Annotated in this window: 55 protein-coding genes (2 of these 55 cut by a window edge); 25 read left to right on the forward strand and 30 right to left on the reverse strand. The window is 59.6% G+C overall.

The annotated features are described in order from the left end of the window. Positions 1-105 carry the final stretch of an ABC transporter permease gene (locus tag ACR0D6_RS02160; protein WP_480727127.1) on the forward strand. It extends 876 nt beyond the left edge of the window, so the window shows 105 of its 981 coding nt (coding positions 877-981); the start codon falls outside the window, past its left edge; the stop codon is at positions 103-105. Between the two features lie 77 nt (positions 106-182). Here ACR0D6_RS02160 and ACR0D6_RS02165 read toward each other — a convergent pair whose 3' ends face one another. The 5 genes from ACR0D6_RS02165 to ACR0D6_RS02185 form a co-directional block, all read right to left on the reverse strand. After that, positions 183-1,472, reverse strand: coding sequence for a DUF3422 family protein (locus ACR0D6_RS02165; protein ID WP_480764298.1), 1,290 nt, complete (start codon positions 1,470-1,472; stop codon positions 183-185). Between the two features lie 107 nt (positions 1,473-1,579). Beyond that, positions 1,580-1,936, reverse strand: coding sequence for a VOC family protein (locus ACR0D6_RS02170; RefSeq protein WP_480764299.1), 357 nt, complete (start codon positions 1,934-1,936; stop codon positions 1,580-1,582). Between the two features lie 100 nt (positions 1,937-2,036). Next, positions 2,037-3,491, reverse strand: a complete 1,455-nt coding sequence (locus ACR0D6_RS02175) for an NAD(P)(+) transhydrogenase (Re/Si-specific) subunit beta (RefSeq protein ID WP_170650715.1) — start codon at positions 3,489-3,491, stop codon at positions 2,037-2,039. Positions 3,492-3,504: 13 nt separating this feature from the next. Next, positions 3,505-5,076: a Re/Si-specific NAD(P)(+) transhydrogenase subunit alpha gene (locus ACR0D6_RS02180; RefSeq protein ID WP_170650716.1), complete on the reverse strand. Its 1,572-nt coding sequence runs from the start codon at positions 5,074-5,076 to the stop codon at positions 3,505-3,507. 131 nt (positions 5,077-5,207) lie between these two features. Next, on the reverse strand, positions 5,208-5,657 hold the full coding sequence (locus ACR0D6_RS02185; RefSeq protein ID WP_480764300.1) for a methyltransferase family protein: 450 nt from the start codon (positions 5,655-5,657) through the stop codon (positions 5,208-5,210). A gap of 260 nt (positions 5,658-5,917) precedes the next feature. Here ACR0D6_RS02185 and ACR0D6_RS02190 point away from each other — a divergent pair, with 260 nt between their 5' ends. Both ACR0D6_RS02190 and kynU read left to right on the forward strand, forming a co-directional pair. Continuing rightward, positions 5,918-6,670 carry an SDR family NAD(P)-dependent oxidoreductase gene (locus ACR0D6_RS02190; protein ID WP_170650718.1) on the forward strand — a complete coding sequence of 251 codons (753 nt, stop codon included), beginning with the start codon at positions 5,918-5,920 and terminating at the stop codon, positions 6,668-6,670. A gap of 110 nt (positions 6,671-6,780) precedes the next feature. Continuing rightward, positions 6,781-7,974, forward strand: coding sequence for a kynureninase (kynU, locus tag ACR0D6_RS02195; RefSeq protein ID WP_480764301.1), 1,194 nt, complete (start codon positions 6,781-6,783; stop codon positions 7,972-7,974). Here kynU and ACR0D6_RS02200 read toward each other — a convergent pair. Then, on the reverse strand, positions 7,967-8,545 hold the full coding sequence (locus ACR0D6_RS02200; RefSeq protein WP_480764302.1) for a TetR/AcrR family transcriptional regulator: 579 nt from the start codon (positions 8,543-8,545) through the stop codon (positions 7,967-7,969). The two genes, kynU and ACR0D6_RS02200, sit on opposite strands and share 8 nt — an antisense overlap. Before the next feature lie 98 nt (positions 8,546-8,643). On the opposite strand from ACR0D6_RS02200, the gene ACR0D6_RS02205 reads away from it, so the two are divergent. The 3 genes from ACR0D6_RS02205 to ACR0D6_RS02215 all read left to right on the forward strand — a co-directional run bounded on the left by ACR0D6_RS02205 (position 8,644) and on the right by ACR0D6_RS02215 (position 12,320). Continuing rightward, on the forward strand, positions 8,644-9,108 hold the full coding sequence (locus ACR0D6_RS02205) for a (2Fe-2S)-binding protein (RefSeq protein WP_480764303.1): 465 nt from the start codon (positions 8,644-8,646) through the stop codon (positions 9,106-9,108). A 3-nt stretch (positions 9,109-9,111) separates the two neighbouring features. After that, complete coding sequence (locus ACR0D6_RS02210) at positions 9,112-11,352, forward strand: xanthine dehydrogenase family protein molybdopterin-binding subunit (protein WP_480764304.1); 2,241 nt, start codon at positions 9,112-9,114, stop codon at positions 11,350-11,352. 221 nt (positions 11,353-11,573) lie between these two features. Next, on the forward strand, positions 11,574-12,320 hold the full coding sequence (locus tag ACR0D6_RS02215) for a prephenate dehydrogenase/arogenate dehydrogenase family protein (RefSeq protein ID WP_480764305.1): 747 nt from the start codon (positions 11,574-11,576) through the stop codon (positions 12,318-12,320). A 14-nt stretch (positions 12,321-12,334) separates the two neighbouring features. On the opposite strand, the gene ACR0D6_RS02220 is transcribed toward ACR0D6_RS02215, so the two are convergent. From ACR0D6_RS02220 to ACR0D6_RS02230, 3 genes are all read right to left on the reverse strand, one after another. Then, positions 12,335-13,114: a gamma-glutamyl-gamma-aminobutyrate hydrolase family protein gene (locus tag ACR0D6_RS02220; RefSeq protein WP_170650724.1), complete on the reverse strand. Its 780-nt coding sequence runs from the start codon at positions 13,112-13,114 to the stop codon at positions 12,335-12,337. 261 nt (positions 13,115-13,375) lie between these two features. Beyond that, on the reverse strand, positions 13,376-13,801 hold the full coding sequence (locus tag ACR0D6_RS02225; protein ID WP_170650725.1) for a heme-binding protein: 426 nt from the start codon (positions 13,799-13,801) through the stop codon (positions 13,376-13,378). A 72-nt stretch (positions 13,802-13,873) separates the two neighbouring features. After that, complete coding sequence (locus ACR0D6_RS02230) at positions 13,874-16,009, reverse strand: malate synthase G (RefSeq protein WP_480764306.1); 2,136 nt, start codon at positions 16,007-16,009, stop codon at positions 13,874-13,876. A gap of 220 nt (positions 16,010-16,229) precedes the next feature. On the opposite strand from ACR0D6_RS02230, the gene pepN reads away from it, so the two are divergent. The 6 genes from pepN to ACR0D6_RS02260 all read left to right on the forward strand — a co-directional run bounded on the left by pepN (position 16,230) and on the right by ACR0D6_RS02260 (position 24,226). Beyond that, positions 16,230-18,782 (forward strand): aminopeptidase N, encoded by a 2,553-nt coding sequence (pepN, locus tag ACR0D6_RS02235; protein ID WP_480764307.1) that lies wholly within the window; start codon positions 16,230-16,232, stop codon positions 18,780-18,782. 83 nt (positions 18,783-18,865) lie between these two features. Beyond that, positions 18,866-19,249 carry a hypothetical protein gene (locus ACR0D6_RS02240; protein WP_480764308.1) on the forward strand — a complete coding sequence of 128 codons (384 nt, stop codon included), beginning with the start codon at positions 18,866-18,868 and terminating at the stop codon, positions 19,247-19,249. Between the two features lie 302 nt (positions 19,250-19,551). After that, entirely contained in the window at positions 19,552-20,640 is a 1,089-nt protein-coding gene (locus tag ACR0D6_RS02245) for a hypothetical protein (protein WP_480764309.1), read from the forward strand. A 155-nt stretch (positions 20,641-20,795) separates the two neighbouring features. Further along, the gene (gene gatB / locus ACR0D6_RS02250; protein ID WP_170650730.1) at positions 20,796-22,307 is read left to right on the forward strand and encodes an Asp-tRNA(Asn)/Glu-tRNA(Gln) amidotransferase subunit GatB; all 1,512 of its coding nucleotides are present in this window, start codon (positions 20,796-20,798) and stop codon (positions 22,305-22,307) included. A 150-nt stretch (positions 22,308-22,457) separates the two neighbouring features. Next, entirely contained in the window at positions 22,458-23,717 is a 1,260-nt protein-coding gene (gene pepT / locus ACR0D6_RS02255; protein ID WP_480764310.1) for a peptidase T, read from the forward strand. A gap of 80 nt (positions 23,718-23,797) precedes the next feature. Next, the gene (locus ACR0D6_RS02260) at positions 23,798-24,226 is read left to right on the forward strand and encodes a DUF4177 domain-containing protein (protein ID WP_480764311.1); all 429 of its coding nucleotides are present in this window, start codon (positions 23,798-23,800) and stop codon (positions 24,224-24,226) included. 92 nt (positions 24,227-24,318) lie between these two features. Here the strand turns inward: ACR0D6_RS02260 and ACR0D6_RS02265 are convergent, their stop codons facing one another. Both ACR0D6_RS02265 and ACR0D6_RS02270 read right to left on the reverse strand, forming a co-directional pair. Continuing rightward, a complete protein-coding gene (locus ACR0D6_RS02265) occupies positions 24,319-24,576 on the reverse strand; it encodes a hypothetical protein (RefSeq protein WP_480764312.1) in 258 nt (85 codons plus the stop codon). A gap of 142 nt (positions 24,577-24,718) precedes the next feature. Next, complete coding sequence (locus tag ACR0D6_RS02270; protein ID WP_170650734.1) at positions 24,719-24,973, reverse strand: BolA family protein; 255 nt, start codon at positions 24,971-24,973, stop codon at positions 24,719-24,721. Positions 24,974-25,080: 107 nt separating this feature from the next. On the opposite strand from ACR0D6_RS02270, the gene ACR0D6_RS02275 reads away from it, so the two are divergent. The 3 genes from ACR0D6_RS02275 (at position 25,081) to ACR0D6_RS02285 (ending at position 27,522) form a co-directional block, all read left to right on the forward strand. Beyond that, entirely contained in the window at positions 25,081-25,704 is a 624-nt protein-coding gene (locus ACR0D6_RS02275; RefSeq protein ID WP_170650735.1) for a DnaJ domain-containing protein, read from the forward strand. Between the two features lie 169 nt (positions 25,705-25,873). Further along, a complete protein-coding gene (locus tag ACR0D6_RS02280) occupies positions 25,874-26,929 on the forward strand; it encodes a tetratricopeptide repeat protein (protein ID WP_480764313.1) in 1,056 nt (351 codons plus the stop codon). After that, positions 26,926-27,522, forward strand: a complete 597-nt coding sequence (locus tag ACR0D6_RS02285) for a hypothetical protein (RefSeq protein WP_480764314.1) — start codon at positions 26,926-26,928, stop codon at positions 27,520-27,522. Before ACR0D6_RS02280 ends, ACR0D6_RS02285 begins: the two co-directional genes overlap by 4 nt. 88 nt (positions 27,523-27,610) lie before the next feature. Here ACR0D6_RS02285 and ACR0D6_RS02290 read toward each other — a convergent pair whose 3' ends face one another. Continuing rightward, positions 27,611-29,137, reverse strand: coding sequence for an arylsulfatase (locus tag ACR0D6_RS02290; protein ID WP_480764315.1), 1,527 nt, complete (start codon positions 29,135-29,137; stop codon positions 27,611-27,613). Positions 29,138-29,461: 324 nt separating this feature from the next. On the opposite strand from ACR0D6_RS02290, the gene ACR0D6_RS02295 reads away from it, so the two are divergent. The 4 genes from ACR0D6_RS02295 to cobT all read left to right on the forward strand — a co-directional run bounded on the left by ACR0D6_RS02295 (position 29,462) and on the right by cobT (position 33,874). Then, entirely contained in the window at positions 29,462-30,088 is a 627-nt protein-coding gene (locus tag ACR0D6_RS02295) for a dioxygenase family protein (RefSeq protein WP_480764316.1), read from the forward strand. Positions 30,089-30,298: 210 nt separating this feature from the next. After that, on the forward strand, positions 30,299-31,285 hold the full coding sequence (gene cobS, locus ACR0D6_RS02300) for a cobaltochelatase subunit CobS (protein ID WP_170650740.1): 987 nt from the start codon (positions 30,299-30,301) through the stop codon (positions 31,283-31,285). Positions 31,286-31,298: 13 nt separating this feature from the next. Next, positions 31,299-31,997 carry an aspartate/glutamate racemase family protein gene (locus ACR0D6_RS02305; protein WP_480764317.1) on the forward strand — a complete coding sequence of 233 codons (699 nt, stop codon included), beginning with the start codon at positions 31,299-31,301 and terminating at the stop codon, positions 31,995-31,997. Beyond that, positions 31,997-33,874, forward strand: a complete 1,878-nt coding sequence (gene cobT, locus ACR0D6_RS02310) for a cobaltochelatase subunit CobT (RefSeq protein ID WP_170650742.1) — start codon at positions 31,997-31,999, stop codon at positions 33,872-33,874. Before ACR0D6_RS02305 ends, cobT begins: the two co-directional genes overlap by 1 nt. On the opposite strand, the gene ACR0D6_RS02315 is transcribed toward cobT, so the two are convergent. Continuing rightward, the gene (locus ACR0D6_RS02315; protein WP_170650743.1) at positions 33,871-34,029 is read right to left on the reverse strand and encodes a hypothetical protein; all 159 of its coding nucleotides are present in this window, start codon (positions 34,027-34,029) and stop codon (positions 33,871-33,873) included. The two genes, cobT and ACR0D6_RS02315, sit on opposite strands and share 4 nt — an antisense overlap. 139 nt (positions 34,030-34,168) lie before the next feature. Here ACR0D6_RS02315 and ACR0D6_RS02320 point away from each other — a divergent pair, with 139 nt between their 5' ends. The 4 genes from ACR0D6_RS02320 to ACR0D6_RS02335 all read left to right on the forward strand — a co-directional run bounded on the left by ACR0D6_RS02320 (position 34,169) and on the right by ACR0D6_RS02335 (position 38,828). Further along, complete coding sequence (locus tag ACR0D6_RS02320) at positions 34,169-35,335, forward strand: alpha/beta hydrolase (protein ID WP_480764318.1); 1,167 nt, start codon at positions 34,169-34,171, stop codon at positions 35,333-35,335. A gap of 72 nt (positions 35,336-35,407) precedes the next feature. Beyond that, entirely contained in the window at positions 35,408-37,198 is a 1,791-nt protein-coding gene (locus tag ACR0D6_RS02325; protein ID WP_480764319.1) for an aminopeptidase P family protein, read from the forward strand. A 62-nt stretch (positions 37,199-37,260) separates the two neighbouring features. Continuing rightward, entirely contained in the window at positions 37,261-37,605 is a 345-nt protein-coding gene (locus tag ACR0D6_RS02330) for a DUF427 domain-containing protein (protein ID WP_170650746.1), read from the forward strand. 347 nt (positions 37,606-37,952) lie between these two features. Then, complete coding sequence (locus ACR0D6_RS02335; protein WP_170650747.1) at positions 37,953-38,828, forward strand: LysR substrate-binding domain-containing protein; 876 nt, start codon at positions 37,953-37,955, stop codon at positions 38,826-38,828. A gap of 39 nt (positions 38,829-38,867) precedes the next feature. Here the strand turns inward: ACR0D6_RS02335 and ACR0D6_RS02340 are convergent, their stop codons facing one another. The 17 genes from ACR0D6_RS02340 to ftsW all read right to left on the reverse strand — a co-directional run bounded on the left by ACR0D6_RS02340 (position 38,868) and on the right by ftsW (position 56,136). Then, positions 38,868-39,170: an SH3 domain-containing protein gene (locus ACR0D6_RS02340; protein ID WP_480448883.1), complete on the reverse strand. Its 303-nt coding sequence runs from the start codon at positions 39,168-39,170 to the stop codon at positions 38,868-38,870. A 142-nt stretch (positions 39,171-39,312) separates the two neighbouring features. Next, a complete protein-coding gene (locus ACR0D6_RS02345) occupies positions 39,313-40,998 on the reverse strand; it encodes a chloride channel protein (protein ID WP_170650749.1) in 1,686 nt (561 codons plus the stop codon). A gap of 102 nt (positions 40,999-41,100) precedes the next feature. Continuing rightward, positions 41,101-42,750: a DNA repair protein RecN gene (recN, locus tag ACR0D6_RS02350; RefSeq protein ID WP_480764320.1), complete on the reverse strand. Its 1,650-nt coding sequence runs from the start codon at positions 42,748-42,750 to the stop codon at positions 41,101-41,103. A 35-nt stretch (positions 42,751-42,785) separates the two neighbouring features. Continuing rightward, positions 42,786-43,643, reverse strand: a complete 858-nt coding sequence (locus ACR0D6_RS02355) for an outer membrane protein assembly factor BamD (protein WP_480764321.1) — start codon at positions 43,641-43,643, stop codon at positions 42,786-42,788. 127 nt (positions 43,644-43,770) lie between these two features. Next, positions 43,771-44,691: a UDP-3-O-acyl-N-acetylglucosamine deacetylase gene (gene lpxC, locus ACR0D6_RS02360; protein WP_480764322.1), complete on the reverse strand. Its 921-nt coding sequence runs from the start codon at positions 44,689-44,691 to the stop codon at positions 43,771-43,773. 212 nt (positions 44,692-44,903) lie between these two features. Beyond that, a complete protein-coding gene (gene ftsZ, locus ACR0D6_RS02365) occupies positions 44,904-46,523 on the reverse strand; it encodes a cell division protein FtsZ (RefSeq protein ID WP_480764323.1) in 1,620 nt (539 codons plus the stop codon). Positions 46,524-46,869: 346 nt separating this feature from the next. Further along, positions 46,870-47,154, reverse strand: coding sequence for a hypothetical protein (locus ACR0D6_RS02370; protein WP_480764324.1), 285 nt, complete (start codon positions 47,152-47,154; stop codon positions 46,870-46,872). 127 nt (positions 47,155-47,281) lie between these two features. Next, a complete protein-coding gene (gene ftsA / locus ACR0D6_RS02375; RefSeq protein ID WP_170650755.1) occupies positions 47,282-48,616 on the reverse strand; it encodes a cell division protein FtsA in 1,335 nt (444 codons plus the stop codon). Between the two features lie 7 nt (positions 48,617-48,623). Next, positions 48,624-49,628 carry a cell division protein FtsQ/DivIB gene (locus ACR0D6_RS02380; RefSeq protein WP_480764325.1) on the reverse strand — a complete coding sequence of 335 codons (1,005 nt, stop codon included), beginning with the start codon at positions 49,626-49,628 and terminating at the stop codon, positions 48,624-48,626. After that, on the reverse strand, positions 49,616-50,536 hold the full coding sequence (locus ACR0D6_RS02385; protein ID WP_480727200.1) for a D-alanine--D-alanine ligase: 921 nt from the start codon (positions 50,534-50,536) through the stop codon (positions 49,616-49,618). Before ACR0D6_RS02385 ends, ACR0D6_RS02380 begins: the two co-directional genes overlap by 13 nt. A 105-nt stretch (positions 50,537-50,641) precedes the next feature. Continuing rightward, positions 50,642-51,568 carry a UDP-N-acetylmuramate dehydrogenase gene (gene murB / locus ACR0D6_RS02390; protein WP_480764326.1) on the reverse strand — a complete coding sequence of 309 codons (927 nt, stop codon included), beginning with the start codon at positions 51,566-51,568 and terminating at the stop codon, positions 50,642-50,644. Beyond that, a complete protein-coding gene (locus tag ACR0D6_RS02395; protein ID WP_480727206.1) occupies positions 51,565-51,858 on the reverse strand; it encodes a hypothetical protein in 294 nt (97 codons plus the stop codon). Before ACR0D6_RS02395 ends, murB begins: the two co-directional genes overlap by 4 nt. Positions 51,859-51,881: 23 nt before the next feature. After that, complete coding sequence (locus ACR0D6_RS02400) at positions 51,882-52,148, reverse strand: DUF2484 family protein (protein WP_170650760.1); 267 nt, start codon at positions 52,146-52,148, stop codon at positions 51,882-51,884. Further along, the gene (locus ACR0D6_RS02405; RefSeq protein WP_480764327.1) at positions 52,145-52,393 is read right to left on the reverse strand and encodes a DUF2484 family protein; all 249 of its coding nucleotides are present in this window, start codon (positions 52,391-52,393) and stop codon (positions 52,145-52,147) included. Before ACR0D6_RS02405 ends, ACR0D6_RS02400 begins: the two co-directional genes overlap by 4 nt. Positions 52,394-52,469: 76 nt before the next feature. Next, on the reverse strand, positions 52,470-53,879 hold the full coding sequence (gene murC, locus ACR0D6_RS02410) for a UDP-N-acetylmuramate--L-alanine ligase (protein WP_480764328.1): 1,410 nt from the start codon (positions 53,877-53,879) through the stop codon (positions 52,470-52,472). After that, a complete protein-coding gene (locus ACR0D6_RS02415; protein WP_480727212.1) occupies positions 53,876-54,973 on the reverse strand; it encodes a UDP-N-acetylglucosamine--N-acetylmuramyl-(pentapeptide) pyrophosphoryl-undecaprenol N-acetylglucosamine transferase in 1,098 nt (365 codons plus the stop codon). Before ACR0D6_RS02415 ends, murC begins: the two co-directional genes overlap by 4 nt. Beyond that, positions 54,973-56,136 (reverse strand): putative lipid II flippase FtsW, encoded by a 1,164-nt coding sequence (ftsW, locus tag ACR0D6_RS02420; RefSeq protein WP_170650764.1) that lies wholly within the window; start codon positions 56,134-56,136, stop codon positions 54,973-54,975. The genes ACR0D6_RS02415 and ftsW overlap by 1 nt, the downstream gene beginning before the upstream one ends. 256 nt (positions 56,137-56,392) lie before the next feature. On the opposite strand from ftsW, the gene ACR0D6_RS02425 reads away from it, so the two are divergent. Continuing rightward, positions 56,393-56,803: a nuclear transport factor 2 family protein gene (locus tag ACR0D6_RS02425; RefSeq protein WP_480764329.1), complete on the forward strand. Its 411-nt coding sequence runs from the start codon at positions 56,393-56,395 to the stop codon at positions 56,801-56,803. Between the two features lie 72 nt (positions 56,804-56,875). Next, positions 56,876-57,150, forward strand: partial view of a BaiN/RdsA family NAD(P)/FAD-dependent oxidoreductase gene (locus ACR0D6_RS02430; RefSeq protein WP_480764330.1) — the beginning only. It continues 907 nt past the right edge of the window; the window shows 275 of its 1,182 coding nt (coding positions 1-275); the start codon lies at positions 56,876-56,878; its stop codon lies off the right edge, out of view.

A 57,150-nucleotide genomic window follows, 5' to 3' on the forward strand; every position in this document is an offset into this window, starting at 1 on the left:
CGCGTGTTCTGGCCCGGGCTGGCTATTTCGCTGACGGTGCTGAGCGTCAACTATCTGGGCGATGGCCTAAGGGATGCGCTCGACCCCCGCATCCGGGGACGCTGACGCCGATAAAGTCAAAAGAGGCCGCCTGTCCGGGCGGCCTTTTTGTTTGCCCCCTTCCCTTTCGAAGCAACCGACGGTCAACCGTGTGATTTCTCCAGCCGGTTTCTGATCCGGCGAACCGACCACCAGACCAGCCCGATAACCGGCACCGTTATCAGAGCAGTCAAAGTTCCCTTGCTTATGCCCACGGCCGTCAGGGGGTACAGAAGATAACCCGCCAGCGACACGGCGTAATAACTGATCGCGACCACTGACAGCCCCTCGACCGTGTGCTGCAATCTCAGCGCCATATCAGCTCGACGGTCCATGCTTTCCAGCAAGGCCTGATTCTGAGCGCTGCGAACAACGTCCACGCGCGTCCGTAAAAGGTTTCCTGCCCGAATTGCCCGGTCGGACAAGACTTGCAGGCGCCCTTCGGTGGATTTCACGGTCCGCATCGCGGGCTCATAGCGGCGCATCATAAAATCGGCAAATGTCTGGCGCCCCTGATACCGCCCTTCTCGCAGGGCTTCGATTCGTTGGTTTACGATCGCTTCATAGGCCCCGGTCGCACCAAAGCGGAACGAGCATCGGGCCGACAGCGTTTCCAGTTCCGTCGAAACCGTCAGCAGCTGTGGCAGCAGGTCATCGGGTTGAGTTTCGTCATCGGTCATTTCAACCATCAGATCGGTCAACCGCTTGTCCAGCTCACCAATGCGCGGCATGAGATTCTTGACGCGGGCAAACCCCAGCATGGATATGGCTTTGTAGGTCTCGATCTCACACAGGCGCTGAATGATCCGACCTGTCCTGCGTCGTCCGGTGCCTTTGGTTACAAAGACGGCAAATCGCATGTGCCCGGCGGGGTCTATCCTGAAATCACTGGCGGCGATTGCGGCATCGTCCAGCACATGCGCCACGGCCAGACTTTCGGATTCAAACCAATCGGCCAGCGCGTCGTCGATGCCGTCATCCATCGGACGATCCACGACACGTAACATCGCGGATGAGATTCTCTGGCCCGGACTCGCATTCAGCCAGTCCGGGGGGAACACCTCGAAATCCGCGGGGTTGAAGGCCCGTTCGCTGACGTTCGGTGAAATGGCGGTGTAGGTGACGAACTCGGTATGCTGTTCCCATTTCAGCCAGTGGCGGCCAATCTGGCCCGCATAATGCGTGGCACCCGGCTGTGGATGTTGCGCGCCGTGCCTATCCAGTAGATTGGTCAAATGTACCAGATCTTCACCACGGTCACGTGCAGCAGCCTCGTTCGGTTTCTTGATCGCCAGAAAAACGACAGTGCATGGCGCAAACGTCGCCGGAAAGGGCCGTGCGTGCAACTCATTGGCCAGCGCAAAGCGCAGGGGGTGATCCTGAATGGGGGTCATTGGGGCCTCCGTGACTTGCGGCCACTATACGTAAGGTCACCGACACATCAATTCTTTTTTAATTTCATACACTTAACTGAATACCTCTGCATACAAAGGCCGCTCTTCTATTGTTGTGGCTCCCATAGCTCAATCGGATTGCCCTCGGGATCATGCAACCGGGCGAACCGACCGATCTCGCTGTTCCATTCCTCGCGGGTTTCGACGGTAATTCCGGCAGCCTGCAATTGTGCAATCATGGCATCCAGATCATCCACCCGAAAATTGATCATCCACTGTTGCGCCGGATTCCCGAAATACTCTGTATCCTGTGCGAAGGGGGCAAAGACTGTATACCCTTCTGCCTGACGCCATGGGGTCGGGTTGATCCGATCCACGCCCAAATGCGTTTCGTACCAAAGCGCCAGTGCCTCAGGATCTCTGGCCCGAAAGAATACTCCACCTATGCCATTTACCTTTTCCATAAGAAGCCTCCTGCGCATGCAAGGTTAGTCCGGCTTTGACGAGCCGCAAAAAGAAAAGGCGCCCGCTGGGGCGCCTTCCTAAGTCTCGTGAAGCGGTTGATCAGTCGATCATGGGCAGCAGCTTGTCTAGCGACTGCTTGGCATCGCCATAGAACATGCGTGTGTTCTCTTTGAAGAACAGCGGGTTTTCGATGCCCGAATACCCGGTGCCCTGGCCGCGCTTGCTGACAAAGACCTGCTTGGATTTCCAGACTTCCAGAACCGGCATCCCGGCAATGGGCGAGTTTGGATCGTCCTGCGCGGCCGGGTTCACGATGTCGTTCGAGCCGATGATGATAGCCACATCCGTCTCGGGGAAATCGTCGTTGATCTCGTCCATTTCCAGAACGATGTCATAAGGCACCTTCGCCTCGGCCAGCAGCACGTTCATGTGGCCCGGCAGACGACCGGCAACAGGGTGGATTGCAAAGCGTACTTCTTTGCCCTTGGCGCGCAGCTTACGAACCAGTTCGCTGACCGATTGCTGTGCCTGCGCCACCGCCATGCCGTATCCCGGCACGATGATCACGCTGTCCGCATCGTTCAGCGCCGCAGCCACGCCATCGGCATCGATCGCGACCTGCTCGCCCTCGACCGCCATCTGCTCACCCTGCGGGCCGCCAAAGCCGCCCAGGATAACGCTGACAAAGTGACGGTTCATCGCCTTGCACATGATGTAGCTGAGGATCGCACCGGACGAGCCGACCAGCGCACCAACGACGATCAACAGGTCATTGCCAAGCGAGAAGCCGATCGCCGCCGCGGCCCAGCCCGAATACGAGTTGAGCATCGACACAACCACCGGCATGTCGGCCCCGCCGATACCCATGATCAGATGATAGCCGATGAACAGCGCCGCCAGAGTCATCAGGACCAAGGGCAGCAGGCTGCCGGATGCGGTGTACCAGAACAGGCAGATCAGCGACAAACCCGCTGCAGCCGCGTTCAACGCGTGACCGCCGGGCAGCTTGGTCGCCGCCGAGGTCACCTTGCCTGCAAGCTTGCCATAGGCAATGACCGAACCGGTAAAGGTGATCGCACCGATGAAGATGCCCAGGAACAATTCGACATGCAGGATCGACAGTTCTGCGGACGTTTTCTTGGCAATCAGCTTGGCAAACGCTCCGAGGTTGGACAGGTCGGCATCCTTGGCGGAGTCGACGATTGCCATGACTTCGGCAACATTCCTGATCTCGAAATGGGCGTTGAAGCCCACGAACACAGCCGCCAGACCAACCAGCGAGTGCATCGCGGCCACCAGCTGCGGCATCTCGGTCATCTGGACGCGTTGCGCCACGTATTGGCCGATGAAACCGCCGCCCGCGATCAGCAGCAGCGACAGCAGCCACAGGCCGGAACCGGGGCCGACCAGCGTGGCAAAAACCGCCAGCGCCATACCAACGATGCCATACCAGACCGCGCGCTTGGCACTTTCCTGGTTCGAAAGGCCGCCGAGCGAAAGGATGAAAAGGACAGCCGCAACGACATAGGCGGCAGTGGTGAAGCCAAATTCCATGTGCCCGGCCTCCTTAAGATTTCTGGAACATGGCAAGCATGCGCCGGGTTACGAGGAAGCCGCCGAAGATGTTGATCCCGGCCATGAAGACGGAAAGCGCCGCCAGCAGGATGACCAGGAACGATCCCGATCCGATCTGCATGAGCGCCCCAACGATGATGATCGACGAAATCGCGTTGGTGATCGCCATCAAAGGCGTGTGCAGCGAATGCGAAACATTCCAGATCACCTGGAAGCCCACAAAGATGGCCAGCACAAAAACAATGAAGTGCTGCATGAAACTGGCCGGAGCAATCAGGCCCACCAGCAGCATCAGCGCACCGCCGACACCCAGCAGTGTGAACTGCTGTTTGGTTTGCGCCTTGAATTCGGCAATCTCCTGCGCCCGTTTCTCTTCGGGCGTCAGTTCCTTGACCTCGGGCTTTTTCTGCGCCGCAATCGCCTGCACTTTTGGCGGTGGCGGCGGGAAAGTGATCTCACCCTCATACGTCACGGTCGAGCCGCGGATCACGTCGTCTTCCATATCATGATTGATCTGACCGTCCTTTTCGGGTGTCAGATCTGTCATCATGTGACGGATGTTGGTCGCATAGAGCGACGAGCTCTGCGCCGCCATCCGGCTGGGGAAGTCGGTATAGCCGATGATCGTCACGCCATTGTCGGTCACGATCTTCTCATCCGCTACGGTCAGTTTGCAGTTGCCGCCCTTTTCCGCAGCAAGGTCAACAATGACCGAACCGGGCTTCATCGCCTCGACCATATCCTTGGTCCAAAGCTCGGGCGCTTCACGGTTGGGGATCAGCGCCGTGGTGATGACGATGTCCATTTCCGGAGCAAGTTCGCGGAACTTAGCCAGCTGCGCCTCGCGGAATTCATCGGACTGGACCGAGGCATAGCCACCGGTCGCCGCACCGTCTTGGCTGTCATCTTCGAAGTCCAGATAGACGAACTCAGCCCCCATGGATTCGACTTGCTCGGCCACTTCCGGACGCACGTCAAATGCATAGGTGATCGCACCCAGAGAGGTCGAAGTTCCGATGGCCGCCAGACCGGCCACACCAGCACCAACAATCAGCACTTTTGCAGGGGGAACCTTACCTGCCGCCGTCACCTGACCGGTGAAAAAGCGGCCAAAGTTGTTGCCCGCCTCGATCACAGCACGGTAGCCCGCGATATTGGCCATCGAGGACAGCGCATCCATCTTCTGGGCGCGGGAAATACGCGGCACCATTTCCATGGCGATCACATTGGCGCCCTTGGATTTCGCCAGCTCCATCCCTTCTTCGTTGCCTGCGGGATTGAAGAATGAGATCAGCGTCTTGCCCTTGGTCAGGCGCTTCAGCTCGGTCGCATTGGGTTGGCGCACCTTGGCGATAATATCAGCCGCCTTCCACAACGAAGCCGCGGTTTTCACGACCTCGACACCTGCGGCCTTGTATGCCTCGTCCGAAAAGCCCGCAGCCGCGCCGGCTCCGGTTTCGATGGCGCACTCATAGCCCAGTTTCTGCAACTGCGCTGCCGAGTCCGGAGTCATCGCGACCCGGTTCTCACCATCCAGTATTTCCTTTGGTGTGCCTATTTTCACCGGCATTTCCCCCTAATTATCACTCGAGTCGAGCGGGTGGTCGGTATTGTTTGACAAGCAAACATGTATCCTGCGCAACATTATTTCGCAAGCGCAGCAATTTAATACTTTGGGTCATGTTTTGCGTTCCATCATACCCAGCGACGTGTTTTGCGTTCATATCGCGCGAAATCGGCCCGAAATCTGCGTCGCAGACGGTCTTCTTCGGGCAGAATAAAGCGTCGCTCCAGCACCCAGACAAACACTGGAATCAGGATCAGTGACAGAATTGCATCAAAGCGCAGGATCAGTCCCGCCAGGATCAGAACGTCACCAAGGTAGATCGGATTGCGACTGCGTTTGTAGATTCCGGTCTGCACCATGGCTGTCGGCGTCTCATGCGGAATGACGGTTGTACGGTGGCGGCGAAATTCGACGACGGCCAGCACGGCCAACAACACGCCGCCTCCGATCATCACACCGCTCAGCAAATCCGTCAGGCCACTTTCCAGCGACAGGTCAAAGGACAGATATCGGCCCTGCAGCCAGGCAAGTACTGCAAAGCCCACAAGCCAAACTGGCGGAACGTCGATCCGGCGCATTCGTCCCCTCTTTCCGACAACATGCCGTGCGTCATGTCGTTTCCGAGCGATGTCCTACCGCTTTCCGGCAAATTTGGCAAAACCTCAGGTTGTCGCAGCAAAGAAAAGACCAATTGCGCCAGCTGAGTGGCCGCTGCGGGACAACCTTCTGATTAATTCACCATTTCGGAACGGAAGTCCGTGAATTGACGGAACGGACCCTCTTGCCAGACGATGGGTTGAGGATAGAGTTCACCGAAATCCAAAAGGGAGGTGGCCTCATGTCGTTGAACGGAAAGCATGCGCTGGTTACAGGCGGGGGAACCGGTATTGGGTTGGCCATAGCGCAGGCACTGGCCGATGAAGGTGCTCAGGTTACCATTACCGGCCGCAGGCAAGAAGTTCTGGATGAGGTGGCTGGAGATCGAATGACCGGTCTGGCCATGGATGTCCGGGACGAGCAAAGCGTCGTGCAGGGCGTTGCCTCTGCCGTCGAGGCCAGAGGGCCAATTCAGATTTGCGTGGCAAATGCCGGGATCGCCGTCGGGAAGACCCTGCAAAAGACCGACATGGATTTTTGGCGCGATATCATGGCGACCAATCTGGACGGTGCCTTTCTGACCATGCGCGAAAGCCTGCGCTCGATGCTGACAACCGACTGGGGGCGCGTAATCTCGGTGGCGTCCATTGCCGGGCTGCACGGTGTTCCGGGCGCCGGTGCCTACTCCGCCTCGAAACACGGGGTGATCGGCCTGACCCGCAGCTATTCCGAGGAATTCATGGGATCGCCCTATACGTTCAACGCGCTGTGCCCCGGATATGTGGACACGCCGATCGTGGATCGCAATAAGGCCTCGATCTCGCAACGGGCGGGCATCAGCGAAGACGAAGCGCTCAAGGTCATGGTCGAAGCCAATCGCCACAAGCGCCTGATAGCAGCAGATGAGGTCGCTGCCGCCGCGCTTTGGCTTGTGCGGCCCGGTTCGCAAAGCGTCAATGGCCAGTGTATCCAGATTTCCGGCGGTCAGATCTGAATGGCCACGTGACCGGCACAAGCCGATCCCTCAGGATTGTGGACTTTTGCGCTCGGGTCGGTTACGTCGGACCAGATAGTTCAAACTTAAAATACCTAAGCGAGGCCCCCATGACCGATTTTGCTGCGACAAAGGCCATGTTCGATCTGCCTGAAGGCATCCTTTATCTTGATGGCAACTCGCTGGGGCCCGTTCCCACGGCCGCCAAGGCCCGCGTACAGGACATGATGGCCAAAGAATGGGGCGACCTTCTGATTACCGGCTGGAACAAGGCCGGATGGATGGGCATGCCGACCGGGCTGGGTGATCGGATCGGCCGGTTGATCGGCGCTGAACCCGGTATGGTCGTTGTTGGCGATACGCTTTCAATCAAGGTGTATCAGGCGGTGGCTTCGGCACTGGAACTGAACCCGGGGCGCAAGGTCGTCCTGTCGGACAACGGGAATTTCCCGACCGATCTGTACATGGTCGACGGTCTGCTGCGGTCACTCGGGCCGGAATACGAGTTGCGCGTCGTAGACCCGGATAAGGTAGCAGAACATGTGACCGAGGACGTTGCCGTGCTGATGCTGACCGAGGTGGATTATCGCACCGGTCGCATGCACGACATGAAGGCGCTTACAGAACTGGCGCATGCGAATGGCGTTTTGACGGTCTGGGATCTGGCGCATTCCGCCGGAGCCGTGCCGGTGGATCTGGCCGGATGCAATGCCGACTTTGCAGTGGGTTGCACCTATAAATATCTGAATGGCGGTCCCGGTGCGCCCGCATTCATCTATGTCACACCCCGTCTTGCGACCGAGGTCCGCCCTGCCCTTTCCGGCTGGCTGGGGCACGAATCGCCTTTTGCATTCGATCTGGATTATCGCCCGGGATCGGGGATCGAACGGATGCGCGTGGGCACACCGCCGGTCATTCAGATGACGGCATTGGCCTCTGCCATGGATATCTGGGATCTGGCGGACATGAAGGACGTGCGCGCAAAATCCATCGAACTGACCGAACTGTTCATCCGTGAAGTTGAAACCAACTGCCCCCAGTTGGAGCTTGCCAGCCCGCGCGACCCGAAACAGCGCGGCAGTCAGGTGTCGTTCCGCTTTGGTGAAGGGTACGCCGCCATGCAGGCGCTGATCGCCCGCGGCGTTATCGGAGATTTCAGAGCCCCTGACATCATGCGCTTTGGGTTCACGCCACTCTACATCGACGAGAACGATGTAAAGCAGGCGGCGAACATTCTCTCGGATGTGATGTGCAACGATTTGTGGGATAAGCCGGAATACAAGATCCGGCAAAAAGTCACCTGACTTCCAGCCCCGCCCCGAACAATGCCGCCAGTTGCGAAACCCTGACGTCAAAAGTCGCTGGATCGGTCAGGGTCATCTTGACCCCTTTCAAAGCAGACGTAATCGTTCTTGCGATTTCACTGGCTTCGCCGGTCAGCTTGACGCGACCTTTTTCAGCCTCTCGGTTGAGCCAGTCGGCATAGATCGCAGAGAGTTTGGCCTCGCCCTGTTCGACGATATCGGGTGCGCTGGATGACCCGGCATCAAGTAATTCCGCGCCATGCGGCGAGGATAGAAGCACCGCCATGCCCTCGCTTTGCGCCGCCATCGCGCGCGCAAGAATCTCGGGAATAGATCCGTCGCCAGACAGGGCGTCCCTCACCTGCTGGAATTTCTCCTGATAATGCGCCTCGGTCAGGCTGCGCACGATGGCCACCTTGTTTTTGTAGTGCAGATACACGGCAGGTCGGGACATCCCCGCACCCTGCGCTATGTCCTCCATTGAGGTCTTGCGGAACCCATAGGTCGCAAAGGCCTGCATTGCAGAGGTCAAAATGGCTTGCTGCCTTGAATCGAGGTTCATGTCTTTCATTTCCCGACCATTGACAGTTCTTGTAATATTTGTCAATTGACACGCTGACACTTTAAGATAATTATGTCAGAAACCAGCCCAGCCAGGAGAAACGCGCCATGGCAACCTCACTCAAAATCAACGGTAAAGCACATCAGGTGGATTTGCCTGACGACGTGCCCCTCTTGTGGGTGCTTCGGGACGAGATCGGTTTGACAGGCACCAAATTTGGTTGCGGGGTCGCATCCTGTGGCGCCTGCACTGTGCACATCGACGGCGAGGCCGTTCGCTCCTGTCAGGTGACCTTGTCGGACGTTTGGGGCGATGTAATCACCATCGAAGGTATCGGCGCTCCCGAGGCCATGGCCACCATTCAGCAAGCCTGGGTCGAACATCAGGTTGCTCAATGCGGCTATTGCCAGTCCGGACAGATCATGCAGGCGGCATCTTTGCTGGCAGAAAATCCGACACCAACAGACGCGGAAATCGACGAGGCGATGCAGGGCAACCTGTGCCGCTGCGGAACCTATCCCCGCATTCGCGCCGCGATCCACACGGCCTCGGCCAAACTGAAGGAGGCGTAAGCAATGGCACGTATTGGTAAAATCGTCCGCCGCACCTTTCTGATTGGCTCTGCCGCAATCATCGGCGGGGTCGCGTTTGGTGTCTACTATGTGAATCGCCCCGCGCCAAACCCGCTCAAGCCGCGTGAAGGCGAAGCGGCACTCAACCCCTTTGTCCTGATCGACCAGAACGGCGTGACCCTATTCGCCCCACGCGCTGAAATGGGGCAAGGCGTCAAAACCACATGGGCCGCACTGCTGGCCGAAGAACTGGACGTGGAACTGGATCAGGTCACGGTACTTCATGGTCCCGCCGCCGCTGCCTATTACAACACCGCAATGATCGGTGAAGGTTTGCCCAATAAGGGCTATGACATCTCGGACTTCCAACACAATCTTGGAGAGGCACTGGGTGTCATCGGCAAGGTGCTCAGCCTGCAGGTTACCGGCGGCTCGACCTCAATGAAGGACGGCTTTGAACGGATGCGTGAGGCCGGGGCCTCGGCCCGCGAGACACTGAAACAGGCCGCGGCCGACAGGCTTGGCGTGGACCGCGCGCAACTGAAAACCGAGGCTGGCCATGTCATTGGGCCAAATGGCGACAAAATCGCATACACCGATCTGGCGGCAGATGCAGCCAAACTCGACCCTGTTGAGGTTGGTCTGCGTGATCCGTCCGAATGGCGGTATCTGGGCCAGAACCAGCCACGTCTGGATATGGTGGAAAAGGCAACCGGCACGGCGGAATTCGCCATCGACGTGCGTCTGCCAGACATGAAATTCGCCAGTGTCCGCGTAAACCCCAAACTGGGCGGCGGCATGAAAGGCTTTGACGACAGCGCGGCCAAATCGATGCCGGGTGTCGAAAAAGTCGTCGATCTTGGCGACGGCGTTGCCGTCATCGCCAACAACACCTGGCTGGCCATTCAGGCTGTAGAAGCCATCGATGTCGAATGGGAAGAGGCACCATACCCGCCTGAAACCGAGGCGATATTCTCAAAAATCGCCGAGGCATTCGACACCGATCCGAACTCAACCATGCGCGACGATGGCGATGTCACCACGACCCCCGAAGGCGCGACCGAAATCGAAGCGGAATACACGGTTCCCTATCTGGCCCACGCCACAATGGAGCCGATGACCGCGACCGCGTTGTTCTCAGGCAAAAAGCTGGAATTCTGGGGCGGCAATCAGGCGCCTACCTTCATGCAAATGAAGATCGCGGCCGAGGCAAACCTTGATACCGAAGCAGTTGACGTCCACACCACCTATTTGGGCGGCGGATTTGGGCGTCGTGGTGAATTCGATTTTGGCGTCATCGCCACCAAGGTCGCCATGGCCATGCCCAATGTCCCAGTGCAAACCACATGGAGTCGTGAAGAGGACATGCGCCACGATTTCTACCGGCCCGGCGCGATGGCTCGTATGAAAGGTGCAATCAAGGACGGCAAGGTCGTTCTAATCGACGGCAAGGTCGCCTCACAATCCTGTACCCATCAGGCGGTTACGCGGATGACAGGCATGGCCGGAGGTGGCCCCGACAAAGTATTGGTCGAGGGCATTTTCAATCAGCCCTACGCAGTCCCCAACTACCGCATCAGCGGCCATATCGCAGACCTGAACATACCTGTCGGGTTCTGGCGGTCAGTAGGCAACAGTCACAACGGCTTCTTCCACGAAACGTTCATGGACGAACTGGCCCATGCCGCCGGTCGTGATCCGCTGGAGTTCCGTCTTGAACTGATGAAAGACGAGAACGCACCATCAGCAGGCTGTCTGGAGGCCGTGCGCGAGATGTCCGGCTGGACCGGCAAGACTCCCGATGGCGTCGGCCGTGGCGTTGCGTTCACCTACAGTTTCGGCACTCCGGTCGCGCAGGTGATCGAAGTCGTGGACGAAGATGGAACCATTCGCATCAACAAGGCGTGGATCGCTTGCGACATGGGGCTGGCGCTGGATCCTGAAACCGTCAAGGCACAGATGTTCGGCGGCATGATGTACGGCCTGTCTGCCGCCTGTTATGGCGAGATCACCTTTGCCGATGGCGAAGTGGAACAGTACAACTTCCCTGATTATGACGCGATCCGCATGCACACCGCACCGGAGGTTGAGGTCCGCGTTCTTGAAACCAACCGCCACATGGGCGGCGCCGGAGAGCCGGGCACACCGCCTTCGATGCCCGCACTGGGGAACGCGCTGTTCGACCTGACGGGAAAGCGCGCCCGCACCCTGCCGTTGAACCAAAGCTTCGATCTTTTGGTGTAACTGCCACACATGGGCCCGCAAACGTTGCGGGCCCTTTCATTGCTTGACCTGACGGATCGCGGCAGCTAGGGCTCATCCCATGAGCAAACGACTGACTATCGCCTGCAATTTCTATTATACCCCGCCCAAATAACGGCGGGTGCTCAATCATGTTCAACCGCCGCGTCAGGCGGATTGAACCAACAAAATCACCTGCATCGCGGCTACACCGGAGTACCCCGATGCAAAACCGCCCCGAAATCAAATCTGTTGGCCTGATGGGCTTTGGTGCCTTCGGACGCCTGATCGCCCAGCATATTGCGCCCTTTGCGCCTGTATTCGTTCATGACCCAACACTGAACGCGATACCTGACGGGCTGTCCGCCGGAGACCCGGCCCGGATCGCTGCCTGTGACCTTGTCATCCTCGCCGTCCCCGTCGGTTTGCTTGAGAACGCCATCTCCTCAATCGCACAACATTTGAGGCCCGGAACCCTTGTCGTGGATGTTGGTTCGGTCAAGATAAACCCGGTCCGCACCATGCTGCGGCTGTTACCGGACCATGTTGAGATCGTGGGAACACACCCTTTGTTCGGCCCCCAAAGTGCAGCCGACGGCGTGTCCGGCCACAAGATCGCAATCTGCCGTGTTCGAGGCGACGCCTGTCTGACATTGGCAGCATTCCTGAAAACCAGATTGGGATTGCGCCCGTTTCTGGTTACGCCCGAAACGCATGATCAGGAAGCAGCCGTGGTGCAGGGACTTACCCATTTCATCTCAAAGGCGCTCACCCGGCTTGGGCCGCTTCCCCGCAGCCTGACAACCACCAGTTTCGATTTGTTGGTGGAAGCCGCCAACATGGTCCGAAACGATCCGCCTGGTGTGTTTGACGCGATCGAACACGAAAACCCCTTCACCCCCGCAGCCCGCGACCGCTTTATGCATCACGCCAATGCGCTGGCTCTGGAGCTATCTCGGGGCGCAAATTAAACGGGATTGTTCATTCAGGCCGATTTGCGGAACAGCCGCGAACGGCCACATTCCGACCACTCGCGCACGGCATCCCCAAACGCCTCAAAAAGCGGGCGGGAAACAGGATCGTTTGCTGCATCCCATTCCGGGTGCCATTGAACAGAAAGGGTAAAGCCGGGCGCATCTTTTACAAATATGGCCTCGGGCGTTCCGTCAGGCGCGTGACCGTCTATGACGATCCTTTGCCCGACCGTCTTGATCCCCTGCCCGTGCAGCGTGTTGGTCATGACCTCGCTCGCCCCAAACACCCGGTGAAACACTCCGCCCTCGTTCAGTTTGACAACGTGGCGCAAGGCAAATTTTTCCTCCAGCGTTCCATCGGGTGGCATTCGGTGATTCATCCGCCCCGGCAGGTCACGGATTTCAGGATACAAGGTTCCGCCCATCGCGACGTTAACCTCCTGAAACCCCCGGCAGATGCCAAAGAAGGGCTGCCCGCGTTCGACACAAGCCCGCACCAGCGGCAACACGATCGCATCGCGGGCACGGTCGAACTCGCCATGCGCATCGGTTTCTGCTTCGCCATACTCTTCGGGATGAACATTAGGACGGCCGCCGGTCAGCAAAAAACCGTCGCACACCTCCAGCAGCTCCTCAACCGAGACAAATCGGGGGTCCGATGGGATAAGCAAGGGAAGGCAGCCCGCAACGTTCGCAACCGCATCCGAATTCATTGTTCCACCGGCATGCGTCGGGTACTGGTCGTTCAGTATATACGAGTTACCGATTATTCCGACGATAGGCCGCGACATGTTTATTCCCTTGTTTCTTCATTGAACTGAGAACAAACGTAACCACGCATGCCTCGCCCTGCAACCACACACGCTCTGCGTAACAGCGCAGGGACTTGTTCGAAATCGCACACATCGTCCTCATCGGAGCGAAAAATTTGGAATTTACTCCCGATTTTTTGCAATATCTCGGGAAAAACTCCCTCATCGATTGAAAACCCACCCCCGCCGACGGTCGTTCAAGACAATTTCGCGCCGGCAGGGCAATCAAAACCTCGAAATTCAGATCTCACCGTTCAGACCGGCAGCATCAATTCCGGCCATGGCGGCCACGGCGTCGTTGTCGGACGTATCACCAGTCACACCAACGGCCCCCATCACAGCGCCCTTCCGGTCACGCAACAAAACACCGCCCGGCACAGGTACAACCTGCCCACCATAGACACCGTTAACCGCTGCCATGAAATAGGCCTGCCCTTCGGCCCGCTGCATCTGCGCGGTCCCGGCCATACCCAGCATGACCGAGCCATAGGCCTTGCCATGCGCAATCGCAAACCGCCCCGGTGCAGCACCATCTTCGCGCTCAAACGCGATCACATGACCGCCGGCATCCAGCACCACGACTGAAAGCGGCTTCAGCTCCATCTCGCGCCCTTTTTCCAGCGCCTTCCGAATGATCGTCCGCGCCTTGCGCAATGATACCGACATGCTTTCTTCCTCTTGCCAAAAATATCCTCGGGGAGCACGAGGGGGCAGACAGCCCCCTCGTCCCAAATCCCCTTACCTGCGGCTTGCTTTCAACTCCAGCCGACGTGCGTGTAGCACAGGCTCGGTATAGCCCGATGGCTGTACCCGCCCCTTAAACACCAGATCGCAAGCAGCCTGAAAGGCAATACCATCAAAACCCGGCCCCATCGGTCGATATGCCGGATCGCCTGCGTTCTGCTGATCGACAATCGCTGCCATCTTTTGCAACGCAGCCATCACCTGCGCTTCGTCAACCACACCATGATGCAGCCAATTCGCAAGCGCCTGAGACGAAATCCGACATGTCGCACGGTCTTCCATCAAGCCGACGTCATTGATGTCCGGAACTTTTGAACATCCGACACCCTGATCGACCCAGCGCACAACGTATCCAAGAATGCCTTGGGCGTTATTTTCTGTATCGCGGCCAATTTCCTCGTCGCTCAGATTGCGCCCACCAAGCACAGGAATGGTCAGCAGATCGCCAAGCGTCCCGCGTGCTCCGCCGGCAGAGATTTCGCGCTGCCGCGCCAACACATCGACCTTGTGATAGTGGGTCGCGTGCAACGTGGCCGCAGTCGGCGACGGAACCCAGGCGCAATTCGCGCCGGACATCGGGTGGCCGATCTTGGCCTCCAGCATATCCCCCATCCTGTCGGGCATGGCCCACATGCCCTTGCCGATTTGCGCCCTGCCCTGCAGGCCACAGGCCAGCCCGATATCAACGTTTCGGTCCTCATACGAGGCAATCCAGGGCGTGTTCTTGATGTCCCCCTTAGGCAGCATCGGCCCAGCTTCCATCGAGGTATGGATTTCATCGCCGGTACGGTCCAGAAACCCGGTATTGATGAAGGCCACACGGGATTTCGCGGCGCGGATGCATTCCTTGAGGTTCACAGACGTCCGGCGTTCCTCATCCATGATGCCCAGCTTCACCGTATTTCGCGGCAAGCCAAGGATGTCTTCAACCATGTCGAAAATCTCGACCGCGAACGTTACCTCTTCCGGCCCGTGCATCTTGGGCTTGACCACATAGACCGAGCCCTGAACCGAATTGCCCCCGTCCCGTTTCAGGTCGTGCATTGCAATCAGCGTGGTGCAGAGCGCGTCCATCAGCCCTTCACCGATCTCATTGCCTGCGCCATCCAAAACGGCCGGGTTGGTCATCAGGTGACCGACATTCCGGACCAGCATCAGCGAACGGCCTTTCAGCGTGGCCTGCCCTCCATCCGCCGTGATGTATTCAACATCCCCCGCCAGCATGCGGGTAAATGTCTTTCCACCTTTCGAGACCTCTTCCGTCAGGTCGCCCCTCATCAGGCCCAGCCAGTTGCCATAGGCCACAACCTTGTCGGCGGCATCAACGCAAGCGACCGAGTCTTCGCAGTCCATGATCGTGGACAGCGCAGATTCCAATCGCACATCGGCGATACCAGCCGGATCCGACGCGCCGATGTCGCTGGTCGGATCAATCATGATCTGTACATGCAGGCCGTTGTTCTTAAGCAGCACAAAATCTGGCTTGTCCGCAGCGCCCCCAAAGCCCGCGAAAGCGGCCGGATCGGCCAGCGCCGGCACTAGGCCACCCTCTTCGACACTCAGGCCAGAGACTTCGGACCAAGACCCTTCGGCCAGCGGCACGGCGTCGTCCAGAAACGCCTTTGCCCATGCGATCACCCGCGCACCACGTTCTGCGTCATACCCGCTGCCGCCCGGCAGATCGCCCATCGCATCTGTGCCATAGAGCGCGTCATACAGGCTGCCCCAGCGGGCATTGGCGGCGTTCAGGGCGAACCTGGCGTTGGTGATCGGTACAACGAGTTGCGGACCGGGAATCAGAGCGATCTCGGGATCGACGTTGGTGGTTTCAATCTGAAAGGCCTCGCCTTCATCGACCAGATACCCGATCTCACGCAGGAAGGCCTGATAAGCGGCGGCGTCGTGGTCCTGACCCCTGTTAGCCAGATGCCAGCCATCGATGCGCCCCTGAATGTCAGCCCGTTTGGCCAGCAACGCCCTGTTCTTTGACCCAAGCTCATCTACCATGCGGGACAGGCCGGACCAGAACGCCTCAGACGAAACGCCTGTTCCCGGCAGCGCCCGGTTTTCGATAAAATCCGCCAGTTCGACAGCGATCTGCAGACCGTTCCGGGTTTCCCTGCTGCTCATCTTCGACATCTCCTGCATTGTACGCCACTGTATGCAGCACCCAATTAGGGCGGATGTTTCCGATAGGCAACAGGCCCCGCGCTGTTTCGGCGCTGATCCGTTAGGTCACTTCGAAATCATCGCGCGCCCGATGGTCGGGCGATTAGCCATCCGGCACCGCTTGCAGCCCAACGCCGCAACCCATAACGTCGCGCCGACACCAGATGAGATGAGGCAAAAGATGCGCGACGCCGCCCCGATTATGATCCACCTAAAGGATTACACCCCGTTCGGTTTCATTGTGGACAGCGTGCATCTGACCTTTGACCTTGCTCCGAATGCAACCCGAGTAACGTCGCGCATCGCGTTTCGCCCAAACCCGGACGCGACGGATCGTACGTTTTTCCTGCATGGCGAAGACCTGAACCTGATCCGCGCAAGCATTGACGGTGCCGAGGTCACGCCGGATGTCACTGACAAGGGATTGACGGCTGACGCCCCGGACCAGCCCTTCATCTGGGAGGCCGAGGTCGAGATCGATCCGGGCAACAACACCGCACTTGAAGGGCTGTACATGTCGAACGGCATGTACTGCACGCAATGCGAGGCTGAAGGGTTCCGTAAGATCACATATTACCCGGACCGGCCCGACGTGATGTCCACTTTCACCGTGCGCATCAATGGTGATTTGCCGGTGCTGCTATCGAACGGCAACCCCACAGCCAAAGGAGATGGCTGGGCGGAATGGACCGACCCATGGCCCAAACCGGCCTATCTGTTTGCTCTGGTGGCGGGCGAGCTGATCGCGCATCCCGGCCAATTCACCACTCGCTCGGGCCGCGACGTGGAACTGAACCTTTGGGTGCGTCCCGGTGACGAGGGCAAATGCGCCTTTGGCATGGAAGCTCTGAAACGGTCAATGAAATGGGACGAAGATGTCTATGGCCGCGAGTATGATCTGGACGTGTTCAATATCGTTGCAGTCGACGATTTCAATATGGGCGCGATGGAAAACAAGGGGCTGAACATCTTCAACTCCTCCGCCGTTCTGGCCAGCCCGGAAACCTCGACCGACGCCAACTTCGAACGGATCGAGGCGATCATCGCGCATGAGTATTTCCACAACTGGACCGGCAACCGCATCACTTGCCGCGACTGGTTCCAGCTATGCCTGAAAGAGGGGTTGACCGTATTCCGCGATGCGCAATTTACGTCCGACATTCGCTCCGCCCCGGTCAAACGCATTCACGACGTGATCGACCTGCGTGCCCGTCAGTTTCCCGAGGACAACGGCCCCCTGTCCCATCCGGTTCGGCCCGAAAGCTTTCAGGAGGTAAACAACTTTTACACCGCCACCGTTTATGAAAAGGGCGCCGAGCTTATCGGGATGCTCAAGCGGTTGGTGGGTGACGATGCCTATGCCAGTGCTTTGGACCTGTACTTTGACCGCCACGATGGTCAGGCGTGCACTATCGAAGACTGGATCAAGGTATTCGAGGACACAACCGGTCGCGACCTGAGCCAGTTCAAACGCTGGTACAGTCAGGCCGGAACACCCCGGGTCAAGGTGCAGGAAGACTGGGCAGAGGGCACCTATACCCTGACCCTGAGCCAAAGCACCCCCGCCACGCCGGGCCAGTCCGACAAGCAACCGCAGGTGATCCCTGTGGCGGTCGGGCTGCTGGGGCAAAACGGTGATGAGGTGCGCGAAACCGAAGTGCTGGAGTTCACCGAAGAAACGCAAAGCTTTACCTTTGAGGGGCTTGCCGCCAAGCCGGTCGCGTCAATCCTGCGCGGGTTCTCTGCACCGGTCATCCTCGAGCGTGACACGTCTAACGCCGATCGTGCCTTCCTGCTGGCCCATGACACCGATCCGTTCAACCGGTGGGAGGCCGGGCGCGCACTGGCGCAGGAAACGCTGCTGAACATGATCACCCGCGATGCTGCACCCGACGCCGATTATCTGGACGGTTTGCTAGCAGTCCTGCGGGATGGCGATCTTGATCCGGCGTACCGTGCGCTGATGCTGGGGCTGCCAACCCAGTCTGAACTTGCCGCAGCCTTGCATGAACGTGGCATTACGCCCGACCCGATGGCGATCTGGACAGCGGTCGAGACCCTGCGGCAGGCCACCGCGCAACACATGCAGGATCTTCTGCCCCGTCTGCACAGCGAGGCTGTGGTCGACGGCCCCTACCAACCCGATGCCGCGCAATCCGGAAAACGCGCGTTAGGCAGCGCTGCACTCGCTTTGACGTCGCGGTTGGACGGGGGCGCAAAGGCTGCCGGGGAATACGCCAATGCCGACAACATGACCCTGCAACTAACGGCGCTGTCCTGTTTGCTGAGGGCCGGCAAGGGCGAAACCGAACTTACGGCGTTTTATCAACAGTGGCAGCACGACCGGTTGGTCATCGACAAATGGTTCGGTCTGCAAACATCACTGGCAGCGCCCGAAAAAGCGCCGGAACTGGCCCGGACTCTCAGCGAGCATCCGGATTTCAACTGGAAGAACCCGAACCGCTTTCGGTCGCTGATGGGTGCGCTGGCAATGAACCATGCAGGTTTCCACAACGAAAGCGGCGCGTCCTATACATTGCTTGCCGACTGGCTGATCCGGCTTGATCCAATCAACGCCCAAACAACGGCGCGCATGTGTTCCGCTTTCCAGACCTGGAAACGTTATGACACGAACCGCCAGAACCTGATGCGGCAAAATCTGGAACGCATCGCCTCGACGCCCGATCTGTCACGCGACACGTCGGAAATGGTGTCGCGCATACTCGGCGCGTGACGCACATGGAAACCGATACGGACAGGGCTGGCAAAAAACCACCGGCCTACAGCTTTTCGCGGCCAAGCCGCAATTCGCGGACGGTGACAATTCTGATTGTCGTCTATGCTGCACTGCTTAGCCTGATCATCCTATTTGATGCGGCATGGTGGCTGATTGGCCTCATGGCGCTGACCACGCTTCCGGCGATCTGGGATGTGTTTTCGGATTCCACTGCCGGGCTGGAATTGAATGGGACCGACCTGCGCTGGTTTTCCGGTAAGCGTGACGGCCATTTGCCGCTTGGCGATATCGACTATTTCCGTTTTGACACACGCTGGGATTTCTCGGTGCGTGTGTCCGCCGTTCTGACCAACGGAAAAAAAGTGCGACTGCCCGATGAATCCGTGCCAGCACATCGCTTGTTTGAAAACACACTGACCGAACGAGGTTTCAGGGTGGAACGCCACCACTTCAGAATTTTTTGAAACCCATCCGCTCATGCCACATTTCACCTACCTGTGAACGTATAAGACCCCGGCGAGGCCTTGAATTGGCCGCAATAATTCGTCAAACCGATACACAGTTGTTACGAGTTCAAATCGGTCCGATTTACGTTATGTTCAGTGTTTTCAGGGCATTCGCCCAATCATTTTCGGGTTTTAATCACCGGCGCGCATCCCGAGCGCCGCTTCCAAACAGAGATTTTCCGCGCGCGATAAACGCCGAGGACAGACTGATCATTCCGGTTGCCAAACTTGGTGCTGGTGATCTGATCGGGCGTTCAGCCATGGAGCATGGACGCCATCTGGCCCGGCAGGAGTTGTGGAAAGAACTGGCCGATGAAATGCGTTCGGCCGACAGAGCACGCAAAACGTCACCGGATGGATTGCCGGTTGCCGACCTCATGGCCTTTGGTGCCCGGTCGGATGTGGTGTTTGCCGTCGAACATGCCCTGTCCGAAGGCAATAGCCCGCCGGCGGACACGGTAGATGGAGGCATAGCGGAACTTGAAAACGTTTTGTCCGAATACCGGGATGACCCAATGATCGGGCTGATCGTGGCGCTGGCCCATATCGATCTGGCCTGGGCCTGGCGCGGCACCGGATGGGAAACGATCATGCCCGAAATCAACCGAACCCGGTGCGCCGCCCACTTTGACCGTGCCGCCGAGATTCTTCCGGTCTGCAGGACGGCCGCACCTGACAGCCCCGCCGTGGCGTCGGCATGTTGCGCGTTGCTGGCGGGACAGCGGACACAAGGTATCCGCGTTGCAGATGAATACGAGCGACTGATTTCGCTCGACCCGCACAACTACCGTAACATGCGTGCCATGGGGAACCATCTGTTGCCACGCTGGTTTGGCAGCTACGAAGAACTGGAGCTTCAGGCCCTGCGCAATGCGTCAATCACCCAAAACATCTGGGGCGCGGGCGGGTACACCTGGGTTCAGTTTGATGCCATCGCACTTGATGAAGAGGCCTGCGCCCGCGTGGACGTCGAGTTCTTTCTGGAAGGTCTGCGCGACATCGTACAGCGCCGCCCGGATCAGGAGATGGTCAACCTGTTGGCCGCCTACTGCTCGATCACGCTGCAGAACGGTCTGGGCTTCCACGAAGAGGCCGATCTTGCGCGGGTTCAAATCTGCGAGGCCACAAACTGGCTGATCCGCGATCACCTGACCGAACTGCATCCCCTGATCTGGGCGCATGCGGCGGACGGTTTCGACAATGGTGTCCGCATCAACTCCCCCGACCGTTTTGCCGCCCGTGGACGCCACGACGCGTTACGGGTCATCACCAACCTGTTCCGTGACGAACTTGGGCGCGGCCAACGCATTACCTTTACGCCTTCGGGGCCACGTTTCAGCCCGAACTGATTGGGAAAAGGTCTGACCGGATCTGCGATCCGGTTGTGCGGAACGGCCTGATGTCATCGGTTTATTTCAACCCTGCAAAGGCTCATTGCCCCTTGCCCCCTCGCTCGTGCAGGAATAATACGCAGGCCTAGACTTCTGCGGATAAGAGGCGCGCCATGCTCGACCTGACCTATGAAATGCCCAAACCCAAGACAATTGCCGGTGCCAAGCACGACTGGGAACTGGTAATCGGGATGGAGGTGCATGCGCAGGTCTCGTCCAATGCCAAGCTGTTCTCGGGCGCGTCGACCCAATTCGGGGCCGAGCCGAATTCGAACGTGGCTTTCGTGGATGCGGCGATGCCGGGAATGTTGCCGGTGATCAACGAGTTCTGCGTGGAACAGGCGGTGCGGACCGGGCTGGGCCTGAAGGCCGATATCAACCTGAAATCGGCGTTCGACCGCAAGAACTATTTCTATCCCGACCTGCCGCAGGGCTATCAGATTTCCCAGCTTTATCAACCAATTGTGGGTGAAGGCGAAGTTCTGGTCGAGATGGGTGACGGCACTGCACGCATGGTGCGGATCGAACGCATCCATATGGAGCAGGACGCGGGTAAATCGATCCACGACATGGACCCGCATATGTCCTTTGTCGACCTGAACCGGACCGGTGTCTGCCTGATGGAGATCGTCAGCCGCCCCGACATTCGCGGGCCGGAAGAGGCCGCTGCCTATATCGCCAAGCTACGCCAGATCATGCGATATCTGGGCACCTGCGATGGCAACATGCAGAACGGCAACCTGCGGGCGGACGTGAACGTCTCGATCTGTTTGCCGGGTGCGTATGAGAAGTATCAGGAAACACAGGACTTTTCGCATCTGGGTACGCGCTGCGAGATCAAAAACATGAACTCGATGCGCTTTATCCAGCAAGCGATCGAGGTCGAAGCCCGCCGCCAGATTGCCATCGTCGAAGGTGGTGGCAAGGTCGATCAGGAAACCCGCCTGTACGACCCGGACAAGGGCGAAACCCGCTCGATGCGGTCCAAGGAAGAAGCGCACGATTACCGCTATTTCCCCGATCCCGACCTGCTGCCGCTGGAGATCGAGCAGGCGTGGGTGGACGATATCGCCGCCAAGCTTCCCGAACTGCCGGACGATAAAAAAGCACGTTTTATCAGCGAGTTCGGTCTGACGGACTATGATGCATCGGTGCTGACCGCCGAGGTGGAATCGGCCGCCTATTTCGAAGACGTGGCCAAAGGGCGCAACGGCAAGCTGGCCGCGAACTGGGTCATCAACGAGCTGTTCGGCCGTCTGAAGAAAGAAGATCACGACATCACCGAGTCTCCGGTTTCTCCGGCGCAGCTAGGCGGGATCATCGACCTGATTTCCTCGGACGCCATCTCGGGCAAGATCGCCAAGGATCTGTTCGAAATCGTCTATACCGAAGGTGGTGATCCGGCGCAGATCGTCGAGGAACGCGGTATGAAACAGGTGACGGATACCGGCGCCATCGAGGCCGCACTGGACGAGATCATCGCCGCCAATCCGGCACAGGTCGAAAAGGCCAGGGTGAACCCGAAATTGGCAGGATGGTTCGTCGGTCAGGTGATGAAGGCGACCGGTGGCAAGGCCAACCCCAAGGCGGTCAACGAACTGGTCAGTTCCAAGCTGAGCCTCTGAATCTTTCGGTTTGTACAGGCCGGACGGCAGGGTTTGTCCGGTTTGTACAAAACTGAAATTTCCCTTTTCTTAACATTTCAGGGGTCAGGCCGCGTGCTTGACACCGGGAATGTTTGCGCTCTTTCTTCCGTGCCAGAGAGGTGAGGTATCATGCAGAACAGATTTGATCAGGAGCTTGAAGACCGGCTTGTCCGATATGCGGCAATCGACAGTCAGAGCGACGAGAATTCACCAACGACCCCCAGCACGGAAATTCAGTTCGACGTGTTGAACCTGCTCAGACAGGAATTGGTCGAGATCGGTGCGCAGGATGTTGAAGTGACCGATGACAGCGTCGTCGTGGCGACCATTCCGGGCACCGCGCCCGGCCCGACCATCGGCTTTCTGGCACATGTGGATACCGCACCGCAGTTCAACGCAACCGGCGTCAAGCCGCGCGTGATCAAGGGATATAATGGCGGCGAGATCACCTTTCCGGATGATCCGTCACTGGTGTTGTCGCCGGACGAGCATCCCTATCTGGCCAGCAAGGTGGGGCATGATCTGATCACAGCCTCGGGCACGACGCTGCTGGGGGCCGATGACAAGGCGGGGGTGTCGATCATCATGACGATGGCGCGGCATCTGCTGACGAATACGGACATCGCCCACGGGCCGATTCGCATTGCCTTTACCCCGGATGAAGAGATCGGGCGCGGTGTTAGTGAAAAGCTGCCCGGCGATCTTGGCGCCGATTTTGCCTATACGCTGGATGGTCAGGAAGTGGGCGAGATCGAGTATGAGAGCTTTTCGGCGGATCGTGCCGTCATAAAGATCGTGGGTGTGTCGATCCATCCCGGTCTGGCCAAGGACAAGATGGTCAATGCCGCGCATCTGGCGTCAAAAATCGTCCAGACGTTGCCGCAGGCGACCATGACCCCCGAAGTGACGGACGACCGCGAGGGGTTCATTCATGTGACGGATATGAATGGCGGTTCCTCGGAGATGGAAATCAAGTTGATCCTGCGGGATTTCGAACTGGACGGGTTGGAGTCCAAGGGCGATCTGGTGCGGCAGGTCTGCGCGGCCGTTCAGGCCTCGGAGCTGCGGGCCTCGGTCAGTTGCGAAATTTACCCGCAATACCGCAACATGCGGTACTGGCTGGAAAAGGACATGACGCCCGTCGAACTGGCGCGCAAGGCCTGCCATGGCCTTGGCATCGAGCCAATCTCGGTCCCGATCCGGGGCGGCACTGACGGGTCGCGCCTGACGGAATTCGGCACCCCCTGCCCCAACATTTTCACCGGGATGCAGTGCATTCACGGGCCGTTGGAGTGGGTCTCGGTTCAGGATATGGCCGTGGCGACCGAAATGTGCCTGTCGGTCGCAGCGCTGGCAGTGGGTGAGGTTGAGGGCAACAGTCGGGGCTGAATTTCGCCACCCGGCGAACACCTCTTTTCCCCAACGGGCAACATGGTAAGTTGCCCGCAAATTGCTTTTAGGAACCGTTGATGCAGCGCTACGAATACAAGGTTGTCCCCGCACCGCAAAAAGGCACCAAGGCCAAGGGCACGAAAACGCCCGAGGGACGGTTTGCACTGTCGGTCGAACAGATGCTGAACAAGATGGGTCAGGACGGCTGGGAATATCAGCGGGCCGAACTGCTGCCCAGCGAGGAACGCACCGGTCTGACAGGATCGACCGTGAACTGGCGCAACGTACTGGTATTCCGCCGCGCGCTTGAAAGCGCTGCACCCGCCATTGCCGTGCCGATCGACGAGGCGGCAGCCGCGCCGCAGGCGCGGCCGGTTCCCGGCCCCGCCGAGGTTCTGGCCCCCGCCCCTATCGCTGAAGAACCCAAAGACCCGCCGCTGTCGCTGAAAACGGAAGACGGCGAAGGCGATCAGGAGTCGGACAAGGACAAAACGCCACAGTCCTGACTGGATCAGATTGACGGGCGCCCCGTGGGGCGCCTGATCAGCGGGCTACAGCCTTTCCTGATAGCCCGCATGCGTTGACGTGAGACGCCGCCTTAGCACTTGAACAGGTATTCGAACCGGTCACCGCCACTCAGCGACGGTTGCGCGGAATGAAAGATCGCGCTTGGACAAACTTCCTGTGCCTGCTCGACCATGCGCTGTGTGGGTTTGGCAACCTTGCCGTGTTTTTTCGGACCGACAATCATCACCTCACCGGCGCCTGCACTGGTGACAACCCCGGGTGTGTCGTCGGAGACCGAGGCGCATGCGGCAAGCAGCGGGATCAGCGGCAAAAGCAAAGAAATTCTCATGGGATGTGTTCACCAGACAAAAAGGGACATTAACGAGGAGCGCGAAACAGGCGGCACCTGCGCGATGTTCCATACCAGCAAAGGTTGAAAAGGCCAATCAGCGTTGCATCGGGTTCCTGCCAACGTCGCCGCACCGCGACACTTATGCGTCAATATCCAGCGCCAGCGCGTGGATACGCGGCACGATATCCCCCAATGCGGCGTGCACCGCGCGGTGACGAGCGACGCGGGACTGGCCCTGAAACGCAGCGGCGCGGATACGGACGTTGAAGTGGCTTTCGCCGCCATCCCGGTACCCGGCATGGCCGCGGTGGCTTTCGCTGTCATCGACAACCTCAAGCTCGCGTGGGTTGAACGCCGTTTGCAGGCATTCGCGGATTTCTTCAGTAACGCTCATTTTTCTGCTCAGCGACAAAAATTTTACCGCTGCCCTCTTCTACTTTCGGCCACTTAGATTAAACTGCTGCCTCCGAGTCGGAAAGACGCGTTCGTGAGGATGAGCATATGGTGAAATCAGACCCCTTCGGATTCGATATGTCCGTATCCAGCGCCAAAAAGAAAAACCCGCGCGGGCGTCGGGGCATGTCGGGCGCGTCGGAGACGTCAGTGCGAATCTGCGACCACGAAGGATGCGAAGAGGCGGGCAAGTTCCGTGCGCCCAAGGCGCCGGACGTTCTGGATGATTTCTTCTGGTTCTGCCAGCAGCACGTCCGGGAATATAACCAGAAGTGGAACTTCTTCGACGGCACCACCGAGGCCGAGCTGAACGCGCAGCGGTCAAAGGACAAGGTGTGGGAGCGTGAGACCAAGCCGATGGGCGATCCCGAGGCGCGGGCCTGGGCGCGGCTGGGCATCGAGGACCCGCATCAGGTGCTGGGCGAGAACGCGACCAAAAATCCGGGCCGCGCGAATACGGGCGGGCGCCGCCTGCCGCCGACCGAGCGCCGCGCCGTCGAAATTCTTGAAGCGCAGGACAGCTGGTCCAAGGCCGAGGTGCGCAAGGCCTACAAGAAGCTGATCAAGGTGCTGCACCCGGATATGAACGGGGGCGACCGCAGCCAGGAAGAACAGCTGCAGGAAGTCGTCTGGGCCTGGGATCAGATCAAGGACAGCCGGAACTTCAAGTAACCGGTTCTGCAGGCATTTTCGCTTTGGTCACCGCCCCGATTCCGAATTTGTTTCGGGTGCGGTCTGAACGTGTTACAGTATGGCATTGATTGAGTGAGTTGTTGGAACTCGCGTTGCGCCCAGCATTGAGTGGGTCGTTTTTTGTTTGTGTATTGGGGGAACGGCTGCCATGGGCAAAACCGTTTCATTACCGGGTCCGGGCGTTGCCCTTTCAGCAGATCAGGATATCGGCCTGTTCCTGGGGTCGGACCCGGCGAAGCTCAGGTATCTTGAAGTTGCCCCCATTCATCTCGGACAGGAAACGGGGGCGGCATCGCCCGGAACGGTCGGTGTGGGCCTTATTGATACGGGCGTGAACCCCGATCACCCTCAGCTTGCCGGTAAAATTGCGGAAATGGTCAGCTTTACGGACGCCCCGCCCGAAGACCGCTTTGGGCATGGCACCGGTGTGGCGATTGTTCTGGCGGCCTATGCTTCGATTCGGGTCGTTTCAGCCAATGTCATGGATATGGACTTTGGCCTGCGCGTCGACCCGGTGATCAGCGCGATTGACTGGTTGGTCCGGGAACAGAAGGTTTTTACGATCAATATTTCACTGGGTTTCCCGCCGGAAACAGATGGCGCATCTGACATTTGCCGGAAAATCAGCGAGCTGCGCGCCGAGGGTTATGACTTTAACATTTCCGCTGCCGCTGGGAACAGTGGCCCGGATCAGGCAATGCTGCCGGCGGCATGCGAAGAAGGCGTGATCGCCGTGGCCTCGCCCGAAGCGACATCCGGCAAGGGTGACGTGATCGCACCTTTGCCCAAAATCATGAATCGGGAGGCGTATCTCAGGAACTCCGTTCAAGCCCCCATCAACAACCGGGATTACGAGGCCGCCTACCCGATCCTTGAGGAACTGGCGAAGCTGGCGCCGCAGGATGGGCAGGTACACTATGCTTTTGCAGTCGCCGCTTTTTCCATCGGGCAAACGCCAACCGCGCGTGATGCGGAACAAACCACGGTCGAGCTGGTGCCCGATCTTGCGGATGCCCTGTGGCTGCTGGCGCTTGCCGAGGCAAACCTTAGCCGATCTACCGAGGCCAAAGCGGCGCTGGAGCAACTGCTGGGGATTGCCCCGGAATTTCCGAACGCAGCCGCACTGTTGGAGCTGCTCAGGAGCGAGCCTGTGGATCTGCCGGGTGCATTGCGTGTTTTCTTTTCGTCTGTGAGTGAGGAATGATCAAGTTGCCCGACTTTTCTCTGCCCGAAGCGTGGCCTTACGGTCTGAGGCTGTTCATGTATGCCAGCGCGGTACTTTGGATTGCCGCATATGGTTATCTCAAGGCGTTTCCACCCAAGGTCACGGCGCCCGCAGTATCTTTGGATTTTACCGAGTTTCGCGAGGTGGGTCCGGGCAATGCAAACACCGGAATCGGTTTTGTTCTGACCGTCATCAACAACACCGACAAGACAGAGCAAATCACCAATCTTGAGCTTGCCTGGTATGAGGACAAGGAGCCTGAAGGCGGGTTTCTCAGCAACAAAGGCATCGACGCGACCTATCGGATCAGCGCCACCGAAGACGGAATGGTGGCCACATCGGGCGACGGCGCGCCCCTGCCCGTTGAGCTGACAATCAACAAGCCCTATGCCAATTCCAGCTTTCTCAAGGTGGACATCCCAACGGCGGAACGTCTTAAAGATACGGAAAGCACCCGGTTCTTTGTCATCTTCGAAGATCGCTCTTTTCTGAGCGAAGACCTTAAGAAGACCCGCGCCCGCCTTACGTTTTCAAATGGAGCAGTTGCCGAGCGCGAATTGGTTCTGAGATAGCGTAAGACCGCCAAGAGACTTCAGAGACACGAATTTTTACAAGGGCGGTCACAACGCGCAGACCGCCCTTGTAAGTGTATCTGGCCGCCTAGCCTCCCTGATTGCGCTGGAGTGATTCCAGAACCTGATCGATCGAGAAGCTGGCCGGTTTCTGCCTTGGCGGATAATCCTCGAAGGTTCCGAGGAACTGCGCGACAAAAGCCTGCGCAGGAACCAGCAGATAGGTGCGGTCCAGCCGCCATTTCGGATATCCGATGGATTCGTGTTCGGCACGTTCGAACGGATCGGAATAGAGGTCGATGATTTTCGGCAGACGCAGGAAGGTCAGCGGCTCTTGCCAGACGTCGAACCCGTGGGCGCGCTGCTCGGCAAAGACGACCTTCCACCGATTATAGCGCAGGTTCACCAGATCGCCGCCGTCAGAGAAATAGAGGAACTCGTGACGCGGGCCTTCCTCGGCTTCGCCTTTGAAATATGGCAGGAAATTATAGCCGTCGAGGTGAACGGGTTCGTTGGCCTCGCCAAACGGAGCCTCGGTCAGCATGGCTTCTTTCATGTTCGCGTCGCCCAGCGCCGCCATGAAGGTCGGGAACCAGTCCAGATGGCTGATGACCTCGTTCGATTTGCGCCCCGGCTCGATGACACCGGGCCATTTCAGAAGCAGCGGAACACGATAGCCGCCTTCCCAGTTATCGTTCTTTTCACCCCGGAACGGGGTGGTGCCACCGTCGGGCCAGCTGAACACCTCGGCCCCGTTGTCGGTTGAATACATGACGACCGTGTTGTCGGCGATGCCAAGCTCATCCAGCTTGTCCAGCATCTGACCGACCATCTTGTCATGTTCGACCATGCCATCGGGATAGACGCCCAGACCGGTCACGCCCTGACTTTCCTCTTTCAGGTGGGTGAATATGTGCATCCGGGTGGTGTTGTACCACAGGAAGAACGGCTTATCCTGTTCGGCCGCCCTGTCGATGAAGTCGAGCGCACCTGCGGTCACTTCCTCGTCGATGGTCTCCATCCGCTTGCGGGTCAGCGGGCCGGTATCTTCGATATTGCCATCGGAACTGGACTTGATGACACCGCGCGGGCCGAAGTTTTCGCGGAATTCGGGGTTCTTGGGATAGTCGACATTTTCCGGCTCTTCCTCGGCATTGAGGTGGTAAAGGTTGCCAAAGAATTCATCAAAGCCGTGATTGGTCGGCAGATGTTCATCCCGGTCGCCAAGGTGGTTTTTACCATACTGGCCAGTCATGTAGCCCTTGGACTTCATGTATTCGGCTATGGTGGGATCCTTCTCGCTCATCCCCTCCTTAGCGCCGGGCAGTCCGACCTTGAGAAGGCCTGTCCGAAATCCGGACTGGCCGGTGATAAAGCTGGCGCGGCCCGCGGTGCAGGATTGTTCGCCATAGGCATGGGTGAACAACATCCCCTCGTTGGCGATGCGGTCGATATTGGGGGTTTCATACCCCATCATGCCCTGATTGTAGGCGCTGACATTCCAATAGCCGATGTCATCCCCCCAGATGATCAGGAAGTTCAGCGGCTTTTCCTGAGCAACCGCCGGCAGGGCCAGACCGACCCCCAAAATCCCAGCGGCAATGAGGTGTTTCATATTACCGAAATTCGACATTTCTTTCCCTCAATTGTTGCCTTGAAAATACGGCCTCAGGCCAGGCGCCAATGCGCGCGCGGGGCCGAGACCGCCGCCAGTATAACCTGAAATCACACAGTGTTTGTTAAGTTTGGTGAAAAGCCGGACTTAGCTCTTTTGACGAATGGCGGCATTGAGCCTTTAGTTATCCATGCCTCAAGGCGATCAGAATCTATCGAACCGGGGAAGACATTCATTGAGACTGATACACTCTGAGCTAGTTGTAACACGCGTTGGACATAACATGTGGGAGTGGATCTCTCATGGGCTCGAAGGGAGCAAATTATGACGACACCAAAGAATTCACGCCGCAGCTTGCTTGCTGGAATTGCAGGTCTGGTCGGAAGTAGCACCCTGGCAGGCAAGGCTGCTGCCGCTGCCCTGACCCCACGCGCCGCAGAAGGGCCGTTCTATCCAAAACCCAACATGCGAATGCCTGATATCGACAATGACCTAGTGAAAATTGCAGGTCAGGTTAAGAAAGCTGGCGGCGAAATCTTTATGCTGCGTGGCACCATCGTGGATCGCAACGGGCGACCGTCTGTCGGATACCGTATCGAGATCTGGCAATGCGACGTGAACGGCAAGTATCTGCATCCGGGCGATAATCGCGACGTTCCGTATGACCGCGCCTTTCAGGGTTTTGGCCATGACATTACGGACGAGTCAGGTAGCTATGTGTTTCGCACGATTAAACCGGTGATCTATCCGGGACGCACCCCGCACATTCACGTAAAGGTATTTGACGGTAATCGCGAAATTCTGACCACCCAGTTCTATATCAAAGATGATCCAAACAATGCGCGCGACGGGCTGTTCAATCGCATGTCTGACGTAGAAGCCGACACGGTGTCGATGGATTTTGTCAAAGGCGACACCGGTCTCGAAGCGACCATCAACATCGTGATTTAAAGACCGCATTTTTCGGATGAATTTGGCCCTGATTGTGCGCGTGGTGGGATTTCGTGCCAACGCGTACCGGGCCGGCCAATAGGGCCAGTTTCAAAGAAACGTCTTGTCACGTGGCGGAGCACGCGGCTTTCCCTTGCCCTTACCCGCAATATGTTGCACCACACACGGGTTCAAACCCGGCGACCGGGGCAAAGGATAAGGACGAGGCGAATGGCTGACGGATCGATCGACATCAACGCAAAACCCACCGAAGAGATCTCGGTTCGTGACGTGTTCGGAATCGACACCGACATGGCCGTCAAAGGCTTTGCCGAGGCCAGCGACCGCGTACCGGCGATCGACCACACCTATAAGTTCGACCCAGAAACCACGCTGGCGATTCTGGCAGGCTTTGCCCATAACCGCCGGGTGATGATTCAGGGCTATCACGGCACCGGTAAGTCGACCCATATCGAACAGGTCGCCGCCCGTCTGAACTGGCCCGCTGTGCGTGTCAATCTGGACAGCCATATCAGCCGGATCGACCTGATCGGCAAGGACGCGATCAAACTGCGCGATGGCAAGCAGGTCACCGAATTCCACGAGGGCATCCTGCCCTGGGCGCTGCGCAACCCCGTTGCCATCGTGTTCGACGAATACGACGCGGGCCGCGCGGATGTGATGTTCGTGATCCAGCGTGTGCTGGAGCATGACGGCAAGCTGACCCTGCTGGATCAGAACGAGATCATCACGCCGAACCCCAACTTCCGCCTGTTCGCTACGGCCAACACCGTTGGTCTGGGCGACACCACCGGGCTGTATCATGGCACGCAACAGATCAACCAGGCGCAGATGGACCGCTGGTCGCTGGTCTCGACGCTGAACTACCTGAGCCACGATGCCGAAACGATGATCGTTCTGTCGAAGGCGCCGCATTACAACACCGAGAAGGGCCGCAAGCAGGTCAGCCAGATGGTCACCGTCGCCGACCTGACCCGAACCGCCTTCATGAACGGCGATCTGTCGACGGTGATGAGCCCCCGGACCGTGATCAACTGGGCCCAGAACGCCGAGATTTTCCGCGATGTGGGCTATGCCTTCCGCCTGTCCTTCCTGAACAAGTGCGACGAGCTTGAGCGCCAGACAGTGGCCGAGTTCTATCAGCGCTGTTTCGATGAGGAACTGCCGGAGAGCGCGGCCAGCGCCAGCTTGGGGTAATTGAGGTACCGCCATGCACATCGGATTGATTGGCGGGATCGGGGTTGCAGCAACTGTAGTCTATTACCAGAGGCTAAGCGCAGCTGTTTCTGCGCGCGGCACTCCGTTGGAACTTACGATCGTCCACGCGGATGTGCAGGAGTTGATACGCAACAATCTGGCGGATGAGCGTGACGCGCAGGCCGAGGTCTATGCCGGACTGATTGATCGGCTTGGCGCTGCCGGGGCGGATTGCGTGGCGATCACCTCTCTGGGGGGACACTTTTGTTACGATGAGACAGTGAAGCGTTCTTCACTGCCCCTCGTTTCAGCCGTTAAACCTCTGGACACATATTTTGCCTCTCGTGGTTTCGGGACTGTGGGGCTGCTGGGAACACGCGTTGTCATGCGAACAAAACTTTATGGCCAGCTTTCGTTGACCCGCGCGGTGGCCTTGGAAAACGAGATTGAGACGTTGGGGCAGACCTATCAGGACATGGCCGTTGCCGGGCATTGCTCCGATCAGGATCGCACTCGGTTCTTGGACGCTGGTCGCCGCATGGTCGGTGATCTGGGCGCCAATGCAGTTGTGCTGGCCGGAACCGATCTGAATTTGGCCTTTGACGGGCAAGACCCGGGCTATACTGTGGTGGATGCGCTGGATGTGCATGTGGACGTGCTGGCACGTCTTGCAAGTGATGAAATGACGCTTGAAGAAGCGGGGGCCGACTGATGAGCAAACCAAACGACAACCCCGCCGATCCGTTCAAGAAGGCCTTGGCCGAGGCCACCAAGGTGATGGCCGACGATCCTGAACTGTCGGTGAGCTATACGGTCGATCCGTCGGGCGTGTCGGGGGACTCGATGCGGTTGCCTCAGGTCAGCCGCCGGATGACGCGCGAAGAGGTTCTGCTGGCGCGGGGCACGGCGGATGCGCTGGCGCTGCAGCGCAAGTACCACGACGATGCGACACACGCGCGCTATGCGCCGCCGGGCGACATGGCCCGCGATCTGTATGAGGCGATGGAGACTGCGCGGTGCGAGGCGATGGGTGCGCGGGATATGCCCGGCACGGCCAGCAACATCGACGTCAAGATCAGCCATGAGGCCATCCGGCGCGGCTACGACCAGTGCAAACAGCCGGCCGATACGCCCCTGCCCGTGGCGGCGGGCTATTTGATCCGGCATCTGGCCACGGGGCGCGATCTGCCGCCCGCGGCCGAGAATGTCATGAACCTGTGGCGCGGGTTCATCGAGGAACAGGCCGGGGGCGTACTGGAGAACCTTGATGAGGTGCTCTCGGACCAGGCCGAATTCGCCAAGTTCGCGCGGCAGATGATCAAGGATCTGGGATACGGCGATCAGCTGGGCGAAGACCCGGATGAGCTGGACGAAGATCAGGAAGATCAGGCCGAGGACGATGCCGAGGAACAGCCCGATCCCGACAGCACTGGGCAGGACGATCAGGACGAACAGGACGCCGACGCCAATCCCGAACAGACGCAGGAAGAACAGCAGGATCAGTCTCAGGCACAGGTCTCGATGGACGAGATGGCCGAGGATGAGATGGGCGATGAGGCCGAGATGCCCGATGGTGAAGCGCCGCTGGAGCCACCTGCCCCGCCACCGGCATCCGACGCCGATCCGGATTACAAGGTTTACCTGAACACCAATGACGAAGAGATTGCCGCCGAGGATCTGGCGGAACCCGCCGAGCTGGAGCGGCTGCGCGCCTATCTGGATCAGCAGCTTGAGCCGTTGAAAGGCGCAGTCAGCCGTCTGGCCAACAAATTGCAGCGCCGCCTGCAGGCACAGCAGAACCGCAGCTGGGAGTTTGACCGCGAGGAAGGCATTCTGGATGCGGGCCGTCTGGCGCGGGTGGTGGCGAACCCGACCACTCCGCTGAGCTTCAAGGTCGAGAAGGATACCGAGTTCCGCGATACGGTGGTGACGCTGCTGCTGGACAACTCGGGCTCCATGCGCGGGCGTCCGATTTCGATTGCAGCGATCTGTGCCGATGTTCTTGCGCGGACGCTAGAGCGCTGCAACGTGAAGGTCGAGATTCTGGGCTTTACCACCCGCGCCTGGAAAGGCGGGCTGGCGCGCGAGGCGTGGCTGAACGATGGCCGCCCGCAGCAGCCCGGCCGTCTGAACGATCTGCGCCACATCATCTACAAGGGTGCGGATGCGCCATGGCGACGCGCCCGGCCCAATCTGGGTCTGATGATGAAAGAAGGCCTGCTGAAGGAAAACATCGACGGCGAGGCGCTGGAATGGGCACACCGCCGGATGCTGGCACGGCGTGAGGCGCGCAAGATTCTGATGGTGATCTCGGATGGGGCGCCGGTCGATGATTCAACTCTCAGCGTTAACCCCGCGAATTATCTGGAAAAACATCTGCGCGACGTGATCGCGATGGTCGAACGGCGCAAGATGGTCGAACTGCTGGCCATCGGCATCGGTCACGACGTGACACGGTATTACGACCGCGCTGTGACGATCACGGATGTGGAACAGCTGGCGGGTGCGATGACCGAGCAACTGGCGGCCCTGTTCGACAGCGACCCGCGTGCGCGGGCCCGGGTCATGGGGATGAAGCGGGCGAGTTAAACCCGTTGACCCCGCCCGGTCGGGCGGAATAGCATCCTCAGCAACCCGCCCCACATGATCGGTCCGGTACCTTTTCCGATTCGGGCGAGGTTTACGTTGTGCCTGTGCCTGACGGCGGTGTGGCGCAGCAATGCGGTGTCGAAGGGCGGCATCATTGGTATCTCCTGTCTGTTGCATCCAATTTGGCAACAGCGTCGCCCCCTCGCTTGAAGACCATCCTGAGAAATCCCCGAGAAACCTTTGGGAAAGCCATTGAACCTTGTGGCCCCAATCGAAACGGAGTGTATTCGGCCCATGCGCTATGAGTTTGCAGATTGTGTTCTGGACGTGGAGCGGCACGTGCTGCTGCGCGGTGGTCAGCCCGTTCCGGTTGAGCCGCAGGTCTTTGATCTGCTGGAGCTACTTGCCGAAAGTCCCGGCAAACTGGTCGCGCGCGAGGAAATTATCGCGCGTGTCTGGAACGGGCGTTTTGTCTCGGAATCGACGATCAGTGCGCGGATCGCTGCGGCCCGCAAGGCTGTGGGCGATGACGGCAAGGCACAGCGGATCATACGTACGATTGTGCGGCGTGGTCTGCAGATGGCGGCGGAAGTTAGTTGTGAAAGCAAACCGACGTCGGGCGAGGACAGGCACACTCAACAGTTGCGATATGCGCGGGGTGGCGATGGCCGGGCAATTCCCTATACACTCTTCGGGGAAGGGTTGCCGGTTTTACGCATCGGGTCAGTCGTGCACGATCTGGAGGCTGAATGGCGACTGCCATCCGAGCGCACACGGTTGGTGGATATAGCGAGCACATTCTGTCTGCTGCGGTACAACAAAGATCACAGGATGAGTTCAGATACAGACCATCAGGCTGTGTATGATCACAGAATGGACGAAATCCTAACCGTTACGGAGGCTGCAGGCTTTGACCGTTTTGCAATTATAGGCGAACTCGGCGGGACGTTTCCTGCCATGCATTTTGCGGCGCGATACCCCGAACGGGTCAGCAAGCTGGTGATAGCCGGTGGCTGGGCCGAAGGACGGGATCATCGCACCGACACGAAGGAACCCGACTCGATCCGCACACTGATTGCCGAAGGCTGGCAGACACCGGGCAGTGGTTATGCGATGGGGTCCATCCTCAGTTATTTTCCGGACGGTCCGCTGGATACTGTCAGGCGCATAGTAAGCGAGATGCAGTCGCTTTATTCACGTGAACAAAAGCTACTGTACCGTGACATCGCCAACAGCGCTTCGGTTCTGGGCCTTTTGCCAAAAGTGCAGTGCCCCACTCTGGTTTTGCACGGGCGGCACGCCACCGTTCATCCACTGTCCGAGGCGCGGAAGCTGGCGGCAGGCATCCCCGACGCGTCTTTGGTGATTTTGGAATGCGCCAACCAAATTCCACTGCCGGGGAATGACGCCTACGACACCTATATACAAACATTGCAGGCGTTTCTGGCCGGGGAAACGTGACCCGACACGTATGGACATTTGGCGCGCGTCACCGCACTTTTCGCCCCGACAGGACACAAGCAAGGGGCCATCATGTTCCAGACTTTCGACGTAACCGCTCGCCCGGAACAGGGTCCCCCCCGGCTGGCCGCATTGCGCGCCGAGATGGCGCAGGAGGGGTTGGACGGGTTTCTGATCCCGCGGGCGGATGCGCATCAGGGGGAATATGTTGCGCCGCGGGATGATCGTCTGGCGTGGTTGACCGGATTTACGGGCTCAGCCGGGTTTTGCGTGGCGCTGGCGGATGTTGCGGGCGTGTTCATCGACGGTCGCTATCGCACGCAGGTCAAGGCGCAGGTCGCAGAGGATTACACGCCGGTTCCCTGGCCGGATGTAAGCCTGACCGCGTGGCTGAAAGAACAGTTGCCTGATGGTGGGCGCGTTGGCTTTGATCCGTGGTTGCATCCGGCGGGTCAGATCAAAAGCGCGCTCAAGGAACTAAAAGGCAGCGGCATCGAACTGGTGCGCTGTGACAACCTGGTGGACCGTATCTGGAAAGATCAGCCCCCTGCCCCGATGAACCCGGTCACGGCCCATCCGATTGAATTTGCCGGTGAAAGCGCCGAGAGCAAAATCAGCAGGCTGGCCGAGGACCTGCACGAGGCTGGATGCAGCGCTGCAGTAATCACCCTGCCGGATTCGATCATGTGGTTGCTGAGCATTCGCGGATCGGACATCGCCCGCAACCCGGTCGCGCATGGCTTTGCCATTCTGCACAGCGATGGCCGGGTCGATCTGTTCATGGCGGCGGAAAAACTGGCCGGGCTTGGGGATCATCTGGGGCTGCGGGTCGCGCAGCACTCTGTCGACGCGTTTCTGGACGCGGTCGGCAGGCTGCAGGGACAGGTTCAGGTCGATCCGGGCTCGGTCCCGCAGGTGGTGGCGGATGTGCTGGGCGAACGGATGGTTGATGGCGGTGATCCCTGCGCTTTGCCCAAAGCCTGCAAGAACGAGGCCGAGATCGCGGGCAGTGCCGAAGCGCATCTGCGTGACGCGGTGGCGGTGGTGGAGCTGCTGTGCTGGCTGGATGGGCAGGCACCGGGCAGCATCACCGAGACGCAAGTGGTGACTCGGTTGGAGGAATACCGCCGCCGGGACAACGCGCTGCAGGAAATCTCGTTCGATACGATTGCCGGGACGGGGCCGAACGGCGCGATCATGCACTACCGGGTGACCGAGGAAACGGACAGCCGGCTGGAGAACGGGCATTTGCTGGTTCTGGACAGTGGCGGTCAGTATCTGGATGGCACCACCGACATCACCCGCACAATCGCCATCGGCGAGGTCGGGGAAGAAGAGCGGACCTGTTTCACCCGTGTCCTCAAGGGCATGATCGCGATGTCGATGCTGCGTTGGCCGGTCGGGCTGGCGGGGCGTGACATTGAATGCGTTGCGCGCGTGCCGTTGTGGCAGGCCGGGCAGGATTTCAACCACGGGGTCGGCCATGGCGTCGGCGCCTATCTGAGCGTCCATGAAGGTCCGCAGCGCCTATCTAGGGTCAGCCATGTGCCGCTTGAACCGGGCATGATCCTGTCGAACGAGCCGGGATATTATCGTGAAGGGGCATTTGGTATCCGCATCGAAAATCTGGTGGTCGTCGAAGAGGCCCCGACCCTGCCCGGCGGAGACGATGAACGGGCGATGCTGCGCTGGCGCACGCTGACCTTTGCCCCCATCGACCGCCGCCTGATCGCTGTCGATATGCTGACGCGCGAAGAACGCGACTGGCTGAACGCTTATCATCGCGACGTCGCGGAAAAAGTCGGTCCAAGGCTGGGCACTGACGCGAGACTGTGGTTGGATACCGCAACTGAGCCGGTGTGACACCGGTCTGTTACATAATAAGGGCTAAGGAGAGGCCCTGAAACGACGAGGGAGGAGTGGGAATGTCCGATCACATCACGATCCGCAAAGCATCCGGCAAATGGAGCGTCCGTTCGGGCGGTGCAATTCTGGGCGAAACAACCGCCGCGCTGGAACTGCTCGAAGGCGATCTGGATCCGGTGATCTATTTCCCGCGCGCGGATATCGCGATGGCCTTTCTGGACCGTTCCGACAAGGTGACCCACTGCCCGCACAAGGGGGATGCAACGCATTTCTCGATCGTCAACAAATCCTCCACCACCGAAAATGCGGTTTGGAGCTATGAAGAGCCGATCCCCGCTGTGGCCGAAATCAAGGGCTATCTGGCGTTTTACACCGGGGATTCGGTGAAAGTGGAACAACTGTAGCCACACGCTCCGGCGCCACGCATTTCCGGCATTCAGGTGTTTCCGGCGCGCAGCCGAAGAAACGCGGAAAGTCTTTCGATCAGAGCGGCAGTTCTGTCCGCCCACCCGTACGCGGGTGTGGCTTGTTTGCGCTCGGCCGTCTGTCTTTGGAACTGTCTGAAGTTTTCCCGATCCCGATCCGTTGGCCGCCCGTCGGGTGCGTATTGCGCACAAGCCCGGAGAAGGTCGGGTGATGTATGTTGTAACATGTCGGACATCCTTCCAGGTGATCTATTCACAAGAAATAGCAATTCTGCGCCCATCATGCTAAGCAACTAATATTCTCAGATGATATCTGGAGTATCATATTGAATATCGACTGGAGAGCTTTGCCATCGCTGTCTTCGCTGCGCGCATTTGAACTGACGGCGCGTGGTGGCAACTTTGCCTCGGCAGCCAGAGAGCTGAACGTCACCCATGCAGCGATTGCGCAAAGGGTGCGGTCGTTGGAGGCTGAGCTTGGGGTCGCGCTGGTTCGGCGTTCGGGGCGAAGCGTTGCTTTGACCGATGCGGGCACACAGCTTGCCGGGCACTTATCCGAAGGCTTCGGGACGATTGCGTCCGGAGTTCAGGAACTGCGTCAGGATCAGAACAAACAGCCGGTTCAGATCGCTGCGACGGTTTTTATCTCACAAGCCGTGATCCTGCCGAGGTTGGTTGATTTCTGGCAGCTGCACCCGGACATTCAAGTCTCGATCCTACCTTCGCAAGAGGTCGTGGACATAACCGCGATGGGATTTGATATGGGCATTCGTGCAACCCCTGACGAGCCCGACTGGCCCGGGTTGAATGCCGAACCCCTGCTTGAAAGCGAGGTGATCGCAGTGGGCGCACCGTCCATGGTCAACGAGGACATGCCCCCGCTGGATCAGTTACCGTGGATCTGGTCAAAGGGCATCGAACATGAAGAACGGGCCGTTCAGAGCTTTGGTCTGGATACGAGCAAACTCAGGAATGTCGATCTGGGCGTTCCTTTCCTGCAGCTTTCGCTGGCACGGCAGGGATTGGGTATCTCGTTTGCGACCGAGGTTCTTGTGCGCGACGATCTGGCATCGGGTGAACTTTGCCGGGTTCCCGTGCCTTCCACCTGCAATGTCACCTACTATGCCGTAACCCCCACAGGTCCGGTACGACCGCAGGCCGCCACGTTCATCAAGTGGCTGAAGGCAGAACTGCACGGGTAGGTTGACCGCCGCGATGCTGCGCGGTTTGGGAAAGCGGTTTCAGAGTTTTTGCAGATAGTGCCACGACACGTAGCCCTTGAGCGCCCGCGTTTCCCTGAGCGACACTTTACACCATTCGTTGCTGCCGATTTGCTGGCATTCGTGCAGCTTGAGAACAGCGCCGTTGGGCAGGCCGACAATGACCCTGTACCCGGTTCCCGGCCCTGAACGCAGTTTGAGCATGTCACCGTCTTCGACGCCGACGACCTCATAAAATCCACTGGGGCCCGCTTGTGCATGATCGGTGCCCGCAACCGCCCAGAATGCTGCCGCCGCGAACATGGTAAAGACGATTTTTGGCATCGTTCTCTCCTGCTTTCTGCCTCTGGTACAGCTTATCGCGCTTTGTGTCTGATTTGAATCGGAATGCGCATCGGGCAGTTGCGGATTGTTGCACTGGTCACAGTCATCGCGCGCCGGCGGTGTGGTTCGCAATCCGGCATTGTTACGAATGCTCCTCGGCCGCTGTTGCCGCCAGTGCACGGTTGTAAGCCTTGAGCGCGTCGATGTGATAGAGCGCACCCACGGGTGTCTCCGATCCGTCCTCTTCAACGATGACGACAGGGATGCAGGGGATGTCATCGCGATCGAAATAGGGCATCGCAGCCTCAAGCGTGGCGCTGGCCTGAACGCAGAGCCCCTGTTCGATCAGTTCCAGCGCCTGTTCCTTGTCGATTGAGCGCGCATCACCCAGCGGCCGCATCACGGCACCGGCGCGCATCATCGCCAGCAAATAGGCCTGCGGACCGGCGGCAAGGTGAACGTGACGGCGTTCAAGCTGGGTCAGGAAGAAGGACCGGTCCACAAGGCGCGAGGCAAGAGCCGTGGACATCGAAACCGAGACCATCACCGCCAGCCCGATCTGCCAGTCGCCGGTCAGTTCAAAGACGATCAGCGTGGTTGAAATCGGGGCGCCCAGGACCGCTGCGGCGACGGCGCCCATTCCGGCAAAGGCGTAAAGTGTATGGGTGCCGGACACATCCGGCAGCAGGCCCGTGGCGATCAGGCCAAAGGCCAGACCGGTCAGCGCGCCGATCATCAGCGACGGAGAAAACACGCCGCCGCCCATGCGCCCGCCCATGGTGATCGCCAAGGCCACCGTTTTTATGGCGGCATAGAGGATCGCCGTGGACAGCAGCAAATCACCGCTGAGGGCGCGGGTCGTGGTTTCATACCCTACGCCGATAATATGCGGAAACCAGATGGCCAGCAGGCCCAGCATCGCACCGGAAACCGCCGGGCGCAGCCAGCGCGGAAGGGACAGGCGATTCTGAATGTGGGTTCCGATATCCTCGGCAAAAAAGATCGACCGCATCAGCAAAAGCGAGACCAGACCGCAGATAAGACCCAACAGCAGGAAGGCAGGCAATTCGACGTAGAACTGCAGCGACCCTGGAGTTTTAAGCGTGAATTCGGTGACATCGCCGTATTCCAGCCGGTTGATCACCGTACCCGCGACCGAGGCGATCACGATGGGCGCAAAGGCGTGTACCGCAAAGTGGCGCAGCACAACTTCGAGCGCAAAAAGCGCCCCGGCGATCGGGGCGTTGAAGCTGGCGGAAACAGCGGCTGCGACGGCGCAGCCCAACAGGTCGCGCCCGGTGATGCCGTCGGCGTTGATCCTTTGGCTGACCCAGGTTGAGATTACGCCCGCCATATGAACCACCGGACCTTCTCGCCCCGTGGACCCGCCTGAACTGAGCGTGATCAGCGAGGCGAACATCGAGGCGATCCCCGCCTTTGTTTCGACCCGCCCGTCCGTCAGGGCCGCGCCTTCGATCACATCCGCGACCGAGCGCACACGCCCGTCATCGGTGAACCGGTGCAGGATGAACCCGACCACAAGCCCGCCGACTATCGGGATGATAAGCACCCAGAACCAATGCAGGCTGGAGGCAAAGGTGTGCAGGAACAGAATATCTTCGGTGCCATAAATCCGGGCCTGAAGCGCCGCGATGCCTTTGCGGAACAACAGGGCGGCAAATCCGGCCGCAATACCGATGGCCAGGGCGATGAACCAGAACTGGATCTGGCTGGGCCCACGGCGACGCATTACCCGCCACGCATCCTTGAGCGCCGCGATGGCCTGAGAAAGCTGGTTGCGTAATACGGTTCGGGTTGACTGGGTCATCTGGCCACTTGGGTCATGTCCTGACCATTAGTAAGCCACGCGCAGAGCATAGAAAAGTCGGTTCACGACACTGTGCCCCAAGCGTTGCGGCAAGATCGCGGATCAGGCGTCCAGCAAAGCGCGAGCGGCGGCGCGGGCTTCGTCGGTGATCGTGTCGCCCGCGACCATGCGCGCAATTTCGTCTACCCGTTCGTCCGAGGATAGCGGGATCACCGATGACAGTGTTTGCCCGTCGGCCACCATCTTTTGCACGCGCCAATGATGGGACGCGCGGGCGGCAACCTGCGGCGAGTGGGTGACAACCAGCACCTGACCGCCCTGCGCCAGCGACGCCAGACGCCGCCCGACGGCATCAGCAGTCGCACCACCGACACCGCGGTCAATTTCGTCAAAGATCATCGTGCGCCCGCTGTCATCGCCACTGAGGCAGACCTTGAGCGCCAGCAGAAAGCGGCTGAGTTCACCACCCGAGGCGATCTTGCTGAGCGGACCGGCGGGAGCGCCGGGATTGGTAGCGACCGTGAAAGCCACCATGTCGTGCCCATCGGGCCCCGGTTCGGACGGGGTGATGTGGGTCTCGAACACCGCGCGTTCCATCTTGAGCGGAGCAAGCTCGGCCATGACGGCCTGATCCAGCTTTCCGGCTGCTTTGCGCCGCGCGGTGCTGAGGATGGAGGCAGCGGCCTCATAATCCGCTTCGGCAGCGACCAGTGCGGCGTGCTGATCCGCCAGATCGGATTCACCCGCGTCCAGCTGTTTCAGCCGTTGGCCCAAAGTTTCGGCAAAATTGCCCAGATCATCGGGGGCCACGTCATGTTTGCGGGCCAGCGCGCGGATGGCGAACAGGCGCTCTTCTGCGGCTTCCAGTTCGGCGGGATTGAAATCCAGCGCCTCAAGGCAGGCGTTGACACCATCCTGCGCCTCACCCAGTTCGATGAGAGCGCGGCCAAGGGCGGCAATCGGCTCTTCCAGCTGGCCGCCTGCGTTGTCGGACACTCCTTCAAGCCAGCGCACCGCGTCGCCCATTGCCCCTTCGGCCCCTTCTGCCCCCAACAGGGCAAAGGCGCGGGCCACGTCATCGCGGATGCGTTCGGCCCCCTGCATCATGCGGCGGCGGGCGTCGAGTTCGGCATCCTCGCCCGGTTGCGGATCAAGCTTGTCCAGCTCGGCCACGGCGTGGCGCAGGAAATCTTCCTCGGCGCGTACGGCAGCCAAAGCGGTTTCGGTATCTGTTAGCGCCTTGCGCTTGCGCGACATGTCGGCCCATGCGGCGCGGGTCGCGGTCAGTTGCGCATCAACGTCTGCGTAGGCATCCAGAATCGCGCGATGTCCACGAGGGTTCAGCAGGCCGCGGTCATCGTGCTGGCCGTGCAGTTCGATCAGGGTTTCGGACAGCGCCCGCAATACCTCGCCCGAACAGCGTCGGTCGTTGACCCAAGCCGTCTTTCGCCCGTCCGAAGTGTTGACCCGGCGCAGGATCAACTCCTCACCACCGGGCAATCCGGCCTCGTCCAGAATCGCGTGGGCAGCATGGTTGGGGGACAGTTCGAATTCGGCCACCACCTCGCCCTGCGAGGCCCCCTGCCGGACCAGTTCGGCGCGACCGCGCCAGCCCAGAACGAATCCCAGCGAATCCAGCAGAATGGATTTGCCCGCGCCGGTTTCACCGGTCAGCACATTCAGCCCCGGCTGGAACGAAAGCTCCATCCGGTCGATGATCAGCATATCGCGGATATCAAGGGCACGCAGCATCGGGTGTCACCGTCCGAGGCCAGTTCGCATCGCGCTTACAACCACTGGCCCTTGATCGACTGGCGGTAAATCTGGCTGAGCCAGTTGTCGCCACGGTCCTTGAGTTCCAGCCCACGCGACGTCAGCAGTTTGTAGCTGCTGTCATACCAATCGGACGACTGGTAGTTGTAACCCAGAATAGCCCCCGCCGATTGCGCCTCTTCAACAAGGCCGAGGGACAGATACGCCTCGACCAGACGGTGCAGCGCCTCGGCTGTATGAGAGGTGGTCTGGAAATCCTCGACCACGACGCGGAAACGGTTAATCGCGGCGGTGTAGTGTTTCTTGCGCAGGTAGTAGCGCCCGATCTCCATCTCTTTACCGGCCAGATGGTCAAAGGCCAGATCGAATTTCAGGATCGCGGATGTTGCGTATTCGCTGTCGGGATAAACCTCGATCACCGTGCGCAGTGCCTGCAGCGCCTGGAAGGTCAGGCCCTGGTCGCGCCCGACCTCGTCGATCTGGTCATAATAGCTGAGCGCCAGAAGATACTGGGCATAGGCCGCGTCCTCATCGGTCGGATAGAAGTCGATGTAGCGCTGCGCGGCACCCCGGCTTTCTTCGTAGTTCTTGTCGGAGTGATAGGAAAACGCCTGCATGATCAGGGCACGCTTGGCCCAGTCGGAATAGGGATACAGACGCTCAACCTCGGAAAAATACCACGCGGCGTTGTCCGCGTTGCTTTGCGACAGCTCGTATTCGCCACGGGTGAAAATCTGTTCAGGCGTGTAACCTTCGAGGTTCTGATTCCGGTCTACCCTGCTGCCACCGAACAGCCCGCCGCTGCACGCTGCCAAAGTGGCTGTCAGAAGAATCGCGCCCGCAAGCCTGACTGCCGCTTTGCTGCCAACCATACCGCCCATCCTTGTCGTCTTCTCTCGTGGGGTCGCCCCGGATTGGGCTTCGGTCTAGCACATAAAATTCCGGTGCAAAACGCCTTATCGGCATTGTGACCGAATTGCTGACCGAGTTCCGGTCAGATCAGGCAACTTCGGGAATTTCGTTCCAAATCAGCCCCTGTCCCGGCAGAAGTTCGGTCTGTTCCGGTGAACACAGGACCGGACGCACGGCACCCGGCGTTTCAAACAGCTTGCGCAGCAGGGTGTTGGTCATCGAATGACCGGACTTTTCCCCGACGAAGTGGCCGAGAATCGGGCCGCCCGCCAGATAAAGATCACCCAGTGCGTCCAGCATCTTGTGGCGAACGGCTTCGTCCTTGTGGCGGAACCCGCCCGGCGTCAGCACAAGTTCACCATCGACGACGACGGCGTTGTCCAGCGTACCGCCCAGGGCAAGGCCGTTTTCGCGCATCGCTTCGACATCCGAGCGCAGGCAGAATGTGCGGGAATCGGAAAGTTCGCGAGCGAATGAGCCGTTGCGCATGTCCAGCGTCATGGTCTGGCTGCCGATGGCCGCATCGTCAAAGTCGATGTGGAATTCGATTTCCAACCGGTCAGAGGGCCGGATCGAGGCGCGTGCGCCTTCGCGTTCCACAGTCACTTCCTTGAGGATTTCATACGCCAGAACCGGGCTGGCCTGACGGCGCACACCCTTGGCCATGATGCCACGGACAAAATCAACCGATGAACCGTCCATGATCGGAACTTCGGGGCCGTCGATCTCGATCAGGGCGTTGTGGACGCCACATCCGGCGAGCGCGGCCATGATATGTTCGATGGTCGACACAGACACGCCCGCATCATTGACCAAACGGGTGCACAAAGGCGTCCGCTCGACGATGTCATAGATGGCGGGGATCATCGCATTGCCAAGCTCAATATCCGTGCGCTTGAACCAGATTCCGTGACCGGCAGCAGCCGGGTGCAGAACCATGGTTGCGGGTTTACCGCTGTGCAGTCCAATGCCTTTGAACGCGACCGGAGCTTTGAGCGTATGTTGCAATGTGGGCCTCTGTGAGCAGTGTCCGGCCTCTGCGGGCCGTGTTGGCACTGAGTTAAGCGAGAGACAGTCAAGGCTCAATTCACTCTTTGTAACCGAATGAAACATGTATGTAACAGATCGGCAAATCCCTGCTTACCGGCACTTAATGAACTGATTTCAAAAAGAAAAGGGCCGCCATTTGGCAGCCCCATCTGTTCAGTTTGTTACCGCTGTCAGTTGGCCTGACGCCGCAGGAAGGCCGGAATTTCGATCCGGTCTTGCTCGGGGTCGGACTCATCCTGAGCGGGTGCCGTAGCGTCATGTTGGCGCAGTGTCGGCTGCTGACGAACGGGTTGTGCCGGTGTGTCGGAGGCGTGTCCGGTCATCCGGTCGATCAGGCGGTTAAACCCGAAACGCGGACGTTCGTGGTGTTCTTGCTGCGGTTGAACCTGCTGTTCCTGCGGCTGTTGGGCCGGGCGTTGCTGACGGGCCGAAGGCACGTTCTGAACCGCGGCCTGCAGGCGCTGCAATGCCTCGGGCGACGGGTTGCCGGGCGCCCTTGGGGCCACGTAGCTTTCCGGCGCCTGTTCGGCAACGGTTTGCTGCGGCTCGTACTCGTCACGCTGCGGCTGATAGGCTGGCGGCGGCAGGCCGTCGTCATCCATGTCCGCACCGGCTTGTGACGGTTCGAACATCGCGTCCTCGCGCACGGGTTCATCGACCGTTTCAAACAGCGAGGGTTCGCGGGTGACTTCGGGCTCGGGCGTGGGGTCCGGCATTTCAGCCGCAACCGGTGCCTGTTCCTCGACCGGCTGTTCAGCAGAAACGGTACGGGTCAGCGGCGCCGACATCGAGCGGCGCGCAACCGGTGCGTCGGACTGAACGTCGGTGGCATCGATACCGGTTGCAACAACCGAAACGCGCATGCCGCCTTCCATGTCGGTGTCCAGCGTCGAGCCCACGATGATGTTGGCGTCTGGATCGACCTCTTCGCGGATGCGGTTGGCCGCTTCGTCCAGCTCGAACAGGGTCAGGTCGTGCGAGCCCGTGATGTTGATCAGCACGCCCTTGGCGCCCTTGAGGCTGATTTCGTCTAGCAGCGGGTTGGCGATGGCCTTTTCGGCGGCCTGAATGGCGCGGTCTTCGCCGGTCGCTTCACCGGTGCCCATCATCGCCTTGCCCATCTCGTCCATCACCGCGCGGACGTCGGCAAAGTCGAGGTTGATCAAGCCCGGACGCACCATCAGGTCGGTCACGCCTTTGACGCCCTGATGCAGAACGTCGTCCGCCATCGAGAACGCCTCGGTAAAGGTGGTTTTTTCGTTGGCCAGACGGAACAGGTTCTGGTTGGGAATGATGATCAGTGTATCGACGACCTTTTGCAGCGCGTCGACGCCGTCCTCGGCCTGACGCATCCGCTTGGCGCCTTCAAACTGGAAAGGCTTGGTGACGACACCCACGGTCAGCACGCCAAGTTCACGCGCGGCCTGCGCAATGATCGGCGCCGCACCGGTACCGGTGCCGCCGCCCATACCGGCGGTGATAAAGCACATGTGCGCGCCCGCCAGGTGATCAACGATCTGTTCGATGCTTTCTTCGGCAGCGCTGGCACCAACCGAGGGACGCGCACCCGCGCCCAACCCTTCGGTCACCTTCACACCAAGCTGCACCCGCGATTGCGAGCGGCTTTGCTGCAGTGCCTGAGCGTCCGTGTTGGCGACCACAAAATCGACGCCATCAAGTTGTTTCTCAATCATGTTGTTGACAGCGTTGCCACCTGCACCGCCAACGCCAAAAACCGTAATCCGAGGCTTCAATTCATCGTGCCCGGGCATCGAAAGATTCAATGTCATGCTCTGTCCGCCTGTTTTTATGATCCCGCAAATGCGGTCTTTTTCTTGCCTATCCACAGGCGATTCTACATTTCCAATTGGCAAACGTCACGTCAAAAATCGCGGAATTCCACAAAATGTGGAGAAATCATGGCGCAAACCAGCAGTATTTCGCAAACATCGCCAGATGTTGCGGAAAAAACCCATTAAACCACAAGGCAACAACACCGGATGCGCAGCCAGAACCTTGCGGCGCACATCTGAACTTACATATTTTCGGCGTAGGCGACTGCTCGTCCTGCCGATGACCTCTGTTGGGCCTTGTCGATATTTTGCGGGATAAATCCTTGCATCGCAACCTGATTCTTCAACTCAGAGGAGCATTCGGACAGGAAATCGTCTCGGTCGTGATTGACCGGACCTCCTGTGTCTCGGCCCCGATGAGAATACTCGACCGCACCATCAGCTGATCCCCGTTCAGAAACGGCCACCAGCACACCGGCAATCCGTCGACATCGTTATCGTACAGAAAGCAGATCTGACCGTGGCGAGTACTGATCTGGCCATATACGCATTGCTCTCCGGGCCGTTTCCAGACTGAAAGTGACCGGTTGAGAAACTGTTCCTTGCCCACAAGGTCACCCGAACTCATCTCGTAAAAGCTCAGCGTCTATCCAACAGCTGCCTCGAGGAAATCATCGGGCGTGATAAGCGTTTGAGGTTCGGCCGGCGTTGCCAGCAACGCCATACCGAGCACCCAAACGCCCCGAAGCGTCATTTTACCAGTTGTCCTTGAACCACTTCACCGCGCGACGCAGCGACCGGGACGGGTAGTTGTCGACCGGAATCTCGAAATCCCACCATTCGTCCTGAGGGTGTGCGGCGAACAGGCTGAGCCCAACCGCCGAGGAAAAGCCCGGTCCGGTGGCCGATTGCGGCAGGCCGTGCACGCGCAGGGGACGACCCAGGCGCACGCGCTGGCCAAGGATGCGGCTGGCCATACCGTCCAGCCCCATGATCTGGCTGCCGCCCCCGGTCAGCACGATCTGCTGTGTGGGCATATGCTCAAAGCCCGCCGCGTCCAGACGCACGCGGACCTCTTCCAGAATCTCTTCGACGCGCGGGCGCATGATGCCGATCAGCTCGGCCCGGCTGACGGTGCGCCGGTCATGTTCCCAGTCGCCGGTTTCGCCGCCGATATCGATCAACTCGCGGTCATCGGCGCCGGTGGCGTGCACCCCACCGTTAAAGGTCTTGATCCGTTCAGCCACGGCGGCGGGTACGCCCAGCCCCATGGAAATGTCGGCGGTGACGTGATCGCCACCCATGCGCACGCAGTCGGCATAGATCATGTGTTTCTTCATGAAGATCGACACGCTGGTCGTGCCGCCGCCCATGTCGATACAGGCCGCGCCCAGTTCTTGCTCATCCTCGACCAGCGCGGAAATGCCCGACACATAGGCCGAATTGGCGATCCCGGCGAGTTCAAGGTCGCAACGTTTGATACAATGGACGATATTCTGGATCGCGATCGCATCGACGGTCAGCATGTGCATGTCAACAGCCAGCGACTGCCCCAACTGCCCACGCGGATCGATCAGGCCCGAGCGGTTGTCGAGCGCAAAGTTCACCGGCTGGGCATGCAGAACTTCGCGCCCCGCCCCATAGTCCGGCACATCGCAGGCGTTGAGAACGCGCCCGATCTCGGCCTCGGTCACCAGCTGGCCTTCCAGATCCACCTGCGCATCCAGACCGTATGAACGCGGGTTGGCGCCGGCAAAGCAGGCGATGACGTGATCGACGCGGATCTCGGCCATCTTTTGCGCGGCCTGCAGGGCGGTGCGAATGGCGCGTTCGGTTTCCTGCATGGCGGTCACTTCGCCAAACTGAACCCCGCGGGAACGGGTTGTGGCCGCGCCGATGACCCGGAAACCGGTCTGTCCGGCCATCGAGCCGATCGAGTTGTCCTCGCTCAGTCGTCCGGTGCCGTCGAAGCGTAGAACGAGGCAGGAAATCTTGGAGCTGCCAACATCCAGAATGGCGACGACGCCCCGCTGCATGGCCTGCCTGCGCATCTGCCGCATTGCGCGCTGGGACTGATAAAGATCGGTCATCATCGTATTACTGCCCGTTACCCACTGTCACTTTTGTATTCCACCAGTCTTCGCTGGCGGCTTTGCTCATTCTTATTGTCGGACGCGATCCGAGCCGCATGTCCACCACGGCCACGTCGCGTTCCAGAAGATCCTGCACCTCGCTAACCGCCAGCACACGTTCCAGTGCGCGTACCGGGCGTTCGGTGGGCAGCATGATGCGCTGGCCACGATCCAGAACCAGATCCCAGCGCCGCTCGCCAATACGCACGAGGCCACGGACCCGCCCGCCAAGGCTGCGCGCGGTTTTCAAAAGCTCCAGCGCCTCGGGCACATGACCGTCGGCACCCTTGCCTGCAATCAGGGGCAGGTTGGCGTGGTTGGCGCGGGACGCCACCTCATCCACATGCGCGCCGGTTTCGTCCAGCAGTTCGATCCCGTCGCGGTTACGCCAGACTATGACCGGCTGACGTTCGACCACATCGACCTGCAGGATGCCGCCGGGGCGGATGCGGACGGTTGCAGATTTGACCGGATCGAGGCCGGTGATGACATCGCGGATTTGCTCGACATCCAGATCGAAGGAACTGATCGGAAAGTCCAGCGGCACGACTTCGCGGATATCCTCGGACAGGCCCGTCCCGGCCCCGTCGATGGCCATCAGGTTGACCATGAATTCTGGCCGTTCCTGAAACGAGGTGCGAATGTCGGCCACAAAGGTGCTGACCGCGTCCCGCCGTTCCTGAGAGGAGAAGTAGAGCCCGCCAATGGCCAGGGAAACACAGATCGGAATACCGATGCGCAGACCCATGCGGATGCCGGGGGTCAGCATCCAGCGCTGGTATCTGTAGCTGAGGCGGGATGGCGCCGGGTCGGCCTTGCGCGCCGCGCGGCCAAACCGCTTGCCGCCCTTCAGCTGCAGCTTCGGATCGGAATTTTCGTCGGCTGCGCCGGTTTCAAAGGCCGCGTCCGGTGCGGACAGGGCCTTGGACCGGTGGATCACCGGAGCGCGGGTAGCGGTCAGCGGTCGCATGAGGCGTCCTCCACCATCCAGGCGCAAAGCTGGCCGAACGTGATCCCCACATGCTCGCCCTGCTCGGGCACGAGCGAGGTCGGCGTCATGCCGGGCTGCGTGTTGGTTTCCAGCAGAAACAGACCGGCAGCGCCCTTGCTGTCATCCCAGCGGAAATCGGTGCGGCTGACGCCCCGGCAGCCCAGAACATTGTGGGCGCGCAGGGCATAGTCCATGCACAGATCAAATATCTCGGACGGGATTTCGGCAGGCAGCACATGCCACGAGCCGCCGGGTTTGTACTTGGCGTCGTAGTCGTACCAGCCGTCGGTCATGATCTCGGTCACGGTCAGGGCGCGGTCGCCCATCACGGTCACGGTCAGTTCCCGCCCGGCCACATATTGTTCGACCATCACCTGATCCGGCATGTCATCAGCCAGCTTCGGCGGGCCATTTGCGCCTTCGTGCACCAGATAGATGCCGACGCTGGAACCTTCGTTATTGGGTTTGACTACATAAGGGGCCGCCATCACGTGGTCGGCCATGACATCCGCCTTGGGTACGATCACGCTGTCGGCGATAGGCAGGCCCGCAACACGAAACGCCTCTTTGCTGCGCTGCTTGTCCATGGCCAGCGCCGAGGCCAGCACGCCGGAATGCGTATAGGGAATGCCCATCCATTCAAGCAGACCCTGAACGCAGCCATCTTCGCCCCAGCGGCCATGCAGGGCGTTGAAAACCACATCCGGTTTGATTTCCAGAAGGCGCGCGTGCAGGTCGGGACCAGCGTCCAACTCGACCACTTCGATACCTTCTCCCCTGAGGGCGGTTGCGCATTCGCGCCCGCTGCTGAGAGACACCTCGCGCTCTGCCGAGGGTCCGCCCATCAATACCGCCACTTTGGGGCTTGTCCTGCTCGACCTACCCACGTTCGTGCGCCTCAATGTCCCCGGACCTTATGTGGTGGTCCGTACTGCGTTTATGCCTTTGATCCGCCGCCTGAATTTGCTGTTTTTGGTCTGACGGTTGGGGCTTTATTCCTTCAGCGGATCACCGACCCGCATGATTTCCCACTCTAGCGTGATACCACTTGTTTCGTAAACCTTTTTTCGCACCTCTTCGCCCAGCCCTTCGAGGTCGGCGGCAGTGGCGTCGCCAGTGTTGACGAGAAAGTTCGAATGCTTCTGACTCATCTGTGCACCACCCCGCATCGCGCCGCGCATTCCAGCGTCATCAATCACTTTCCACGCCTTGAGATCGTGCACGTCATCGTCCCGCCCGGTCGAGGAAAACCCGGCCGGATTGCGAAAGGTGGACCCGGCACTGCGGTCCTTGGTGGGTTGGGTTTCGTCGCGTTTTTTCAGCTGGGCGTCCATGCGTGCGTGCAGCTCTGCGGGGTCGCCGGACGGGCCCTTCAGTCTGGCCTCGACCAGTACCGCGCCCTGAGGCAGGTCGGACTGACGGTAGCGGAAGTTCAGGTCCTTGGCAGTGAGTTCGACCACCTCTCCGTGACGGGTGACGATGGTGGCGGACTGGAACACATCCGCCGTGTAGCTGCCATAGCAACCCGCATTCATCCGAACCGCACCGCCGATGGAGCCGGGAATGGTGCGCAGGAATGTCAGGTCCACGCCCGCATCGGCCGCCTTGCGCGCCACATGCGCATCAAGCGCCGCCGCACCTGCGGTGACAGTATTGCCTTCGACCGAGATGCCGTTGAACTCGCGCCCCAGCCGGATCACCACCGCACGCAACCCGCCATCGCGGACGATGAGATTCGAGCCGACCCCCATGGGAAAAACCGCCACGTCTGACGGGAGGTTACTCAGAAACTCCTGCAGGTCCTCGCGGTCGGCGGGTTGGAAAAGGTAATCGGCAGGACCACCCACACGCAACCAGGTGAGGTCGGATAAAGGGCGATCGGGGGACAAACGCCCCCGTATGGACGGTATTTGGATCATAAGTCGGCGCGGGCTGCCACGCTGCGCCCGCCGACGCCGCCCATGATGACCGCGAACAGGAAGGGCAGAACACCACCGGTCAGCCAGACGAAGGGGGCAAACGCGCGTTCTTCTTCACCGGTTCCGACCGTGGCCAACATGACGATCAGCGCCAGCGCCACGCAAGATGTCAGTCCGATCAACCACAAAAGCCCGCGCAGGCCGATCCAGCGTCCTGCTGCAAAACCGGCGATGGCCCCTAAAACAAATGCTGTAAGCGGCAGGTAGGCGAACGTTGCGATGTTCCCCATGACGGACCTCCTGATCTGGTCGATTATTTTCCGGTTGCCTTCTTGCCCTGCAATTTCGACTTTGTCCAACGGGTCAGGTAAATAACGGGCCAGCGCAACACCGACATCCCTGCGATCAGCACGATCAGGCCGATCCATGGGCCGTTTTCGTAGGTGACGTAGCCCAGCAGAGGGATTCCGATGGCTATCAGGATATAGGCGCGGGTCCAGTGGTGATCCTTGCTGGGGATCATGGCCAGCACATTCGCAGCCAGCCCCCAAAGACAGGCAAGGGCGATGGACCAGTTCATTCCGCGACCTCCTGCCCGGTCCATTTACGCCAGTAATAGCGGATGGGATTGCGGAACATGGATACGAAGGCGGCAAGGGCCAGCGCCGAGATGAACCAGCCGTAGTCATAGCCCAGCCAGACAATCAGCACCGGCGCGCAAATCAGCAGCAGAATGCCCGGAGGGAATTGCAGCCGCATCGGCAGCAGCGCCACAATCGTCGCGCAGATCACCCAGATCGCGGCAAAGATCATCGAATAGCCCATTCACCCCTCCGAGGACGCACGGAAACCTCTGGCATACTACCACACTTTCAGGTTGTTCAACAAATGAGGTCCGACGTCAAACGGCTTGTTTTCTCTGCAATCTCTCCGGCAAGCCGTTGGCCCAGGCGCTGATCGTGCCTGCCCCCAGACAGACAACCATGTCGCCGGGGCGCGCCTGTTCGCGGACGAGGCGTTCGAGATCATCTTCGTTGAGGATCGCGCGGGCGTGGCGGTGGCCGTGGCGGATCAGCCCCGCAACCAGATCGTCGCGCCCTGCGCCTTCGATCGGGTCTTCGCCTGCGGAAAATACGTCGGCGATGGCAATCACGTCGGCGTCGTTGAAACAGGTGCAGAAATCATCGAACAAATGCGACAGGCGGGTGTAGCGGTGCGGCTGATGCACTGCGATGACGCGGCCTTCGGTCGCCTGACGGGCGGCTTTCAGCACGGCGGCTATTTCAACCGGGTGGTGGCCATAATCGTCGATGATGGTGACGCCATCGACCTCGCCCACTTTGGTAAAGCGGCGGTTGACACCACCGAAATTGGCCAGCGCCTCACGTATCTCGCTTGCCTTCATGCCCAGATGGCGGGCAACAGCCACGGCAGACAGCGCGTTCGAGACGTTGTGATCACCGGGCATGGGAAGTGTGCAGCCTTCGATCACCTTGTCCTCGTATTGCAGGTGAACGTCGAAATGGGCCACGCCCGCCTTGTAGGTCAGGTTCACGGCCCGCACATCGGCCTGCGCGTTGAAACCATAGGTGCGCACGCGACGATCAGTGATGCGGCCCACCAGCGCCTGCACCTCGGCGTGGTCGGTGCAACAGACGGCGAGGCCGTAGAACGGGATGTTCGAGACAAACTCGTTAAAGCCCGCTCGCAATCTGTCGAAATCGCCCCAGTGCTCCATATGCTCGGGGTCGATATTGGTGACGATGGCGATGGTGGCGGGCAGTCGGTTGAACGAGCCGTCGCTCTCATCCGCCTCGACCACCATCCATTCACCCTGCCCCATGCGGGCGTTACTGCCGTAAGCGTGGATGATGCCGCCATTGATAACGGTCGGATCGAAATCGCCCGCCACCATCAGCTCGGCCATCATCGTGGTCGTCGTGGTCTTGCCGTGGGTTCCGGCGATGGCGATGTTTGACTTCAGGCGCATCAGTTCCGCCAGCATGTCAGCACGGCGGACCACCGGCAGCCCTTGCGCGCGCGCCTCGTCCAGTTCGGGATTGCCCGGTTTGATCGCGGTCGAGGTGACGACAACGGCGGCGTTTTGCAGGTTTTCGGCCCGCTGACCGACAAAGATTTCAGCACCCAGCCCCGCCAGTCGATCTGTAATCTTGGACGCCTTGAGGTCCGATCCCTGCACCCGGTAGCCGAGGTTCAGAAGCACCTCGGCGATGCCAGACATCCCGATCCCGCCGATTCCAACAAAGTGAATCGGCCCAACGTCCTGCGGCAGTTTGGTTGCGGGTGTCATGCGGTCTCCTTCTGCGCCAGTTGTTCGACAAGAGCCGTCAAACGCTCGGTCGCGTCGGGGGCACCGGTCGAAAGGGCGGCATGGGCCATTTTCTGTGCGGCTTCGGGGTTGGTCAGAACCGTGGTGATTTGCTGCGTCAGCGAAGAAACGTCAAGGACGTTTTCGGGAATCATGATCGCGCCGCCCGCCTGCACAAGTCCGCGCGCATTTGCGGTCTGATGATCCCCCGCCGCGGCGGCGAAGGGGACCAGTATCGAAGGGCGGCCAATTACCGAGATATCGGCAACGCTGGACGCGCCGGAGCGCGAAATGACAAGTTGCGCATCGGACATGCGACGGGGCACGTCGTCGAAAAAGGGCTGAACGTCGGCGCGAATGCCGTGTTCGGAATAAAAGGCGGTGACGCGCTCGCCATCCTCGTCCCGGGCCTGATGCGCCACGCGGATACGGCTGCGCAGATCTTCGGACAAACCGGCGATTGCCGCCGGAACCACGTCACTGAGGATGCGCGCGCCCTGAGAGCCGCCCATCACCAGAACCGACATCGGGTACTCACCGGGTGGGATATATCCCGCCGCCGCGCGTTCCAGCACGGCCGCGCGCACCGGGTTGCCGACGTGCACCCCATGGGCGCCTTCCGGCAGATCGGTGGGCCAGACACCGCAGGCCACATAGGCAACGCGGGTTGCAAACAGCTGGTTCACCCGGCCCAGCACACCGTTCTGTTCGTGGATCATACGCGGGATGCCCAGCATGGTTGCCGCGCTGAGTGCGGGGATCGACGGGTAGCCGCCGAAACCCACCACAACATCCGGTTTGTCCCGCATCATCTGAAAGACCATTCCGGTCACACCGCCTGCAATCTTGGGCCCGGCCATTGCCTTGGCGGCCAGCCCCCCCCGCGCGAAGGTTGCGGACGAGGCTTCGACGATCTCGGTCGTGTGGGGAAAGCCGCTGGTGTAACGCGCACCACGCGCGTCGGTGGACAGGCGCACGCGCCAGCCTTTTTTCAGCATGGATTCGGCCAGAGCCTGAGCGGGGAACATGTGCCCCCCGGTGCCGCCAGCCGCAATCAACAGATAGGGTTTGCCCATTATCCTCTTCCGCGCAGAATATCACCAAGTTCGCCCTGTGGGCGGGTGCGGGTAAAGGCCAAAAGCATGCCAACCGCAATCCCCCCCGCGATCAGCGAAGAACCGCCATAGCTGACAAAAGGCAGCGTCATGCCCTTGGCGGGCAACAGGCGCACGGCAACACCCATGTTGATCATCGCCTGAACCCCGAACATGCAGGCCAGACCGGTGCCTGCCAGACGGATGAACATATCACGCTCGCGCATCAGGCGCAGCAGCGACCGCACGACGATGATCGAGTAGAGCGCGATGATGATCAGCACCAGGATCAGGCCGTATTCCTCGGCCGCGACTGCGATGATGAAATCGGTATGGGCGTCTGGCAGCGACCATTTTACCTGCCCCTCGCCGACGCCGACACCGAACAGCCCGCCTTCGCGGATGGCATTAGTGGCATAGCCCAGCTGGGTAGTCGGATCGACCTCCTGATTGAGGAAGCCGTCGATGCGGCGTGCGAAGTGTTCCGAGTTGGAATAGGCGACCATCCCACCCAGAACCACGGCTCCGGCCATGCCAAGCAGCAGCAACATCGGCGCGCCGGCCACGAAGTACATCACGCCCCAGCCGAACAGGATCAGGCAGGCCTGCCCAAAGTCCGGCTGCATCACCAGCATACCAACAATGGCCATGCACAGCGCAAAAGACCACAGACGCCCCGGCGGGCCGTTGATTTCCTGCGAAGCGGCGAACAGCCACGCAGCAACGACGACAAATCCGGGTTTCAGAAATTCGGATGGCTGAAGCGACGCAAAGCCCAGCGAATACCAGCGTACCGCGCCCTTGCCGAAATCAGTGCCAAAGACCGGCAGAAAGGCCAGCGCCACAAAGGCTGCCACAAAGCCCAGCACCGCCAGACGCCGCACCAGCGTGGGCGACATCATCGAGGTAAGCAACATCGCAACCAGCGCCATTCCGCCGAAGAACGCCTGCCTCTCGACATAATGGAAAGGATCGAACCCGTTTCGTCCGGCCAGCGGCGGGGACGAGGCCAGCCCAAGCAACAACCCGATGACAAACAGGATCAGAACACAGGACATCGTCCATTTGTCGATCGTCCGCCACCATTTCGGAAGGATCGGTTCACCACGCCGGTCCGGGACCGCGCCATACACCATCTCAGTCATGAGATTACCGCCACTATCTGCCTCGTTAACGCCCCGTTTTCGGGGTCTGTGTGTGAGAGTCTACAGGGGTTTTTGCGTTTGGGCTAGAGGGATGACGCTGATGCGGCAAAGTCGCTGCATATAGACCCAAGAAACTCGCTACGCGTTTCGGATTTCTTAGACTCCCAACCGTATCAGGTGCAGGCGTGGGTTGCCGGAAAGCCACCCCGACAATACGCTTCATAGTCATCCAATCGATTTATTGGTGGAGACTCCGATGAAAGACATTTCCAACGAAGCCCAAGCCCTTTTTGCGCGATATCTGGAGTGCTGGAACAATCGCGACTTCGAGGGCGTCGCGGCCTGTTTCGACGAGCCGTCAATGTTCGTTCTTCCAACCGGCCCGGTAAGTCTGCCAAACCGGCAGGCATTGGTGGAACTGATCGGGAAAATTTTCGACGGTCTGGAAGCCGCAGGTTTCAGCCATACGACAATCGGTGCAATCGAGGCCCACCCATGTGGCGACGGACTTGCAATATTGGACGCGCGGGACGTCAGCAGATTCAAAAAAGACGGCTCGATTTTGGAAATCATTGATGGCCACTACGTTATTCGCCAATCCGAAGAGGAATGGCGCCTAGCGGTGGCCGTGCCCTGCGCCACCGGTTGGAAAGAAGCCGCATCCTAGGGTGACTATCGTCCCGGCTGCTCCAAACGGCGCCCTCTTGCCTTTACCTGCAATCCGCGCCATGCGCAGCGCATGAGATACGACACGATCATCCTTGGCGCCGGCGCCGCCGGTATGATGTGCGCCGCCCATTGCGGCGGGCGGGTTCTGGTGGTCGATCACGCGAAAGCCGCGGGAGAGAAAATCCGTATCTCGGGCGGCGGGCGCTGCAACTTTACCAACATGTTCGCAGGCCCGGAAAACTTTCTGTCGCAGAACCCGCATTTCTGCAAATCGGCGCTGGCGCGCTATACCCAGTGGGATTTCATCGATCTGGTGAACCGCCACGACATCACCTGGCACGAAAA

This window comes from Ruegeria sp. BJ6 (assembly GCF_056537885.1).

Bases quoted from the DNA above. Each gene is read 5' to 3' on its own strand.
- ACR0D6_RS02165 (WP_480764298.1), bottom strand. From the start codon at position 1,472: ATGACCCCCATTCAGGATCACCCCCTGCGCTTTGCGCTGGCCAATGAG.
- ACR0D6_RS02170 (WP_480764299.1), bottom strand. From the start codon at position 1,936: ATGGAAAAGGTAAATGGCATAGGTGGAGTATTCTTTCGGGCCAGAGAT.
- ACR0D6_RS02175 (WP_170650715.1), bottom strand. From the start codon at position 3,491: ATGGAATTTGGCTTCACCACTGCCGCCTATGTCGTTGCGGCTGTCCTT.
- ACR0D6_RS02185 (WP_480764300.1), bottom strand. From the start codon at position 5,657: ATGCGCCGGATCGACGTTCCGCCAGTTTGGCTTGTGGGCTTTGCAGTA.
- ACR0D6_RS02190 (WP_170650718.1), top strand. From the start codon at position 5,918: ATGTCGTTGAACGGAAAGCATGCGCTGGTTACAGGCGGGGGAACCGGT.
- kynU (WP_480764301.1), top strand. From the start codon at position 6,781: ATGACCGATTTTGCTGCGACAAAGGCCATGTTCGATCTGCCTGAAGGC.
- ACR0D6_RS02200 (WP_480764302.1), bottom strand. From the start codon at position 8,545: ATGAAAGACATGAACCTCGATTCAAGGCAGCAAGCCATTTTGACCTCT.
- ACR0D6_RS02205 (WP_480764303.1), top strand. From the start codon at position 8,644: ATGGCAACCTCACTCAAAATCAACGGTAAAGCACATCAGGTGGATTTG.
- ACR0D6_RS02210 (WP_480764304.1), top strand. From the start codon at position 9,112: ATGGCACGTATTGGTAAAATCGTCCGCCGCACCTTTCTGATTGGCTCT.
- ACR0D6_RS02215 (WP_480764305.1), top strand. From the start codon at position 11,574: ATGCAAAACCGCCCCGAAATCAAATCTGTTGGCCTGATGGGCTTTGGT.
- ACR0D6_RS02220 (WP_170650724.1), bottom strand. From the start codon at position 13,114: ATGTCGCGGCCTATCGTCGGAATAATCGGTAACTCGTATATACTGAAC.
- ACR0D6_RS02225 (WP_170650725.1), bottom strand. From the start codon at position 13,801: ATGTCGGTATCATTGCGCAAGGCGCGGACGATCATTCGGAAGGCGCTG.
- ACR0D6_RS02230 (WP_480764306.1), bottom strand. From the start codon at position 16,009: ATGAGCAGCAGGGAAACCCGGAACGGTCTGCAGATCGCTGTCGAACTG.
- pepN (WP_480764307.1), top strand. From the start codon at position 16,230: ATGCGCGACGCCGCCCCGATTATGATCCACCTAAAGGATTACACCCCG.
- ACR0D6_RS02245 (WP_480764309.1), top strand. From the start codon at position 19,552: ATGGAGCATGGACGCCATCTGGCCCGGCAGGAGTTGTGGAAAGAACTG.
- gatB (WP_170650730.1), top strand. From the start codon at position 20,796: ATGCTCGACCTGACCTATGAAATGCCCAAACCCAAGACAATTGCCGGT.
- pepT (WP_480764310.1), top strand. From the start codon at position 22,458: ATGCAGAACAGATTTGATCAGGAGCTTGAAGACCGGCTTGTCCGATAT.
- ACR0D6_RS02260 (WP_480764311.1), top strand. From the start codon at position 23,798: ATGCAGCGCTACGAATACAAGGTTGTCCCCGCACCGCAAAAAGGCACC.
- ACR0D6_RS02265 (WP_480764312.1), bottom strand. From the start codon at position 24,576: ATGAGAATTTCTTTGCTTTTGCCGCTGATCCCGCTGCTTGCCGCATGC.
- ACR0D6_RS02270 (WP_170650734.1), bottom strand. From the start codon at position 24,973: ATGAGCGTTACTGAAGAAATCCGCGAATGCCTGCAAACGGCGTTCAAC.
- ACR0D6_RS02275 (WP_170650735.1), top strand. From the start codon at position 25,081: ATGGTGAAATCAGACCCCTTCGGATTCGATATGTCCGTATCCAGCGCC.
- ACR0D6_RS02280 (WP_480764313.1), top strand. From the start codon at position 25,874: ATGGGCAAAACCGTTTCATTACCGGGTCCGGGCGTTGCCCTTTCAGCA.
- ACR0D6_RS02285 (WP_480764314.1), top strand. From the start codon at position 26,926: ATGATCAAGTTGCCCGACTTTTCTCTGCCCGAAGCGTGGCCTTACGGT.
- ACR0D6_RS02290 (WP_480764315.1), bottom strand. From the start codon at position 29,137: ATGAAACACCTCATTGCCGCTGGGATTTTGGGGGTCGGTCTGGCCCTG.
- ACR0D6_RS02295 (WP_480764316.1), top strand. From the start codon at position 29,462: ATGACGACACCAAAGAATTCACGCCGCAGCTTGCTTGCTGGAATTGCA.
- cobS (WP_170650740.1), top strand. From the start codon at position 30,299: ATGGCTGACGGATCGATCGACATCAACGCAAAACCCACCGAAGAGATC.
- ACR0D6_RS02305 (WP_480764317.1), top strand. From the start codon at position 31,299: ATGCACATCGGATTGATTGGCGGGATCGGGGTTGCAGCAACTGTAGTC.
- cobT (WP_170650742.1), top strand. From the start codon at position 31,997: ATGAGCAAACCAAACGACAACCCCGCCGATCCGTTCAAGAAGGCCTTG.
- ACR0D6_RS02315 (WP_170650743.1), bottom strand. From the start codon at position 34,029: ATGATGCCGCCCTTCGACACCGCATTGCTGCGCCACACCGCCGTCAGG.
- ACR0D6_RS02320 (WP_480764318.1), top strand. From the start codon at position 34,169: ATGCGCTATGAGTTTGCAGATTGTGTTCTGGACGTGGAGCGGCACGTG.
- ACR0D6_RS02325 (WP_480764319.1), top strand. From the start codon at position 35,408: ATGTTCCAGACTTTCGACGTAACCGCTCGCCCGGAACAGGGTCCCCCC.
- ACR0D6_RS02330 (WP_170650746.1), top strand. From the start codon at position 37,261: ATGTCCGATCACATCACGATCCGCAAAGCATCCGGCAAATGGAGCGTC.
- ACR0D6_RS02340 (WP_480448883.1), bottom strand. From the start codon at position 39,170: ATGCCAAAAATCGTCTTTACCATGTTCGCGGCGGCAGCATTCTGGGCG.
- ACR0D6_RS02345 (WP_170650749.1), bottom strand. From the start codon at position 40,998: ATGACCCAGTCAACCCGAACCGTATTACGCAACCAGCTTTCTCAGGCC.
- recN (WP_480764320.1), bottom strand. From the start codon at position 42,750: ATGCTGCGTGCCCTTGATATCCGCGATATGCTGATCATCGACCGGATG.
- ACR0D6_RS02355 (WP_480764321.1), bottom strand. From the start codon at position 43,643: ATGGTTGGCAGCAAAGCGGCAGTCAGGCTTGCGGGCGCGATTCTTCTG.
- ftsZ (WP_480764323.1), bottom strand. From the start codon at position 46,523: ATGACATTGAATCTTTCGATGCCCGGGCACGATGAATTGAAGCCTCGG.
- ACR0D6_RS02370 (WP_480764324.1), bottom strand. From the start codon at position 47,154: ATGAGTTCGGGTGACCTTGTGGGCAAGGAACAGTTTCTCAACCGGTCA.
- ftsA (WP_170650755.1), bottom strand. From the start codon at position 48,616: ATGACCGATCTTTATCAGTCCCAGCGCGCAATGCGGCAGATGCGCAGG.
- ACR0D6_RS02380 (WP_480764325.1), bottom strand. From the start codon at position 49,628: ATGCGACCGCTGACCGCTACCCGCGCTCCGGTGATCCACCGGTCCAAG.
- murB (WP_480764326.1), bottom strand. From the start codon at position 51,568: ATGATCCAAATACCGTCCATACGGGGGCGTTTGTCCCCCGATCGCCCT.
- ACR0D6_RS02395 (WP_480727206.1), bottom strand. From the start codon at position 51,858: ATGGGGAACATCGCAACGTTCGCCTACCTGCCGCTTACAGCATTTGTT.
- ACR0D6_RS02400 (WP_170650760.1), bottom strand. From the start codon at position 52,148: ATGAACTGGTCCATCGCCCTTGCCTGTCTTTGGGGGCTGGCTGCGAAT.
- ACR0D6_RS02405 (WP_480764327.1), bottom strand. From the start codon at position 52,393: ATGGGCTATTCGATGATCTTTGCCGCGATCTGGGTGATCTGCGCGACG.
- murC (WP_480764328.1), bottom strand. From the start codon at position 53,879: ATGACACCCGCAACCAAACTGCCGCAGGACGTTGGGCCGATTCACTTT.
- ACR0D6_RS02415 (WP_480727212.1), bottom strand. From the start codon at position 54,973: ATGGGCAAACCCTATCTGTTGATTGCGGCTGGCGGCACCGGGGGGCAC.
- ftsW (WP_170650764.1), bottom strand. From the start codon at position 56,136: ATGACTGAGATGGTGTATGGCGCGGTCCCGGACCGGCGTGGTGAACCG.
- ACR0D6_RS02425 (WP_480764329.1), top strand. From the start codon at position 56,393: ATGAAAGACATTTCCAACGAAGCCCAAGCCCTTTTTGCGCGATATCTG.